Annotated in this window: 52 protein-coding genes, 1 other RNA gene and 1 pseudogene (2 of these 54 only partly in view); 30 read left to right on the plus strand and 24 right to left on the minus strand. The window is 59.6% G+C overall.

The window, feature by feature from the left end:
• A protein-coding gene (locus P5540_02820; GenBank protein HRT63734.1) for a hypothetical protein crosses the window boundary here: on the minus strand, window positions 1-345 show its 5' portion. 93 nt of this gene lie to the left of the window's left edge; only the first 345 of its 438 coding nucleotides appear in the window; it begins with the start codon at window positions 343-345; the stop codon falls past the left edge of the window.
• Between the two features lie 545 nt (window positions 346-890).
• Here P5540_02820 and P5540_02825 point away from each other — a divergent pair.
• The 3 genes from P5540_02825 (at window position 891) to P5540_02835 (ending at window position 4,342) form a co-directional block, all read left to right on the plus strand.
• Window positions 891-2,039 (plus strand): 2-hydroxyacyl-CoA dehydratase family protein, encoded by a 1,149-nt coding sequence (locus P5540_02825; GenBank protein ID HRT63735.1) that lies wholly within the window; start codon window positions 891-893, stop codon window positions 2,037-2,039.
• Entirely contained in the window at window positions 2,036-3,253 is a 1,218-nt protein-coding gene (locus P5540_02830; GenBank protein HRT63736.1) for a 2-hydroxyacyl-CoA dehydratase family protein, read from the plus strand. The genes P5540_02825 and P5540_02830 overlap by 4 nt, the downstream gene beginning before the upstream one ends.
• Window positions 3,254-3,676: 423 nt before the next feature.
• Window positions 3,677-4,342 (plus strand): tyrosine-protein phosphatase, encoded by a 666-nt coding sequence (locus tag P5540_02835; protein ID HRT63737.1) that lies wholly within the window; start codon window positions 3,677-3,679, stop codon window positions 4,340-4,342.
• On the opposite strand, the gene P5540_02840 is transcribed toward P5540_02835, so the two are convergent.
• The 8 genes from P5540_02840 to rhaT all read right to left on the minus strand — a co-directional run bounded on the left by P5540_02840 (window position 4,339) and on the right by rhaT (window position 11,015).
• Complete coding sequence (locus tag P5540_02840; protein ID HRT63738.1) at window positions 4,339-5,133, minus strand: lipopolysaccharide kinase InaA family protein; 795 nt, start codon at window positions 5,131-5,133, stop codon at window positions 4,339-4,341. The two genes, P5540_02835 and P5540_02840, sit on opposite strands and share 4 nt — an antisense overlap.
• A gap of 19 nt (window positions 5,134-5,152) precedes the next feature.
• Window positions 5,153-5,545 (minus strand): hypothetical protein, encoded by a 393-nt coding sequence (locus P5540_02845; protein ID HRT63739.1) that lies wholly within the window; start codon window positions 5,543-5,545, stop codon window positions 5,153-5,155.
• Window positions 5,532-6,131 (minus strand): RNA polymerase sigma factor, encoded by a 600-nt coding sequence (locus tag P5540_02850; protein ID HRT63740.1) that lies wholly within the window; start codon window positions 6,129-6,131, stop codon window positions 5,532-5,534. The genes P5540_02845 and P5540_02850 overlap by 14 nt, the downstream gene beginning before the upstream one ends.
• Window positions 6,128-7,045, minus strand: coding sequence for a DUF4097 family beta strand repeat-containing protein (locus P5540_02855; protein ID HRT63741.1), 918 nt, complete (start codon window positions 7,043-7,045; stop codon window positions 6,128-6,130). Before P5540_02855 ends, P5540_02850 begins: the two co-directional genes overlap by 4 nt.
• 39 nt (window positions 7,046-7,084) lie before the next feature.
• On the minus strand, window positions 7,085-7,969 hold the full coding sequence (locus P5540_02860; GenBank protein ID HRT63742.1) for a homocysteine S-methyltransferase family protein: 885 nt from the start codon (window positions 7,967-7,969) through the stop codon (window positions 7,085-7,087).
• 132 nt (window positions 7,970-8,101) lie between these two features.
• Window positions 8,102-8,761 carry a corrinoid protein gene (locus P5540_02865; protein HRT63743.1) on the minus strand — a complete coding sequence of 220 codons (660 nt, stop codon included), beginning with the start codon at window positions 8,759-8,761 and terminating at the stop codon, window positions 8,102-8,104.
• 29 nt (window positions 8,762-8,790) lie between these two features.
• On the minus strand, window positions 8,791-9,864 hold the full coding sequence (locus P5540_02870) for a uroporphyrinogen decarboxylase family protein (protein HRT63744.1): 1,074 nt from the start codon (window positions 9,862-9,864) through the stop codon (window positions 8,791-8,793).
• Window positions 9,865-9,968: 104 nt separating this feature from the next.
• On the minus strand, window positions 9,969-11,015 hold the full coding sequence (gene rhaT, locus P5540_02875) for an L-rhamnose/proton symporter RhaT (GenBank protein HRT63745.1): 1,047 nt from the start codon (window positions 11,013-11,015) through the stop codon (window positions 9,969-9,971).
• Between the two features lie 382 nt (window positions 11,016-11,397).
• Here rhaT and P5540_02880 point away from each other — a divergent pair, with 382 nt between their 5' ends.
• Together P5540_02880 and P5540_02885 are read left to right on the plus strand one after the other, a co-directional pair.
• Window positions 11,398-13,212: a trypsin-like peptidase domain-containing protein gene (locus P5540_02880; protein ID HRT63746.1), complete on the plus strand. Its 1,815-nt coding sequence runs from the start codon at window positions 11,398-11,400 to the stop codon at window positions 13,210-13,212.
• A gap of 49 nt (window positions 13,213-13,261) precedes the next feature.
• The gene (locus P5540_02885) at window positions 13,262-15,475 is read left to right on the plus strand and encodes a Calx-beta domain-containing protein (protein HRT63747.1); all 2,214 of its coding nucleotides are present in this window, start codon (window positions 13,262-13,264) and stop codon (window positions 15,473-15,475) included.
• Here the strand turns inward: P5540_02885 and P5540_02890 are convergent.
• From P5540_02890 to P5540_02905, 4 genes are read right to left on the minus strand one after another with little or no spacing between them, the layout of a single operon-like run.
• Window positions 15,441-15,917: a putative molybdenum carrier protein gene (locus P5540_02890; GenBank protein ID HRT63748.1), complete on the minus strand. Its 477-nt coding sequence runs from the start codon at window positions 15,915-15,917 to the stop codon at window positions 15,441-15,443. The genes P5540_02885 and P5540_02890 overlap by 35 nt on opposite strands.
• Window positions 15,914-16,780 (minus strand): NAD(P)-dependent oxidoreductase, encoded by an 867-nt coding sequence (locus P5540_02895; protein HRT63749.1) that lies wholly within the window; start codon window positions 16,778-16,780, stop codon window positions 15,914-15,916. Before P5540_02895 ends, P5540_02890 begins: the two co-directional genes overlap by 4 nt.
• Window positions 16,765-17,805 carry an ATP-grasp domain-containing protein gene (locus P5540_02900; GenBank protein HRT63750.1) on the minus strand — a complete coding sequence of 347 codons (1,041 nt, stop codon included), beginning with the start codon at window positions 17,803-17,805 and terminating at the stop codon, window positions 16,765-16,767. Before P5540_02900 ends, P5540_02895 begins: the two co-directional genes overlap by 16 nt.
• Window positions 17,714-18,778 (minus strand): glycosyltransferase, encoded by a 1,065-nt coding sequence (locus P5540_02905; protein ID HRT63751.1) that lies wholly within the window; start codon window positions 18,776-18,778, stop codon window positions 17,714-17,716. The genes P5540_02900 and P5540_02905 overlap by 92 nt, the downstream gene beginning before the upstream one ends.
• A 240-nt stretch (window positions 18,779-19,018) precedes the next feature.
• Between P5540_02905 and P5540_02910 the strand changes: the two genes are divergently transcribed.
• The 8 genes and pseudogenes from P5540_02910 (at window position 19,019) to P5540_02945 (ending at window position 26,515) form a co-directional block, all read left to right on the plus strand.
• A complete protein-coding gene (locus P5540_02910; protein HRT63752.1) occupies window positions 19,019-19,441 on the plus strand; it encodes a hypothetical protein in 423 nt (140 codons plus the stop codon).
• Window positions 19,442-19,496: 55 nt separating this feature from the next.
• Window positions 19,497-19,688: non-coding RNA, 6S RNA (ssrS, locus tag P5540_02915), on the plus strand.
• Between the two features lie 40 nt (window positions 19,689-19,728).
• A pseudogene (locus P5540_02920) lies at window positions 19,729-19,922 on the plus strand (transposase).
• 119 nt (window positions 19,923-20,041) lie between these two features.
• A complete protein-coding gene (locus P5540_02925) occupies window positions 20,042-21,166 on the plus strand; it encodes a uroporphyrinogen decarboxylase family protein (protein HRT63753.1) in 1,125 nt (374 codons plus the stop codon).
• Window positions 21,167-21,404: 238 nt separating this feature from the next.
• A complete protein-coding gene (locus tag P5540_02930; GenBank protein ID HRT63754.1) occupies window positions 21,405-23,213 on the plus strand; it encodes a glycosyltransferase family 39 protein in 1,809 nt (602 codons plus the stop codon).
• A 3-nt stretch (window positions 23,214-23,216) separates the two neighbouring features.
• Window positions 23,217-24,788, plus strand: a complete 1,572-nt coding sequence (locus tag P5540_02935; GenBank protein HRT63755.1) for an oligosaccharide flippase family protein — start codon at window positions 23,217-23,219, stop codon at window positions 24,786-24,788.
• A complete protein-coding gene (locus P5540_02940) occupies window positions 24,785-25,540 on the plus strand; it encodes a class I SAM-dependent methyltransferase (protein ID HRT63756.1) in 756 nt (251 codons plus the stop codon). Before P5540_02935 ends, P5540_02940 begins: the two co-directional genes overlap by 4 nt.
• A 3-nt stretch (window positions 25,541-25,543) precedes the next feature.
• Window positions 25,544-26,515, plus strand: a complete 972-nt coding sequence (locus P5540_02945) for a glycosyltransferase family 2 protein (GenBank protein HRT63757.1) — start codon at window positions 25,544-25,546, stop codon at window positions 26,513-26,515.
• 18 nt (window positions 26,516-26,533) lie between these two features.
• Here P5540_02945 and P5540_02950 read toward each other — a convergent pair whose 3' ends face one another.
• Window positions 26,534-27,490 carry a DUF1559 domain-containing protein gene (locus P5540_02950; protein ID HRT63758.1) on the minus strand — a complete coding sequence of 319 codons (957 nt, stop codon included), beginning with the start codon at window positions 27,488-27,490 and terminating at the stop codon, window positions 26,534-26,536.
• Window positions 27,491-27,867: 377 nt separating this feature from the next.
• Here P5540_02950 and P5540_02955 point away from each other — a divergent pair, with 377 nt between their 5' ends.
• The 3 genes from P5540_02955 to P5540_02965 are packed head-to-tail and all read left to right on the plus strand — an operon-like array spanning window position 27,868 to window position 32,390.
• The gene (locus P5540_02955) at window positions 27,868-29,685 is read left to right on the plus strand and encodes a hypothetical protein (protein ID HRT63759.1); all 1,818 of its coding nucleotides are present in this window, start codon (window positions 27,868-27,870) and stop codon (window positions 29,683-29,685) included.
• Window positions 29,686-29,691: 6 nt separating this feature from the next.
• Window positions 29,692-31,074 (plus strand): hypothetical protein, encoded by a 1,383-nt coding sequence (locus tag P5540_02960; protein ID HRT63760.1) that lies wholly within the window; start codon window positions 29,692-29,694, stop codon window positions 31,072-31,074.
• 50 nt (window positions 31,075-31,124) lie between these two features.
• A complete protein-coding gene (locus P5540_02965; GenBank protein HRT63761.1) occupies window positions 31,125-32,390 on the plus strand; it encodes a DegT/DnrJ/EryC1/StrS family aminotransferase in 1,266 nt (421 codons plus the stop codon).
• A gap of 398 nt (window positions 32,391-32,788) precedes the next feature.
• Here the strand turns inward: P5540_02965 and P5540_02970 are convergent, their stop codons facing one another.
• Entirely contained in the window at window positions 32,789-33,724 is a 936-nt protein-coding gene (locus tag P5540_02970; protein ID HRT63762.1) for a tyrosine recombinase, read from the minus strand.
• Window positions 33,725-33,804: 80 nt separating this feature from the next.
• On the opposite strand from P5540_02970, the gene P5540_02975 reads away from it, so the two are divergent.
• From P5540_02975 to pyk, 12 genes are all read left to right on the plus strand, one after another.
• A complete protein-coding gene (locus P5540_02975; protein ID HRT63763.1) occupies window positions 33,805-34,824 on the plus strand; it encodes a Gfo/Idh/MocA family oxidoreductase in 1,020 nt (339 codons plus the stop codon).
• A 37-nt stretch (window positions 34,825-34,861) separates the two neighbouring features.
• The gene (locus P5540_02980; GenBank protein ID HRT63764.1) at window positions 34,862-36,145 is read left to right on the plus strand and encodes an alginate export family protein; all 1,284 of its coding nucleotides are present in this window, start codon (window positions 34,862-34,864) and stop codon (window positions 36,143-36,145) included.
• A gap of 35 nt (window positions 36,146-36,180) precedes the next feature.
• Complete coding sequence (locus tag P5540_02985; protein ID HRT63765.1) at window positions 36,181-36,666, plus strand: M23 family metallopeptidase; 486 nt, start codon at window positions 36,181-36,183, stop codon at window positions 36,664-36,666.
• A 129-nt stretch (window positions 36,667-36,795) separates the two neighbouring features.
• Window positions 36,796-37,359: a ribosome-associated translation inhibitor RaiA gene (raiA, locus tag P5540_02990; GenBank protein ID HRT63766.1), complete on the plus strand. Its 564-nt coding sequence runs from the start codon at window positions 36,796-36,798 to the stop codon at window positions 37,357-37,359.
• 81 nt (window positions 37,360-37,440) lie between these two features.
• Window positions 37,441-38,406: an HPr(Ser) kinase/phosphatase gene (gene hprK, locus P5540_02995; protein ID HRT63767.1), complete on the plus strand. Its 966-nt coding sequence runs from the start codon at window positions 37,441-37,443 to the stop codon at window positions 38,404-38,406.
• A 192-nt stretch (window positions 38,407-38,598) separates the two neighbouring features.
• A complete protein-coding gene (locus P5540_03000) occupies window positions 38,599-40,731 on the plus strand; it encodes a DUF1926 domain-containing protein (protein ID HRT63768.1) in 2,133 nt (710 codons plus the stop codon).
• Window position 40,732: 1 nt separating this feature from the next.
• The gene (locus P5540_03005) at window positions 40,733-41,005 is read left to right on the plus strand and encodes an HPr family phosphocarrier protein (protein HRT63769.1); all 273 of its coding nucleotides are present in this window, start codon (window positions 40,733-40,735) and stop codon (window positions 41,003-41,005) included.
• A gap of 23 nt (window positions 41,006-41,028) precedes the next feature.
• Window positions 41,029-42,801: a phosphoenolpyruvate--protein phosphotransferase gene (ptsP, locus tag P5540_03010; protein ID HRT63770.1), complete on the plus strand. Its 1,773-nt coding sequence runs from the start codon at window positions 41,029-41,031 to the stop codon at window positions 42,799-42,801.
• Window positions 42,802-42,810: 9 nt separating this feature from the next.
• On the plus strand, window positions 42,811-43,995 hold the full coding sequence (dxr, locus tag P5540_03015) for a 1-deoxy-D-xylulose-5-phosphate reductoisomerase (protein HRT63771.1): 1,185 nt from the start codon (window positions 42,811-42,813) through the stop codon (window positions 43,993-43,995).
• Window positions 43,982-45,685, plus strand: coding sequence for a site-2 protease family protein (locus P5540_03020; GenBank protein ID HRT63772.1), 1,704 nt, complete (start codon window positions 43,982-43,984; stop codon window positions 45,683-45,685). Before dxr ends, P5540_03020 begins: the two co-directional genes overlap by 14 nt.
• Before the next feature lie 206 nt (window positions 45,686-45,891).
• Window positions 45,892-47,202: an aspartate kinase gene (locus tag P5540_03025; GenBank protein HRT63773.1), complete on the plus strand. Its 1,311-nt coding sequence runs from the start codon at window positions 45,892-45,894 to the stop codon at window positions 47,200-47,202.
• 176 nt (window positions 47,203-47,378) lie between these two features.
• A complete protein-coding gene (gene pyk, locus P5540_03030; protein HRT63774.1) occupies window positions 47,379-48,827 on the plus strand; it encodes a pyruvate kinase in 1,449 nt (482 codons plus the stop codon).
• 349 nt (window positions 48,828-49,176) lie between these two features.
• On the opposite strand, the gene P5540_03035 is transcribed toward pyk, so the two are convergent.
• The 9 genes from P5540_03035 to P5540_03075 form a co-directional block, all read right to left on the minus strand.
• The gene (locus P5540_03035; GenBank protein ID HRT63775.1) at window positions 49,177-49,500 is read right to left on the minus strand and encodes a septal ring lytic transglycosylase RlpA family protein; all 324 of its coding nucleotides are present in this window, start codon (window positions 49,498-49,500) and stop codon (window positions 49,177-49,179) included.
• Window positions 49,501-49,589: 89 nt separating this feature from the next.
• On the minus strand, window positions 49,590-49,886 hold the full coding sequence (locus P5540_03040; protein HRT63776.1) for a flagellar biosynthesis anti-sigma factor FlgM: 297 nt from the start codon (window positions 49,884-49,886) through the stop codon (window positions 49,590-49,592).
• 160 nt (window positions 49,887-50,046) lie between these two features.
• The gene (iolG, locus tag P5540_03045; GenBank protein HRT63777.1) at window positions 50,047-51,063 is read right to left on the minus strand and encodes an inositol 2-dehydrogenase; all 1,017 of its coding nucleotides are present in this window, start codon (window positions 51,061-51,063) and stop codon (window positions 50,047-50,049) included.
• A 120-nt stretch (window positions 51,064-51,183) separates the two neighbouring features.
• The gene (locus P5540_03050) at window positions 51,184-51,324 is read right to left on the minus strand and encodes a hypothetical protein (GenBank protein HRT63778.1); all 141 of its coding nucleotides are present in this window, start codon (window positions 51,322-51,324) and stop codon (window positions 51,184-51,186) included.
• A 113-nt stretch (window positions 51,325-51,437) separates the two neighbouring features.
• The gene (locus P5540_03055) at window positions 51,438-52,190 is read right to left on the minus strand and encodes a UDP-2,3-diacylglucosamine diphosphatase (GenBank protein ID HRT63779.1); all 753 of its coding nucleotides are present in this window, start codon (window positions 52,188-52,190) and stop codon (window positions 51,438-51,440) included.
• On the minus strand, window positions 52,187-52,864 hold the full coding sequence (gene lepB, locus P5540_03060; GenBank protein ID HRT63780.1) for a signal peptidase I: 678 nt from the start codon (window positions 52,862-52,864) through the stop codon (window positions 52,187-52,189). The genes P5540_03055 and lepB overlap by 4 nt, the downstream gene beginning before the upstream one ends.
• Before the next feature lies 1 nt (window position 52,865).
• On the minus strand, window positions 52,866-53,501 hold the full coding sequence (locus tag P5540_03065; protein ID HRT63781.1) for a PHP domain-containing protein: 636 nt from the start codon (window positions 53,499-53,501) through the stop codon (window positions 52,866-52,868).
• An 8-nt stretch (window positions 53,502-53,509) separates the two neighbouring features.
• A complete protein-coding gene (locus tag P5540_03070) occupies window positions 53,510-54,580 on the minus strand; it encodes a hypothetical protein (GenBank protein HRT63782.1) in 1,071 nt (356 codons plus the stop codon).
• 2 nt (window positions 54,581-54,582) lie between these two features.
• A complete protein-coding gene (locus P5540_03075) occupies window positions 54,583-55,164 on the minus strand; it encodes a hypothetical protein (protein HRT63783.1) in 582 nt (193 codons plus the stop codon).
• 357 nt (window positions 55,165-55,521) lie between these two features.
• Here P5540_03075 and P5540_03080 point away from each other — a divergent pair, with 357 nt between their 5' ends.
• Both P5540_03080 and P5540_03085 read left to right on the plus strand, forming a co-directional pair.
• On the plus strand, window positions 55,522-57,507 hold the full coding sequence (locus tag P5540_03080; protein HRT63784.1) for a sulfatase-like hydrolase/transferase: 1,986 nt from the start codon (window positions 55,522-55,524) through the stop codon (window positions 57,505-57,507).
• 127 nt (window positions 57,508-57,634) lie between these two features.
• Window positions 57,635-57,671 carry part of the coding region annotated (locus P5540_03085) for a sulfatase-like hydrolase/transferase (protein ID HRT63785.1) on the plus strand (this coding region is incomplete at its 3' end). Its footprint extends 713 nt past the window's final position, so 37 of the 750 annotated nt are shown.

Below are 57,671 nucleotides of genomic sequence, written 5' to 3' on the forward strand. Positions count from 1 at the left end.
TTTCTTGCCCGCAACGCCGAGGGTTTTGCCCTTGAGTGCTTCCAGAGCCTTTCCGTCGGCATTCTTGGCCTCGGCGACGGTCAGTTGGAACACCTTGGCTTCTTTGCCCGTCTTCTTGTTGGTTACCATCTTCGAGTCCAGTTTACCCTTCACTTCGCACTTGACCTCGACCTTGGGCTTCGCGGATTTGTCCGCAGGGGCGGCTTTTGCGGCTTTTGCATCTTTGTTTGCCTTCTCTGCCTTGGCAGCCGGACAGGCGGGGCCTTCCGCCGCATACGCGCCCGCCACCAGTCCCATTGCAACGGCCATCGCCAACGCCAATACCAACATTCTGTGCCTTTTCATGTGTGTTTTTCCTTTCGTTCGCTTGCGCTTGTAAAGCGGTTTTATTTTCCGAAACGGATTGCCCGTCTCGCATCACTTTCTTGAACACGACACATACCTCAAAGTTCCATGTCGTCGAAAAGCAGTCCGGCCGGACATACTCATTTTTTCAATAAGCCCGGTTTTGGCTGCTCAATCTTGGGCCCCACATACCCTTTATAATCGCAATCGAACGTGTAATTGTAACGCCAAGAACTCGTTTCTCGTTCATAACTCCTTGTGTCGAAAGCGATTACGAGCACGAGCACGAGCACGAGCAAGAGTAAGAGCAAGAGCTAGAGCGAGAGCAAGAGCAAGAGCAAGAGTAAGAGCAAGAGCGAGAGCAAGAGCGAGAGCACGAGCAAGAGCATGAGCAAGAGCGAGAGCAAGAGCAAGAGCAAGAGCAGGAGCAAGAGCAAGAGCAAGAGCAGGAGCAGGAGCAGGAAATTCCAAGCCGAAACGCTTGAAAATGGCTCCATTCGTGTATATCATTCGGCATTCCGCAATCCGCGTTGGAGGAATACAGCATGACAATGACGATCGAGATGGCTATGGCGCCGTTCCTGGGCGTGTGCGACGCTCCCTACAAGGCGGCGAAGGAAGCGGCAAAAGACGGGGCGGCCGCCGGTTACATGTGTACCTATGTGCCGGAAGAGCTGCTCCACGCGGCGGGCTATTTGCCGGTGCGCGTTCTGGGCTGGTCGGACGGCACGCAGAATGCCGATTCGCTGATTCAGAGTTACGCTTGCAGCCTGGCGCGCGGCGCGCTCGAAGCGGGACTCTCCGGAACGCTCGATTTTCTGTCGCTGATGATCTTCCCGCACACGTGCGACACCATCCAGAATCTTACGGACATCTGGAAGCGGAACGTTTCGTCCATGAAGCATTTTGCGCTTTCGGCGCCCGTTGAAACAGGCACCGATCACGCAGTCACATATTTCCTGAACGAATTGCGGCGGCTGAAAGCGTTCCTCGAAGCGCAAGGCCGGCCGGTGACCGACGGCGCCGTGCGCGCGGCCATCCTGTTGTATGATCAACACCGAAAAGCGATGCGCGCCCTTTACGCTGAACACCGGAAAAATCCCTCCGCCATCGGCGCGCGCGGATTGGCCGCCGTGGCCCTTTCGGCGTTCTATGTGCCGCGCACGCAGCACTTGGCATGGCTCACGCAATTGCTGGCGGCCGTGGGGCACACGGCATCGCTGCCGGACGCCAAGCCGCGCGTCGTGGTGCTCGGCAGCGTTTGCCAGGACATCGGGTATCTCGACGCCATCGAATCGGCCGGGTGCGTCGTTGTGGACGACGATCTGTGCACGGGGGCGCGGCCGTTTGCGGTTGAAGCCGTGGAGGACGCCGACCCGTTGCGGGCCTTGGCGCGGATGTATCTCGATCGCCGGACGTGCGCATCGAAACACCGCGACGGCTACGATCCCGGAGCGGAAATCGCGAAACGCGCCCGGGAGGCCGGAGCGCGCGGCGTCATCTTCCTGTTTACGAAATTCTGCGATCCGTGGGCTTTCGACTATCCCCGGATGCGCGAAGCGCTTGACAACGTTCAAGTGCCCTCGCTGTTGTTGGAAATCGAACAAAACCAGCCGCCTTCGGCCCATTTCCAGACGCGCGTGGCCGCGTTTTCGGAAATGCTGGGCGCAACGACCCAAGGAGACCAATCATGAGCGGTGAACGAGTGCCAATCGCGTCGGTTGCCAAGATGATGCAGTTGATGACACAGTATTACATCGGCGCCAAAATGGCCGAGGGCACCGACAGGAAGATTGCATGGGTCACGAGCGGCGCGCCGGTGGAATTGCTCTATGCGGCGGGCGTGATCCCGATCTATCCCGAAAACCACGCGGCGCTCTGCGGCGCGCAAAAGATGGCCGTCACGCTTTGCGAAGCCTCCGAGGAACGCGGTTTCTCGCGCGACCTCTGTTCGTATGCGCGCACGGATTTCGGGGCCATCTACACGGGCAACAGTCCCGTGCAAGGATTGCCGAAACCGAATTTCCTGCTCTGCTGCAACAACATCTGCGGCACGGTGACGAAGTGGTACGAAAACCTTGCGCGGCACTTCGACGTGCCGCTGTTTTTCCTCGATGCACCATTCGTGCACGATGAAGCCACGCCCGAAGCCGTTGACTATGTCCAGAGCCAGATGCAGGACATCCTCGACGGCGTCGGGCGGATTGTGGGTAAGCCCGTCGAGCAGGACGTGTTGCACAACACGCTCATGTTGGCGGCGCGCGCGACGATCCTATGGGGCGAGATTCTCGATCAACTGGCGCACAAGCCATCGCCGATGACCTCGTTCGATACCTTCATCCACATCGCGCCGATCGTCGTCATGCGGGGAACAGACCAATGCGTGGATTATTACGAAACGCTGCTCGCGGAGATGAAGGACCGCGTCGCAAAGGGCATCGCCGCGGTGCCTGGGGAACGATTCCGCCTCGGCTGGGACAACCTGCCGATCTGGTTCCAGATGGGCGGCCTGTCCAAGCGGTTTGCGATGCACAAGGCCTGCCTGGTCGCGGCGACCTATGCGCATGCCTGGGCGCATCCCGTCAATCCGGAGGCGACCGACATGCTGCGCGAACTGGCGCGCGTCTACCTGAGCGTGTATATCAATTGCGGTCTCGAGGAGCGCGTGCAGACCCTCAAGCGGACGGTGGACCATTACTCGCTCGACGGGTTCGTGTTGCACTCCGATCGCAGCTGCAAAGCCTATTCGCTGGGCCAGTATGAACTTGCGCGTACCCTGCGCGACGAACTGGACATACCGGTGCTCATCATCGAGGCGGACATGAACGACGTGCGGATGTATGCCGAGGAACAAATCAACGCCCGCATTGACGCATTCATGGAAACGCTCCTGAGCCGGGCCGCCTAGAAACTCCTGAGTCCAAACTGCTGTAGAAGAATTCAACGCAAAGGCGCCAAGACGTAAAGAATGACAACGATTGCCTTTTATGGGGCATGAGCGTTCTTTTTTTCTTGGAAATATGGCTCCTTGCGGCATTGCGGTTTTGCGTCATGCTTTTTATGGGCAGCATTGATTTGCGAGCACGGTTGAATGGGGACAGTTTTACGCCGGTTCCTGTACGGATAGGGCGACATTTGAATGGCGCCGCCAAAATAACAGCAAGATTGCCGGATTTGTACAACTCAGAACGGAAATTTTCGGGCTCTGTCCCTTGTTTTGTAGGTGGCTTTTCAAGTGCAAAAGCAAGTTCTTCGGTAATGCGTAGTTGCAGACAAGTTCAATCCCCGCAGATGAATCGAGACTCGTAAAACATTTTATGGATCCATGCAGATGAGAATCGTCGCCAAAATCGCCGGTGTGGCCGTGGCCTTGGCGGCCTTGGCGCTTGCTGTGCCGCTGTGGATTTATTTTCCCGGACACAATTTCCGAACGGTCGAACAAGATGCCTTCTACGGATCGCGGCAAATGGGCGAAAAAGCCTTGGAATCCGCCATCCACAAATATCACATCCGAACGGTTGTCAATTTGCGCGATCACAATCCGGGAGCGCCATGGTACGACACCGAAGTGGCGGTCTGTCGGCGGCTTGGCATCGCCCACGAGGATTTTGCCTGGTCGAAAAGCCGGTTGCCCGATCCGGATTCGCTTGCCCAATTTGTCGCGCTGATGGAAACCGGCGCCAAGCCGTTCCTGGTCCACTGCCAGGGTGGAACGCATCGGACGGGCGTGGCAGCGGCGATTTATTTGTTGCTCAAGGGCGCCGACATTGCCACGGCGCGCAAACAATTCGGGCCGTTGTTCAACGATGCGCCGGTCGGCCGCGTCCTTGCCCTGTACGAAGGCAGCCATCTTCCCTTCAAACAGTGGGCGAAAGAGGTATATCCCGGTCAATATGCCTCTTTGAAGGCGTCCGAAACGAAGGGACGAAAATCCGCGCTTCCCGAAAACACAACCCTATCTCCCGAAAAGCGGATCCACGCTTACAGTCAAAATTAGGCAACCGAGATTCTGCGGCCGGACGCCCAGTCCGAGAGGCGGCCTTTCGTGCGGTACAGTCGGCTCATCCATCCCGGCAACACGGCCGGGCCATAGCCTTCGCAAACCATCTCGAACAACGGCGGGGGGAAGCCTCTCTTTTCCAATGAACGCCGAAAGCGGAAAAGATTTCGGGCACGCTGGATCCGGGAAAGACGCGGCACGATAAAAGCCTTGTCGAAATCGAGGATCAATGGGCCATTCGCGCCGACCAAGACATTGCCTACATGTAAATCGGCATGAAAAACGCCCAGATCGTGCATCTGACGGAAAAGCCGGCCACACGAATGCATGAGTTCCGCAAGATCGTCCTGCGCCACGCATTCGTCCGGGGCCCGTGCCCCTTGCCGGGTCATCGTTTCCAGCCGTTCGGCCAAGTCGGCGGCGTCTATTTCCCGGGTGGCAATCGCCCCGCCGAACCATAAACCGGCCCGATGCCAGCAGGCGCCCAGCGGTTCCGGAACGGAAAGACCGTTTGCAAAAACGAAACGATGGATTTCCAATTCGCGTAAGGCGCGGTTTTGAAGGAAAAATAAATCGCCCGGCAAATGGCGCGCAAGCCCTCCGCGCCGATAGGTTCTGATGAGGCCGTGGCCGTTTTTCCACGCAAAGCGCCCGAGCCGACCCCGCCCCCCCCTTTCGGCCGGTTCGCAACCGATGTTGTGCAAAAGGGCCCCGGCGACTATTGAGGCGCCTTCTTCGCAGACGCACGCGGTCTTCCGGCCTTCGCGTATGAATACAAATCCATCCATGGTTATTGAACCGGCGGGGTTATCGGGCGCTTCGCAATCCGACCCACAGCGCGGCCCCGACAATGATGAGACCCATCGGCGTGGCCAGTGATGCGGCCAGCGTCCACGAATGGCCGACGGCCAGTCCCACATAATCGAAGTATCCGAGGATGCCCGGCATCGCCAAGGCGAGGCGTCCGGGAAGGTCGAAGATTGCCGCCGCGACGGCGAGCAGTGCGGCGAAGGCAGTAAAAAACAGAAAGGAACCGCCGATCCATTTGCGAAAACGACGCCGCTCCCGATTGGCTGCGGTTACCGCCGCAATGCGCTTTCTCACTTCCCGGTACAAATTCACCGGGGCGGGTCGCATCGGCGCCTCTTTCAGTTTCTGTTCGACTAGGCGGTCGAGATCGTTTGGATCAAAGGAGTCCATTGAGCGAATACTCCTTCTCCAATATCCGGCGAAGCTGGTTTCGCGCCCGGTGCATCCATGTTTTCAGCGTGCCCGTGGGAATGCTGAGCCCGTCGGCGATTTCCTCATAGGATCGTTCCTTGAGGTAATACTGCGTGACGATATGGGCGTACCGTTCGGGGAGCAGTTCGATGCAGCGGCGCATGATGTCGGGCATGTCGCTCCAGTCCACCCGGCTGTCCAAAGCCTGCGCTTCCCGCCACGGCTGCGATTCAATCTCGACGCGCCGTTTGCCGCGCCCTAATTCCGTCAGGCAAACGCTGGCTGTGACGCGGTACATCCAAGTCGAGAAACTGCAATCGCCCCGAAATCCGTCCAGCATCCGATAAGCCTTCAAAAAGGCTTCCTGCGCCATGTCCTCGGCCTGCGTGGCATCGCGCATGAAACGGTACGCGAGATTGTACACGACACGCTGATGGCGCGCGGCCAACTGCGAGAAGGCATCCGCGTCGCCTTGCTTGGCCCGCTGCACGAGCAAAGCGTCCGGTTCGCTCTCGCAATTCGGGGTGGTTGCGAGATTCCACGCCCGCGTCCGCCCGGCGATCATAGACTGTTTCGAGTAATCCATATGTTGCCGTTCAACGTTTTCAGCTTCAGGTCTATTTTACCTTCTCCGATAAGCCCGCGCAAGCGGTGGCGTTTCGGGCTTCCGGGCGGTGTGGCCACGGGGAAATCGGAGGTGATGGCGCCGCGCCCCGTGGATGCGTCAATCCGGGCCGAGCACCGCCCATCCATGATAACGGTAATCCCCCCGTTCTGCGTGGTCAAGTCACAGGCCTTCACCTGCGGATTCAGCACGCGCGCGACAATGGCGCCGTTGGTGGTCGTGGCCCGAAGCGCGCCGCCGTGCATGTGGGCGTAAATGCTGCCGTTGATGGTTTCGAGCAAGGCATCCGACGAGGCGTCCACCAGGCGGATGCGGCCGTTGGTGCTGCGGGCCTCGACGGTCCCGGACGGCTCCGTGATGTCAATATCGGCGTTGCGTCCCTGAATGGCGACTTGGCCGCACCCTTTCGACACCCATACATTGCCGTTGGATCCCTCGACCTGCACATCGGTTCCCGTCGGAACGAGCAGGCAGTAATCCACCCGCACCTCGATATCGTCCGGTCGTTCGCGTGGTTCGGTAACGACCCGCACGGATTCCGCATCCGCCGTCGTATAAATCAGGGATGCCGCGTACACCTGCGCGAGCAATTTTGCGGCCGAACTCTGCGCATAGACCCGCACATCCGCCTGCACATGCACCCCCTCGCGCGCCCCGGCGTACACCTGCACGGCCCCGTCGTCGTTGACCAGATGGATGCGCGGCGCGGCCGGCAGTCTGAATTCGCGGTGCTCATGAATCTGCGGGGGGCCGACAATGCGGGGAAGATTCGGCGCCACCACCTGCACACTGAACCAAAGCACCGCCGTTGCGACAATGCCTGCCGCCACCAGACTTCGAAGAAAACGAATCATGTCAATACGACCCCATCACCGGGAGTGGGGTTTCACGGACTACATCCGGTGTGCCGCGTTCGCGATGGCGCGGATATGATCCGGCGTGGTTCCGCAGCACCCGCCGATGATGTTGGCCCCCGCCGCCATGAGGTCGGGCACGCGGGCGGCCATCATTTCGGGCGTTTCGGGGAATTCATCGTGATCGCCCACCCGCACCGGCAGGCCGGCGTTTGCCTGAACCAGGATCGGCGTATCGGGTGCGGCGGCGCGCATGGCCCGGACAATTTCGATCATTCCCGCCGGTCCCTGCCCGCAGTTGGTTCCGATTATCGCCGCGCCTGCGTCAATCAGGGCGGCGGCGATCTCTTCGGGCGTGTTGCCCATCATGGTGCGATAGGTTCCGTCGCCCATGCGGTCGAATGTGAAGGTGCAGATGACTTCCAGACCGGTATTTTCCCGTGCCGCACGGATGGCGAGAACGGCCTCGTCGAGGGCCATCATGGTTTCGATACAGCAGGCGTCCGCGCCCCCGCGCTCCAAGGCCATGGCCTGTTCCTTGAAAGCATCGTAGATTTCCTCTTCGGACACATCGCCCATCATGAGGATCTTGCCCGTCGGACCTATCGAGGCAAAGACGTGCAGATTGGGCCCGACCGTCTCACGGGTAAGGGCCGCCGCGGCTTCGTTCAATTCCGCGGCGCGATGGGCCAGTCCGAAATGAGCCAGTTTGAAGCGGTTCCCGCCAAAACTGTTGGTCGAAACCATGTCCGATCCCGCATCGCGGTAGCTGCGAGCAATATCGGCGACGGCCTCGCGATGATCGACATTCCACAGTTCGGGGCATTCCCCCGGCTGCAATCCCTTTTTCACAAGAAAAGTGCCCCAGGCCCCGTCGGACACCAGGATACGCTTTACCTTCAAATCGTCGCAGATTCGGTTCATAATCGTCCTCCATGCAGCGGGTACGGATCGTTATCGCGCCGATAAATAAAACCGCTTCCGCAAGCGGGATCACCCCGCTCACGGAAGCCGGAACATGTATCCATTCATACGATGGGGATGGCTTGTCCGCTATCAGGCGCTGAGGAAAGCGATCGCGCCCTGCGGGTCAGGCGAGTAGCCATCCGCGCCAATCTTGTTGGCAAACTCGGCCGTCAACGGGGCGCCGCCCACGATGACCTTCGTGCCCGGCACTTGTTCCTTGACGAGTTTGACCGTATTTTCCATGTTGACCATGGTCGTCGTGAGCAATGCGCTCAAGCCGACCGACGCGCCCGGATTTTCCTGAACCGCTTTCAGGAATTTTTCCGGGGACACGTCCACGCCGAGGTCAACCACTTTCCAACCGCCGCCTTCCACCACCATCGCCACCAAGTTCTTGCCGATGTCATGCAAGTCGCCCTGGACGGTGCCGATGACGAAGACGCCCTTGTGGTGCGCCTGGCCCGACTCGAAGAAAGGCTTCAAATGGGCCATGCCGGCCGACATGGCTTTCGCGGCCATCAACAGATCCGGCACGAAGACCTTGTTTTCGCTGAATTTCTGACCGACGCGGCCCATGCCGACGACCAGCCCCTTGCTCAGCACATCGTCCGGCGCCACGCCGCTATCGAGCGCCTTTTTCACCAGTTCGTCGGCCCCTTCCTGGCCCTTCATGTCGGGCGGATACGTCGAATTCGCGTTGACCTTTCCGCGCTCGATACAAACTGCGATTTGTTCCAACAGATCAGCCATCCCACGTTCTCCTTCTGTAAACGTTTCAGCTAGTAAGTCCCCAACTCCAAACCACGTTCAACGAAATACCGATAACTTTCATACTCCACTTGGTCCGGTATCGAGTGGTCCGAATGGAGCACATAACCGTAATGCCGCTTCACCTCGGGGATCTTTCCCGCGAGTTCCCGCTCGATGGCCGCGCGGTCGTTCGTGTACAAGACCCGGACATCCATGCCGCCGATGAATGATAACCGATCTCCATAGTCCGCATGCAAACGCAACAAATCCATGCCGGCTTTCACTTCGATGACTTGGAGACAGTCCACGCCGGATTCCATCATGCCCGGCACGAGAGGCTCCACGTAACCACACGAATGCATTATGACCGGCAACCCCTTCGCTGCGCAAATCGCAATGGGCTTCCGATGTCCCGCCTGAATAAACTCGCGGTACATGTCGAGACTGATGAAGGGGCGGCCCTTGAGCCCCATGTCCTCGTAAAACCAGATCCCGTCCGGCCAGCCTTCTTCGGCAAACAGGATTTCCATCAGATCCGATGTCAGTCGCGCGTAGGTGTCAACCATGTCCTTGACCCAATCCGGGTCCGTCAGCATGGCCATCAACATCTCCTGGTGGCCACAGACCGGGTGCATGCACTCGAATACCCCCACGCCCGACCAGCAGAAGAACCGCTGTTTTTCGGCGGCGAGTTTCTTCGCGTCGCGATAGGCCTCGAAGTTGATCCGGCGCCGGTCCGGCGTCAGGAAAGGTTTGACGTGTTCCTCCCAGCCCGCGCGGTCTTTCACGAGAAAATCAACGTGTTCCGGCGTCGAATCGTGCAGTTTATGCCGGCGCAACACCGCTCCGTTGCCGTCGCGCTGAAGGATGGTTTCATCCGTCTCCTCGATCGTCTCCGGTTGGTAATCGAGTTTCCCGACCAGGTTGAACGGCCAACATAATTGCAGGTCGAACCCGAAATGGTCCTCCAGCGGGACGCCTTCCGGCAGATGCCCTTCCGAACTCCATTTCTTGTGCGTGTCGCCCCAGAAATGCTCAAAGACGCCAATTCTGTCCACCGGTTTCCGCCGGAGAATATTGCCAATCCGCTCGATACTGGTCATCCTATCCAACGTCTTTCCCTTTCAATCAGACGAGAGATCCAAGGCTGAGGATAACCAACCTCCTGACACCAGCGCCTCTCGATCCCAACCTTGTACCTTGAACCTTACTTTGCTGCCAGGTAGTTGCCAATACCGACGACAATCGTCGAGGCAATCAACACGGCGATGCCCGCGAAAATCATCCGGTGCGCCGTTCGGCTCGTGCCTTTCCATTCGCGGAAATACAACGCCCACAGATTGCTGAACACGATGATGAACGCCATGTGAATCGTCCAACTGGAAAAATCGTAGCGCCCCATCCGCGTCGTGCCCATGCCGTAGAACATGAATTGTAGATACCACGTGATCCCTGCCAGCGCCGAAAACAGGTAATTCGCCGCGAGCGGAACGTCCGCGCGGCCATAATCGGGCAGCGTCCGGTTCCGCACGTTCAGGATCAGGCACCAGATCGCGTTTGTCGTGAACCCGCCTGCGAGAATCACAATGAACACCGGCGTATTTTTCCAGAGGTCCGGCGCGCCGTGCCGGACGGCCAACTCGGCAATCGGCTTGCCCGCCGCGATTGCAAACGCCATGCACGCGCTCATTACGCCCGCGAATATCGCCACCCACACGCCCTTGAGGAAGTTGAATTCGCTGACCGATGCGCGCTTGGCTTCGGGCGATAGTTCGCGTTCCTTCGCGAGACCCGCGCGCCCGCACACCGCGATTCCGCCCAAACAGACCGCCACGCCCGCGAGCGTCACCCAACCTGACAGCGCGCTCAACAACTCACCGAAGGTCCCCTGGAACAAGGGCGGAATAATCGTTCCGAATGCGGCGCAGAAACCCAATGCGAACGCGTATCCGAGCGACATGCCAAGGTAGCGCATCGAGAGTCCGAAGGTCAGCCCGCCCACGCCCCACAACACGCCGAAGAAGTACGCCCATGCGACGCTCGAAACCGGCGCTTGGCGGATTACCTGCCAAGGCGCAGGACACGTCAATGATGCGACCACCCACGGCGCGACGATCCAACTGAACACGCCGCCGACCAGCCAGTACGTTTCCCATGCCCAGCCGCGCACGCGCTTGTAAGGGATGTAGAAACTCCCCGCCGCCAAGCCGCCTATCGCGTGCAGGAATACTCCCAGGAACGGATTCGCATTCATGCCGTCATTCCCCGCCGTATTATTGCGTCGCGAGTATGGCCATCGCGCAGGTTCCTTGTCAAGAACCGTTCGCGCCTCATGGTGTCCGTTCGCAAGCCATGAAAAAAGGTATCCTTGGTTGTTCCGATCCCCGACGGCCACCCCCGTTTCGGGCATCGTTCTGGCGGATCCAATCAAAAAGATGGACTGGTGAGCGCGCAGAGCCGAAAAGATATTTGCCCTGGCGCCCGGCCTGGTCGCTCGGATATTTCATAAGGCTCAACTCCTCCCGTCGTGAAAAAAAGCCCCAGAAGGCCGCCTTGCCGAAAATCCGTTTCTGGTGTACACTTGGGTAACGGTAGAACGTTGGTCGTTCGACTCAAACTGGAAAAGGAAGTGTTTGTTGGCTGCACGTTGCGCGTTTCATATCCTATTGTTGACCGGCATGCTGGCTTTCATTGCACAAGGCGAGGAGTGTGAATCGTGCGGCGCGCCGGCCTTTCCCGAGGCACAGGCCTTTTTGAATGCAAAGGGTTATCCTGAAGATACTTACATGGTTCTCTTGGCATGGGCTGAAGCGGCGCGGTTGCGTCCCGGCACGCTCGTGACCGGATACCATTTGGCTCCCAAAACCGGCGGGACGCCCTTCGACCTGTACAGTGACGCGGCCGGCAACCTCTTGTCCGGCCAGGATCTTGCCGCCCTTGGAATTGCCCCGAAAAACTGGTCGTTTCCCCCTGTCGAACAGATGGAGGAAATCCCTCCCCCGCTGGCCAAGGCTTTGCCCGCGCGCCCCGTGCCATTGGGGTCGGAACCGTCCGCCGTCGTTGCATTGCCTGCCGTTGACATCGCGGCGCTGCAGGCGGAAGACGCGGAAAGGGCGAACGCTCCCGCGGGACGCAAGACGGCGCGGCGGGTGGGGATTGTGCGTGATTTGTCCGAGCCCATCCGGATCGAAGGAAATGTCGTGAATACCGGAATGTGGCGAACGACGGACGACGGCGGGTGGGTATGGGCCGTTACCATCGAATCGCCCGGAGCGCGCGCGCTGCGGCTTCGATTCACGGAACTGGCGGTTCCGGCGGGATGCCGGCTCATTGTTTACAATGCCCGCCATCCCAACGAGGTCTACGGCCCGTTTGATCGCTTCTATCCCGGCGACACGGACCTGTTCAGCGATTCGTGTTTCTCGGACGCGGTAACCGTCGAGTGTACCGTGGCGCCCGGAAACGAACCGGCCGGCCTTCGGATCGCCATCGAAAATGTTGTCCATACCTATGTTGATTTCGACGAACTTCCATGGGCCAAGGCGGAGGCGGGACCGTGCAATCTGGATGTTTCCTGTTATGAGGCTTGGGCCGTGACGGCGCGGGGAGCGGGGGGATTTTCCTTCATTTCCAGGCCGAACCAACTGCATTGTTCGGGAACGCTCATCGCCGACTTGCGCGAGGAATCCACAATTCCCTATTTTCTGACCGCTAATCACTGCGTCAGCGTGCAAAGCGGTACCAGCGGGGCGTCGAGCATGGAATTTTACTGGCTATACCAGACCGCTGCGTGCAACGGCGCCCGCCCAGCGATTGCCAGCACCCCGCGCACATCCGGCGGTGCGGATCTGCTGGCCACGGTCAATTCGAGCATGGGAACCGATTTTGCCCTTGTGCGACTGCGCAACGCGCCACCGGACGGGTTGTCGTATGCGGGCTGGACCACCACTCCGCCCCCCATAGGAACCGAAGTCGTGGCCATCCATCACCCGCGCGGCGATTTCAAACGCATCAGTTTCGGCCGGCTATCCGACGCCGGCAGTCCTCAGCAAGGCGGAGATCCCGTCAAGCCTTATGAATACTTTCATGAGTCCCTGTGGCATGACGGCACAACAGAAGGCGGTTCTTCCGGCTGTCCGCTCATGCGGGCCGACACCCACCAGATAATCGGCCAACTCTGGGGGGGGTATGCGTCATGCACCTATACGGATGAACCCGATTATTTCGGGCGATTCGACAAAACCTTTCCGCTGATCGCCGCATGGATGAACCAGGTGGACTCTCCGCTCGACGTAAACGGATCCGGCGAGATCAATATCGTGGACGTTCAGTTGGTGGTCAACGCCCTGCTCGGCATGCCGATTGTCCACAATGCCGACGTGGATAGTTCGGGAAAGGTGGATGCAACGGATCTGCAAATGGTCATTCTTGCCGTGCTCAATGGCGGATAACGAAAAACACATTCACTACATGAAGCACGAAGTGAAATAGATGGACGAAATGAACAAAGGAGTCGGCCGCCGCCTTGCATGGCGATCCACAGCGCTTATTCTCGGCGTGTTACTGGCGGCCTTGCCGTCATCCGCTTCCGAACCATGCGTGGACTGCGGCGAACCCGCTTTTCCGGAGGCATCGGCACGGCTGGCGATGCTGGGCTACCCGCCCGATCGCTTCACTGTCCTCATGGCATGGGAGGAAACGGCGCCCGCCGATCGCCGGCAGATGCTGGACGGTTATCATGTCCTGCCCAAGGACGGTGGACCAGCCTTCGACCTGTACCTTGACGCAACCGGCCGTATCGTTGAAGAGCCGCGTCTGGCCGCATTGGGCATCGCGCCGAAAAACTGGGAACTGAAACCGCGTGAAACGTCCATGAACCTGCGCGTTCCCGACGCCAAGAAGTCGCCGGATACCCCTGTTCCAAAAGCCGTTTCCCCTTCCGCCACGGTAACGCTGCCGGCCATCGATCGCGATGCCATCGAAGCGGAGGATGCCCATAGTTCCGGCGACACCCGAAAAAGCCTTACGCGAATCGGCGTGTTTCAGGAAATTGCGCCGCCCATTCGTTTGACGGGGAACGAATCCACGCACGGCGAATGGCAGGTCCTTCCCGATGGATCGCGTGCATGGTCCGCGGAATTGCGTTCGGAAGGAGCGGTGGGACTTCGTGTCCATTTTTCGCGCCTCATGATGCCCGAAGGCGCAGAGACGATCATCTATAACGCCGAAATGCCCTCCGAAGCCTACGGCCCCTACACAAGGCCGCACGCCGGTGAAAACGATATCTGGGCGGCCTCCTGTTTCGGTAATCGCATCGTTGTCGAATGTCGCGTGCCAGCCGGCGCGCCGACGACCGTCCTGTCGCTTCTCATTGACAAGGTCATTTACATCTACCGGGGATTCGACGCACTGCCTTGGGCCAAGGCCGGCGCCTGCAATCTCGATGTCACCTGTTATCCGGCATGGGCCGGCGCAGCACGGGCCGTAGGCGGAATCGGAAGCATCGGAGACATCGGTTATGTCTGGTGCACGGGGAGCCTGATCGCGGACACCGACCCCACGACCGACATCCCCTATTTCATTACCGCGAACCATTGCGTCGGCGCCCAAGAGGGATTCCGCGGCGCATCGTCCATCGAAGTGTATTGGCTGTATCAGACGTCTACCTGCGACGGTTTGCCGCCGCCCGCCTCGTCGGTTCCGCGCACGACGGGCGGCGCCGACTACCTGGCCGGATCCCCCGGAAATGCGACCTTTGGCGGCGGAAACGATTTCACCCTGCTGCGCCTGCGCAACCAGCCGCCCGGCGGCCTCGCCTACCTCGGATGGAGCATCATGGCCCAGCCGCTTCAGAGGCCCGTCACCTGCATTCACCATCCCACCGGCAGTTTCAAGCGAATTTCGTTCGCTTCGCTCACCAACACCGACAACAATTTCCCCTCCCTTTTTTATGAAGTGCTGTACTCGCTCGGAACGACCGAACACGGCTCGTCGGGGTGTCCGCTCATGCTTACCGAGACGGGACAGTTCATCGGACAACTCTGGGGAGGCGGCGCATCCTGCACAAACATGAACTTCCCCGATTATTACGGGCGTTTCGACGTGACGTTTCCGATCGTCCGAAACTATCTGGATCCGGCGCCAAATATCCCGTTCGCAGACTTCAGCGAGGCGGAGTATATCGCGGGCGAAGCCGCCGGCAGCGTCCTTGTCGAAGTGCGCATCAGCCTGCCGCCGGGCGCGCCGGCCAGCGTCGAGTATGCCACCGCAGACGGCACGGCCGTCGCCGGACGGGATTACACGCCCGTGGCCGGAACGCTGGTATTCGAGGGAACGATCCAGTCAAAAACGTTTTCCGTCCCCATTTACGACAACACGCACACCGAACCGGATCGGACATTTCGGCTGATTCTATCCAACCCTTCCGGCTGCGAACTCCCCCCCACGGGCAACAATCCGGCCACCATCACGATCCTCGACGACGACCTCGACAACGACGGGGACGGCCTGTCGGATTACGATGAAATCCATGCCGTGTACGGTTATGTCACGGATCCGTTCAATCCCGACACCGATGGCGACGGCTATACCGATTACGAGGAAATCATGGGGTTGATCCACGGGATCAAAAGCGATCCGACCCAATTCACGGCCATTCCCGCCTTGTCGGTCCCCTATTTTACGATGAGGTCCGGCCCTTGCCCGCGGCGATGAACAGTTGCTCAAGATAGCCGCGGGCAAAATCGTAAATCCTCGGACACTTGCTCGCGCGCGGTCCCGCCACGTTCAGCACACGTATCTTCTCGTCGGCAATCCATGCAACCGCTTCCGCGACGGTCGGATTTTCAGCGAGATCGACCACCAGGCACGGCCGGCCATGCCGCCGCGCCATGAAAACCGTATACCCTGTTCCTTCGCTCGGCGGACCCCATGTCAGCACCAGCGTGCCATCCGAATCGCGCACATTCCATTCCGTTCGCTCCTCGTATTGCGAAGAAGGGGTTTCGACAAGGGGATAAACGGGAGAAATGACGCCGTCTTCCGCGAGCCGTCCGCGCGGACACCATCCCCCGCATGGAATGTCCAGCCGGATCGCCATATCCAAGGCCGCGCGATCCACGCCTGTCTGCCCGCCTGAAATCACGCGCGCGATCATAATGCGGCGGCGATGTCCGCGATGCTCGCATCAAGCGAATAGTGCGGCCGGTAGCCCAAATCGCGCGCGGCTTTTGCGATACAGATGTCCCATGCGATATCGTCGTCCGGATCGGGATTACCCGAAAATTCGATCTTGGATTTCGATTGAACGGCGCGAATGCACCGCTCCGCCAGCTCGCGATTGGTCACGGATTCGTTTCCGGCGATGAAGTATACGCCGGAAGCGGCGCGCCCGATACACGCCTCGACCGCGCGCGCAATATCGCGCACATCAACATAATTCTGCCTGCGCGTTCCTTTTCCGTTGAGAAGCAGCGGCTCGTTCATGCGCGCCTTCGACAGAAAAAGGGGCAGTATGCGGTTCCTTGGCATGCGGGGGCCGATGGGAGCGGTCACGCGCAACAGCGCCGCCGGCATGCCGGAAAGGGCGCAGACGTGTTCGCCAAAAAGTTTGGAGGCGGCATAGACGGTCTGCGGATCAACCGGGTGCGTTTCGTCAATGGGCACATGGCACGGACGCCCGATGACCGCCACGCTGGAAAGATACACGAAACATTTCGCTTCCCATCGCGCGGCCAGCGTAACCACCTGCTGAGTTCCAAGGCAATTCGTAAGCGCAACCGACGGATCGTCGTTGCGCATGCCCAGCGACGCCGCCGAATGGACGACCGCCGCGCAGGGCGGAATCGCGTCCATAACCCGTTGTGAAAAATCAGGCGCGGATATGTCAGCGGGGACGGTTGGCCCGTCGGCGGTTGCCGGTTTCCGGCTCAGCCCGAAAACCTCATGGCCCTGCCCCGCCAAATGCGCCGCCACGGCTTCGCCAATCAGGCCGGTCGAACCCGTTACGAGAATTCGCATGGCCGTATTCCATAGTTTTCGATTTGTCGAAGGAAACGCCCGGGCGCATCGAGCATTCCCGCCTGACGTAACTGTTCGCATCCGTCCGGATCCACGTACATTTCATTCCAGTAACGGATCATGACGCCGCGTGTCACGACCGGCAACTCCCGCGCCGGTTCTCCGAGCACATAATGCCGCAACGCCGCCTCGACCTCGTTGAATCCCATTCGAGCGCGCACCGGCGTCGTGCCGGAAAAACGAATGTTGAGTTCAAAACAAACCGCCTGCTCCGCGTGCATGCGCATCTGGATGTTGCACGGTCCCATCGGACGCAGTTGTTCCGCAATGCGAACCGCGGTGTCGCGCACGTCCGGAAAAAGCCCCGCCTCGGCGAAAGCCGTCGTGCCTTCATGCAATTCCCGCCGCATCACGATACACCCCCGGACGCGCCCGTCCCGGTCGCAAAAGCAGCCGGCCGTATATTCCTCCGCGTCGTTGCCGATGTACTGTTGGACAAGATAGTCCGGATTTCCAGCCACGAGCGCCAGCCCCGCCTCGTTTTCGATGCGGAGAAGCCCCCGGCACCCGCCGCCGCCCCGCGGTTTCGCCAGCAACGGGTAGCCATGCGCTTCCGCGAGGGCGCGAACCGCCGCCACATCATCCGATTTCGCATAGGCCGCACAGGGAAACCCGTGCGCGTCGAGCCACTGGCATGTCAGCAATTTGTCGTCGCCGACGCGGTACGTGTCCGGGTCGCTCACGAGACAGACGGCGCCCGTTTCGGCGTGAACACGCGGGGCCAGTTGCGCCAGCGCGGGCAGAATGGCTTCCGCGCCCGTCAGCACGGCATCCACCCGCTCTTTGCGGCAGAGCTCGATCAGCCAATCGGCAAAGTGCGGTTCGCGTGCATACGGCGCGAGATAGGCGCGATCAACGGTGTAGAGGCCGAGCTTATGAGGTCCGACGTCCGCCCCGACGACGCGGCAGCGAAGCCGGCTCAGCGCCAGCGCCTTCAGTATCCCTTCGCTGACGTTGCCGCCCACGGCCAGCGCCAGAACGGTCAGCAACCTTTCCTTCACGCGATTTCTCCTCCGGCTCGACGATTTCCTTGACGATGAAATAGGGTTTGTTCTGCGCCTCGATATAGATGCGGCTCATGTATTCGCACATCAGGCCCGTCGCGATCATCTGCACACCCGCCAGCGTGAAAAACAGCGCCGTCACGGTGACCATCTGGTTGAAATCGCCATAAATGAGCCGCTTGGCGAAAATTAGACCGCCCATGCCGAACCCCACCAGCGACAACAACCACCCCACCAGTCCGATGAACTTGATCGGCGCCGTCGTGACGCTTGCAATCATGTCGAAATTCAGGCGAAGCAGCGTCCAGAGACTGTACTTGCTCTCCCCGCCCGCGCGTTCGCAATGCGCCACCTGTACCTCGGCGATCCGCACACCCAACCATACGATTTCCGCCGGCACATACCGGGAATGATGCGAAAACCGAACCATCTGATCAATCACTTCGCGCCGATAACCTTTCAATCCGCAACCCAGATCCCGCAGATGAATACCCGTTGACCACGACACGATGGCGTTCATGATTTTCGAGGCGTACCGCCGGAACATCGAATCCCGCCGGATTTCCCGCCAACCCTGCACCACGTCGAAGCCCTCGTCGAGCTTGGCTATCAACTTGGCTAGTTCTTCGGGCGGATTCTGCAAATCCGAATCAATGGACAGGACCAGACGTCCCCGAACATTCGAAAAACCGGCGTACATCGCCGGCGTCTGGCCGAAATTGCGCATCAGTTTCACAATGCGAAGCCGTGGTTCGTCCCGTTGCAATTCCTCGAGCAACGCCACGCTGCCGTCGGAACTGCCATCGTCCACCGCCACGATCTCGAACGATCGGTTCAGTTTCTCAAGAGCCGCAGCGGTCCGGCCGATTACCTCGCGAAGATTCGGCTCCTCATTGTAAACGGGTATTACGACCGATATATCCGGGGTTTCCATTGTCAACGTCGTTCCTCCAAGCGCTCCGGCGCCACACGCGTTACTTTAGAGCAGAACCGGCGCGGGATGCAAAGGACCTTCGCGTCCCACGGCGACAGGCGATGCCGGCGGCCCCGCAAAACGGCTTGAACCGGAGTGAATACCCTCAAACAAAAGTACGGGCGATCCGCGGTATGATTCCCCATCCGCAAACCGGTATAATAAATACACCATGGTTCAAGTTGATTTGGGAGCAAACCCATGACATCGAATGCGGCGAATTTTCTGGCTCTGATCTATGCGCCCCTGATGTGGGCGATGGTCGCGATCACGGGCGTGCTGGGTTTCATCGGCGTGTTTGCGCCGGGACGCCTGCGCGCTTCCATACGCCTGTTTACCCGAAAACGCTGGGCGCGTCTGCTGGGAGTCCTCCTCATGATAATCGGCGCGGAAATGTTTCTCCGGGCGCCCGCAACGGCCCTTCCGCTGCTGGTCAAATCGCTGGGCGTTTTTCTTTTCGTGGACGGCGGAGTGCGCCTCGTAATCCCGACCGTCAATATCATAATTGCCGAGTGGTGCATCGCCCACGGCGACCATTGGCACCGCGTGCTCGGCATGGCCTGTTTCGTCTTCACCTTTTTGTTCTACCACGCGACCCGGCTTCCCCTGCCGATCGCCACCTGAAATCCATTGACGATTCCGGGCGCTTTTGATATGCTTGGGATGGATAGCAAACAGGTTTTCCCTGCTGTGTTCGAGTTGGCGAGTAACTTTGTTCCTTACTATTGAACTGGGCATCCAATATTTGAGTAGTCTACGACAGGCCTCCCGGGCCAAGCCCGGCGTGGAAGCCGGACGACTACCGTGAGGACGCCCCCTTGGTGGGCAAGGTTCAATAAGTTCCTCAGCCTACGGCATAAGCGGGGATTTTTTCCGCCACGGGACCTTTCACCGGCCGCTTGAGGATCCATATCCATACCTTGCTTCAGAAGTGGCAAACACGTTATGCCAAGCTATGTGCATGGGAGGAATCCAAATAGAGGAGACCTTCGCGTTCTACCGCCTTCCGCTGCAACACCATAAGCACATGAAGCCGCCCTATATGCTCGAGTGGGTCAACGAGGCGATCAAGCGGCGAACCCACGTCGTGCGGATCTTTTCTAACGCGGTTCAGCCGCCTTAGGTTCAACTGCCTCGATGCGGCTTAGAAACGGAGCACCTCATGCCCCTTTTTGCAGAACTTGAAACATGTGACTAGAGTTGATTTATGCTAGCTGAGAAATCATGATCACCGACCTTGAACGATTCATCGCGTGCATGGAGTATCGGCCCTGCGACCGGCGGCCCAATCATGAGTTGGGCGTTTGGCCGCAGACAGTGGACCGTTGGCGTGCGGAAGCGCCGGACGCCATCGCGGATTTCCGATGGGATTGGTTCGTAGACGAACCGGCGATCGGCCTCGACCGGCGCGAATATATCAATGTCAACTACGGACTCATTCCGCACTTCGAACCGGTGGTCATCGAGGAGACCGACAAATATATTACCGCCCGTAACCATATCGGCGTCGTGACGAAGGCGCTCAAAGAGGGCAGCGTGGGCGGCGGGCGCATGTGCATGGACCAGTATCTCGAATTTCCTGTCCAGGAGCCGAAGGATTTCGTGGACATCAAACGCCGTCTTATCGCGGCCATCCCGGAACGCTATCCGGCGGACCTCGACGATCAGATCGCGCGATGGCGCACGCGCGACTTCCCACTCGTACTCGGCCGCAACTGCGCGGCCAACGGGTTCTATTGGCGCGCGCGCGAATTCATGGGCACCGAGGCGCTCTCGACGGCCTTCTACGAATACCCGGATCTCATGCACGAGATGATGGAGTTCTACGCCGACCTGATCATCGAAACCAGCCGGCCCGTGTTGGAAAAAATCCAGGTCGAGTATTTTGTGCTGAACGAGGACTTCGCGATGAAGAGCGGGCCGCTGATTGGCCCAAACATCTTCCGCGAGTTCATCTTCCCGCACCTGAAACGCATGGTCGAATTCTTCCGCGCACACGGCACGCGCTATTTCGCGGTGGATTCGGACGGCGACCCGACGGTTTTGATCCCGCACCTGATGGACGCGGGTGTGGATACCCTCTGGCCGATCGAACGCGCGTCGAACGTCAGCCCGATGCAATGGCGAAGGCAATTCGGCAAGAGCCTTCGTCTTTGGGGCGGCGTGGACAAGCGCGAACTTGCCAAAGGTCCCGAGGCGATTCGAGCCCATCTCCGCGAGTTCATCCCGCTCATCGAAGAAGGCGGTTTCATTCCCACCGTGGATCACACGGTGCCGCCTGATGTCTCATGGGATAATTTCAGGTATTACATGGACGCGAAGACGCTTCTGCTTTCCGGAAAATTGTAACGGAACGGCCCCGAACGATAAGTCGCGCCATAAGCCGTATTTTCCCATCAGGTCCTTGATGGATGGACAGGTCTTGGGCGGCATGCCCAGTCTTTGGGTTTGCCATCCAAAACAAATCCCGGCAAGGGGCTGGAAGCCTTCTGCTTATTGTGAATGGCGCCGCACTCTCCGGCCTTTTCTTCCGCGTTGGCTGCGTGGTATCGTGCCGTGGCGTGGATGGCGCGGACAAGGAGCGGACATGTCGTTGGTGGTGTTGGCGGCGGCGAGTTGGATTGCCGGCAACCGGTTGTTGCGCTCGATTCGGATGCAGGGCATCGAGCCGCTGGCCTTACGTTTACTCGTGGGAATGAGTTTGTGTTCCGCGGTCGTGGCGGGGCTGGGCGCAGTGTCGCTCGACGCCGCGCGTTTTCTGCTCAATGCCTTTGCGCTTGCCGGTCTTGGCTATCACTTGTACCTCTACAAGGCGGCAGAGGGGACCGATACGCCGCGCGAACGCCTCGACGCGGTCGAAAAACTGTCCCTGCTCGCCGTCCTGTCTGCCGCGTGCTTAGCCCTGTTCGGGGCGCTGGCGCCGGCGACAAGCTGGGATGCATGCGTCGCGCATCTGGCTTTGGCCAAGGATTATACCCGCGAGGGGCGGATCCTGTTCGTGCCGGGCAACGAATACACGGCCTATCCGCATTTGCTGCATGTCCTGTATGCCTGTGTGTTTGCGCAGGATGGCGAACGGGGCGCGATGCTGCTGGGCTGGCTCATGGGCCTGCTGGCCTGCGCGGCCGCGTATATGCTGGGCGCGCGAGTCGAGAGCCGCCGCTGTGGACTGATTGCCGCCGCGATTCTGGCCACCGCGCCCATCTTCATCGATCAAGCGGGAACCGTGTCCATTGATTTGGCCTTCTGCGCTTTTGCCGTCGGCGCTATGGCGGCGCTCGCGGCATGGTTCAAGGAGCGCGAAGCAGCCGCGCCGTGGTTGCTCCTCGCGGGCTGGCTTGCGGGAAGTTCCTGCGGCATTCGCCATACGGGTTATCTGGTGTGTGTGCTTTTGTCGCTGGGCGTGTTGCTGGGCGCGCGCGAACGCCGTTTTCGTTCGTTTGTCCTGTTTGTGGGCATTTCTGTGCTGGCTGCGTCGCCCTGGCTGCTTCGCAGCGGACTGATCACCGGCAATCCGTTTTATCCCCTATTCATTTCATGGTTCGGAGCGGGTTCGATTCCGCATTGGCCGGTGGGCTTTATGGCTCCGCACCCGTCGCTCGACGGGTTCAGCCTGCGCCAATTTCTCATGTTTCCCTGGGATATCGTCATGCGGCCTTACTTGTTCGACGGTTGGTCGAAATCGCCCGGGGGGCTGGTGGTTCTGCTCGGTGTGCCCGGTCTTTTGGTGGGCGGCCAACGGGCGCGCATCCTGGCGCTGTACGCGCTTTCGGGCATCATGTGCTTCTTCTTTTTCGAGCGTTATGCGCGGTACGTTCTGCCGTTCCTCATTCCGATGATGGTGGTGGCGGGCATCGCCGCATGCCGGCTTGGCAGGCTGCGCCGTGTGGTCGCCGCCGTGCTTGCGGCGTCGTTCGTGTTCGGTCTCGTGTTACAGGCGGCTGCTGTCCATTTCAAGGCGCCGGTCGTGCTGGGACGCGAGACGCGGCAGGCGTATTTGACCGCGCGTGTGGAGCGGTATCCCGCTTTCGAATGGGTGAACCGGCATATTCCAATCGGCGACACCATCCTCACGTTCGACCGCCGGTCGTATTTCTTCGACGGGCGCACGTATCAGAACGATGCGCCGTTGCGTGCGTTGTTCGGCCAGCCTGTCGAGGCGCAGGCGGCCTGGCTGGCCGCGCAGGGCATCAAATGGATCTTCATTCCGGCCACCTATATCGCCCAGGCGCCGGGCTACAAGGACGGGTATCGCGACATGATCGCCGGCTGGCGGAGCGAGAAACGCTTCTTCCGTTCCGCGCAAGTGATCGAAATGCCCAATCCGCGGACCGGAAAACTGGAAACCGTGGAAGTCTACTATGTGAATTACGCAAATCCGACGACGGGAAACTGAGTCATGTCCGTCCGGAAAACGTTGATACACAATACCGCGTTCAACACGGCGGGCCGCCTGTGGGAAGCGGCCTGCAATATCGCGCTGGCGGCGTATGTCGTTCCCTGCCTCGGCGTTTCGGCGTGGGGATTGTGGGCGATGTTGAGCGTATTCACGGGATATGTCGCGCTCTTCGATGTGGGGCTGGGCAGCGGGTTCGCCAAGTTTATCGCTGAACACGCCGCGCACAAGGACCGCGGCCGGATTTCATCCGTTGTCAGCGTGGGTTTTTTCTTTTACCTCGTGCTGGGCCTTGTGCTGGTGTGCGCGGGCTGGTGGTGTATCGATCCGGCCGTGGCGCTGTTCCGGCGACTGGGCGCGCAAGCCGTGGACGACGCCTTTCTTTCGGATGTCCGCGTCCTATTGCGATGGGGGTTGGTGCTGTTTGCCGCGTCGAATTGCCTGTCGGCGTTCAGCGCCGTGCAGACTGGACTGCAGCGCATGGACGTCGCGAATCTGATCGGTTTCGCGGCCTCCTTGCTCAAAGTGACCGGCGCCGTCTACTGGGTGCATGCGGGACACGGCGTGCGGGGATTGCTGTATGCGAGTTTTTTGGCGTTCGGTTTCCATGCGGCGGCCAGCGTGATTGCCGCATTTCTGCTCGTGCCGGGATTGCGGGTGTCGCCCCGGCATATTTCAGGGACAGAATTCCGCGCGCTGGCGTCGTTCGGCTGGAAAACCCAGGTTTCACGGTTGTCGAACGTGATTTCCTTCGAAACCGACAAACTGATCGTGGGGCTTTTCTACCGCCAGTTCGGCATGATCGGCGTTTACCGCATCGGCGAGGAACTCGCCGGCAAGATGCGCCAGATGCCCGCCCTGCTGGTGAGCGCGATCATGCCCGCGGCGTCTGACTTGGACGCGCGGGACGACCGCGAGCGGATCACGCGCTTGTACCTTGTGTCGTCGAAATATCTCGCGGCGGCCACGCTGCCGATCGGGGTCTACTGCGTGGCCGCATCGGGCATGTTGATCCGGACATGGATGGGTCCGGCGGTGCCGCATCTTGAAACAGCGGCATGGATCAACCGCATCCTGGCCATCGGCTATCTCGCGAACGTGTTGCCCGGGGCAGGCGTCAGCATCGCGCTGGGCAAAGGCCGCCCCGATTTGCAAATGAAGGCCGGCATCATTGCCATGATCACGAATGTCGCGTTTACCTTGGCGCTGGTTTTTCCGTTCGGATTGTACGGCGTCGCGATGGGCACCGCGTTGTCCATGTTCGCCGCGTGTGCATGGTTCCTGCGCGCCATGGAGCCGGTCGGCGGCATACGAGCAGGCGAGTTGATGCGCAAGACGCTTGCATGGCCCGCGCTGGCCTGCCTTCCCGGATTCGCCTTTTGCCTCGCGGGCGAGTTTTGGTCTGCCGGCGGCAGCCGCTGGTTGAACGCGGCGGCGGCGCTGGGCGGCGCAATCGTGTTTTTTTCGAGTTATGCGCTGATACTGTTCCGCGTCCCCTATTTCGATCGTTTCGACCACGACGTGTTGCGATCGCTGCCGATTGCCGGCCGTATGTATGGGAGATTCCACGGATGATCGGCGTATGGCTGCGGCGATATGCCGAAAAGGACGGACGCGGCTACCCGGATTGGGCGATGCGGTACGCGCCCATTGTCCGCCGGCTGCGCCGAATCCGTCCGGCCGTGCCGTGCATTGTGGAGATCGGCGCGAATGCAAATGGTTTCGCGCGATTTGCGCGGAGACCCGTCATCGCCGTTGACCGCGAGCCTGTCCATTTGCGCGAGGCGCGCGCCGCGCAGTCCATCTTTGCGGTGGCCGCCGATGCGTGCGCGCTGCCCTTTGCCGCGGGAAGCGCGGATGTATGCGTCTGCGTGGATACACTCGAACATCTGCCCTCCGAATCCCGCGCGGAGGCCCTTCGCGAAATGGTCCGCATCACGGCGCACGACGGCGTGGCCGTCGTTGCGTTTCCATCCGGCGGGGCCGCCGCGCGCGTGGAAGCGGACATCCGCGCCGCGTACCGAAAGTTGACCGGCGCGACGATCCCGTGGCTCGAACAGCATGCCGCGCTTGGACTGCCCGACACCGGATCCGTGCGCGCTAATCTCGCGGAATGCGCGCCCAATCGCCGAATTGCGGTTGAAGCGAATACGCCGGTGTGCGTGTGGCGCTGGATGTGGCGCATACTGCTGTGCGGATGGCCCGGACGAGGCAACGCGTTGTTTCAAGCGCTGTTGCGGTTGTTGACGCCCGTCCTGACGCGCTGGCACGCGGGAACGTGTTATCGGAGTGTACTCTGGCTGGAACCGGAGACAGATCGGGATTAGGTCATGCCGCGCATGGACGACGAACGAGTCAGTGTCGTGATTCCTTCCTGGAATGGGAAGGAATTGCTGGCGGAATGCCTCAAGTCGCTGAACATGCAGACCTACCGCAGTTACGGCGTCACGGTCGTGGACGACGGATCGTCGGACGATACCGACGCGATGCTCCGCTGGCATTTTCCGGAAGTCCGACGCATTCGTTTCAAGGAAAACCGGGGATTTTGTGTCGCGGTCAACGAGGGTATCCGTCAAACGGACGGCGATCTGATCCTGCTAATCAACAACGATGTGACCGTCGCCCCGCATTTTATTTCACGGCTCGTCGAGGCCGCCGAAACGTCGAACGCGGCGATGTTCGCACCGCTGATCCTCTGGCGCGACAGCCCGACGATCGTCTATGCGGCAGGCGATTTACAGCGCGCGGGGGGGCGCCCGGAATCGGCCGGTTTTCGTGTCCCGCTGGACGGTTTCCGATTTCCGCAAACGATATTCGGCGTGACGGCGGCGGCGGCCTTGTACCGGCGAACGTTGTTCGATGCCGTCGGACTCTTCGACCCGGTTTTCGGCGCCTATTTTTCGGACAGCGATCTCTGTTTCCGTGCGCGTCTGGCGGGATTCGATGCCCGGTTCGTGCGCGAGGCCATCGCGTACCACGTCGGTTCGGCCAGCCTCGGAAGCAGCACGCTCAAGCGCACGCGAGAATGTTATGTCAACCATGCGCTGTTGATCGCGAAAGACATGCCCGCGCCCCTGATCGCTCGGCATTTCCCCGCCATTGCGTGGGAGCGACTGCACCAGGCGCGCAGGCTTTTTTCCGCCACGCGAAACGACCACGGAGCCGTCGGCGCCGTCCGATCGCTGGCCGCGGCATGGCTAGACCTGATCCGAAAACTACCGCACGCCCTCCGTGAACGCCGTAAAATTCAGCGGGCGCGCAAAATACCCCTCCGCCGGCTTGAGAAAATGCTCGTGAAATGAAGGGGCGGGCGCCTGGATTCAGTACAACCCGAAGTGGCTGTTTTCAAGCAGCACGCCGGCGTCGTTCACGATGGGAAAATCGCCCGGATAACGGATGAACGCCGCGTGGCCGTCCATATACAGCACGTTGCATCCGCCCGGAACGTGATTGAAGACGGCCCCGCCGCCCGTGCTGGCCGCGTTGGCGAACGAACCGTAGGTGTCCCACATGACCGGCAGGATGCTCTGGGCCTGTGCGGAGGCCGCGGGGTTGTTGATGTCCGTGATAAAAAACCGCTCGATGCCCTCCCGCAGTTTCAATACCTTGTTGCCGCCGCCCGAACCGTCGGCCTTCGTCCGATCAACATTCGACGGCCATGTGCCTTCATCCAAGGCGATATCGTTTCCGAAATCCTTGAGACGCACCGATCCCACGCCGCTCACAATGGCGACCTGGGCATACGGCGCCCGAGCCCCCATCGCGCCCCACACGCCGTAGTACTCCCTGATGTTCACGCAGGCATATCCTTTGTAAACGTAGGATCGCCCCAGCAGGCCGCACAAAAAATAGTCCTCCGAAACGCGGTCGCCCGCCGCGCGCGCCGCGTTTATCCAATCCGGAAACCCCCCCGAATCGGGCAGGCGTGCGGCCACGTATTGTCCCGCCCCGTCGTTGCCGGAATCCGAAGGACACTTCGACACGTTCAAGTCCGACAAATATTCGGGGTAGATGGAAGCCGCGCGCGCTGCGCTGAAAATCGTCATCCCGTTCATGAACATGTTGACGTAAGGCGAGCAGGCGGGGAATGCCTGTCCTTGGCTTTCGCCCGAATACATTTTGTACACGATGCCGAACTGCTTGAGATTGTTCTGGCACGACGACCGGCGCGCGGCCTCGCGGGCTCGCGCCAGCGCCGGCAACAGAATAGCCGCCAGAATGCCGATGATGGCAATGACCACGAGCAGTTCGATGAGGGTGAAGCCTTTTTGATGCACACGATTCATGGCGTGATTCCTTTTTGATCGGTATTACGATTATAAAAATAATAATACCACAGCGTCCGGGGAAATGCAAACACATTCCGAGGAATGATGAAGGGACAAAGCGGGCTTATCCGGTTTACGGGAAATCCCGTCAGCCTTCCCGTGCGGGTGCGCGCACACGATCCACGAATGGGGAAGAACCGGATAAACAAGAATGAATTCCATGACGTCGAATATATTCCAGCGCAACACGCCCGTCGTGCTTTTCGTGGTTTGCCCGGAAGGCGGATCCCGGGTTGGGTTTTTGCCGATTTGGGGTGTTTTTTGATGTTGCGTTGCTTATGAGTCAATGCACTATACTGGCAACGCACAAAGAGAAAGGCACCCCCATGGAACGTTTGAGTGTTGTTTTCGCCGGTCTGCTACTGGTCGTTTCGTTGGCGGCCCATGCGGTGAAACCGTCTGAGATACCCGATCCGGATGTTGAATATGGCCCGCCGGGCGGATTGCCCATGCCGAAGACGATCCTGTTTTCGGCCAGTCCCGACCAAATTGCGGCGGATGCGGAAGAATGGTCGAAGCGCGGGATAAACGCGTTCTTCCTGGATCAGGTGGCCCGCGACTGGTCGAGCGATATTTGGGCGACGGACAAAGAACCGTGGACAATCGGCGCGTCGGATGCGACATTTCAGAAATCGAAGGAGGCCGCCGCGGTCTGCCGCCGGATCGGTTCCGAATTGTTTCTCAAGATTGCGTTTGACCGGCATTTCGAATGGTTCAACGATACGCAATGGCAGAAAATAAACCATAATTTCCGGCAGTTCGCCATTTTTGCGCGCGACGCGGGTTGCCACGGCATCGCGTTGGATATCGAGTACGTGGGGGATCAATATTCGTTCGGGTGGGAAGGCTACGACTACAAGGGGTATTCGCGCGAGGATTTGGTGCTGAAGGTTCGCGATCGCCTGCGTACGGCTGTGGCCGGGATGTACGACGAGTTTCCGGACATGATTTTTCTGACGTTTCCGGATTGCGGTTTCAGCCTGGGCAGCGCGATTCAAACGGCGTGGATCGAAGAAGCCGCTCTGCGCAATGCGCCGGGCGGCGTTCATTACTGCACCGAACACACCTACCGCAATCCGAACATCCGCGAAATGTTTGCCTATATATGGACGATCAACCACTTTTTCCGCCATACCTTGAGCAATCGCGCCTACCGCTATTGGCTGGAACAGTGCAGCATCGCGCCGGGCATCTGGCCGTTCGGATTCAATTACGAGAGCGTCCACGAACCCGGCATGACCCGCGACGCGTTCCGGCAGGGTTTTGCCGCGTCGCTCATGCTGGGCCGCCGCTACAACTGGATTTACAGCCACAACTGCTATGAACAACTGGTTGGCCGCCAACTCGACCTGTGCCGCAATCCCGCGGAAGTCGAAACGTATTTGAAAGTTCTTACGGACCGTGAAATCGTCACAACGCCGAAATACCTGAATCTGGCGCAGGAACTGCGCGAGATGCGTTTGCGCGACTATTCGGGCGAGTTGGGTTTCGAGCCGTTCGCCGCGTGCATGGGGCCGGACGACACCCCCGCGCTTCAGGTTGTCCCGAAGGATTCGATGGGCGGGTCCGCCTCCGATGTGCTTTGGGACATGGCCTGCCGTCATTTCCGTGGCGAGGCCATCAGTTTTCGCCGCTTTTTCGGCACGCAGACCGATTGGATGGTGATAGGGCCGTTTCCAAGCGCGGAGAAATTACAAGGGCACAATGTCGCATTTCCGCCCGAGCAAGAGATTGATTTGAAAGCCGAGTACGACGGTGTGGACGGCAAAGTCCGCTGGCGGGAATACAAGGCGTCGGCGGATCGCGCCAGCGTTGATTTTACCAAGGTGTTCAACCCAACGGAGAATGTCTGCGCCTATGCCCTTTGTTACGTCACAAGCCCCGTGGAGCGGGAGGCGCAAATTCGCGCGGGCACGAACGACGCCGGGAAGATCTGGCTGGGCGGCAAACTGGTGCTGGATTATCCCGAGGAAGGCGGCGCGATCCTCGACCGCGACATCATTCCCATTGTCTTGCCGTCCGGGAAGACGCCGATTCTGGTCAAGGTGTGCAACGGCGTCAACAATTGGGGTTTCGTGTTCCGGATTACCGACAGGACCGGAAACCCCATTCCGGATCTACGATTCGGTCTTGTGAAGGAGTAGTCCGGAATGGATCGCAGGCGTCGTCCACGGGCCACGCGCGGCGTGCGGCTGGCCGTAACCGTCCTCTTGGCCGCCATCGCGGGGATTATCGGGCTGATTGTCTATGCGAGGCGGAACCAGGCGCCGGAACGCGCGAAGGTTGCGGCCGTACTTGCGGAAGCCGGGCAACGGGCGGCCGCGATCCGGGCCGCCTTGGAAGAAAAACGCAAGAACTTTCCGCCTGAATCCGCGCGTCCCCCGGCCTTGATGGGCAAACGAGGCGTTGAATCTCAAATCCTTTTACGGACGGCGCGGGGAATGATTGACAATGACGGCGTTATGTCGCAGATCGTGCTGGATGAATTGCGCATGCAACTGGAGCCTTTTCGGATCGGCAACCGTTTGACGCCACTCCTGGCGTCCCTCGATCCCGCGGCGAACACACCCGAACAGGTTGCCGAACGATTTACCGATTATTTGCGCACAAACAAGGAATTGAAGGAGATCGAACAAGGGATCGAAAACGGTCTGTATGACGAACTGACCATACCGGACCCCCATATCTTTCTAAGCCTGGAGACCAGTTCGACCGTTGCCTTTTTCGCGGCCCGCGCATTGGCCGACGCGAACTCGGGCGCTCTTGAAAATGCCGTCAATACATGCGTGTGTCTTTACCGGCTCGGCGAACTGGTTGGATCGAGCCGATTATGCCAGGGCATTGCCAAGAAAGCCCAGATCAATGCCGACACCGACAAGGTGGTTTGGCGGATTGCCGACAGGGCGCCGCTTTCCCCGGACGATGAGAATCGCCTCACCGCCGAAATCGGCAAGCGGCTTTCCTGGACGCCGTTGATCGAAAGTCTCCGCTATACGGCGGCATTCATGGAATCCGGCCAACTGTGGGGGCGGCCACGCCAGGATCCGTTCGATGCGTTTTTCCGAGGACGTTATGGCCGGGGTTCGATGCAACTGGCCGAGGCCATGATTCGCCTGTTGGAGAATCCGTCCGCCGACACTCCGCGCCTTCTGGCCGAATTGCCGAACCAAGCGGGACGCAACGGACACGGTCACCCTTTTATTCGGCTGGCCTATGAAACGGCCTATAAACTGCACGCCAAAGACATTGCGCGCGCCAAGGCCATGTATCTTGGGTTCATCCTCAAGGCATGGAAACGCGGGCATGGCGCGTATCCAACCTCACTGGACGAACTCGATCCCAAACCGGCTCCAGAAACATGGCATGACGTTTCGACCGGAGTACTTCTCAATTACGAAAGAACTCCCGAAGGCGGCTTCACGATTTGGATCGAGGGACAGGCGGCCGCCCATGATTCGGGGCCCGGCAAGGGAATGCCGCCTGCGTCCGCACCCGATGGCAAGCGGGAAATCGGGTGGGAAGCGCGAAACTGAATGGCCCTTTCACAATGACCCGATTACGCATCGGGCAAAGGAGAACGACATTGAATCCGCCAAACGAATCGAAACTGGCCATTGACGGCGGCGAACCGGTCGCGCGCGAACCGTTTCCATCGGGCATGCTCGGACCGGCGGCCATCGGCGAGGAAGAAGTGGAGGCCGTTGCATCGGTCGTGCGTTCGCAACGGATCTTCCGCTTTCTCGATCATGAAAACTCGCATTGCACGCGGCTCGAACGTCTGTTCGCGGAAATGACGGGATGTCCGCATGCCTTGGCCGTCGGCGGCGGCACGGCGGCGCTGATTTGCGGCCTGATCGGCATCGGCGTCGGCGAAGGCGACGAAGTCATCGTTCCCGGTTACACTTACATTGCCAGCGCGTCGGCCATTCTCATTTGCAATGCCGTGCCGGTCATTGCGGAAATTGACGAGAGCCTGACCATGGACCCGGACGGCATCGAACGCCTGATCACGCCGCGCACCAAGGCCGTCATGCCGGTCCACATGCGCGGAATTCCCTGCGATATGGACCGCATCATGGCGGTCGCCGCGAAACACGGCCTGCGCGTCATCGAAGACTGCGCGCAGGCCTGCGGCGGAAGTTACAAGGGACGCCGCCTGGGTTCGATCGGCCATGCGGGCTGTTTCAGCCTCCAGCAGTACAAGGTCATCACGGCGGGCGAGGGCGGCATGGTCGTGACGCGCGATCGAACCATTTTCGAGCGGGCCGCCATCCGGCACGATTCGGCCATGTGTTTCTGGAATCCGGACGACACCACTTCCGGCCCGTTTCCCGGCGAGAATTTCCGGATGAACGAGATGGAAGGCGCGCTCGGCTGTGTCCAGTTCGGACGCCTGGAGGGCATCCTTGCGCGGACACGCGAACTCTACAAGCGCATTCATGCCGGCATTGCGGATTGTCCGGGCATCCAACCGCACCGCACGAACGATCCCGAAGGCGATTGCGGCATTTCCGTCGCCGTGCTCCTTGAAAACGGCGCGCGCGCCAAATGGTTTGCGGAAGCCCTACGCGCAGAGGGCATTCCCGCGGGAAGCATGTACGATCAGGGCATTCCCGACCGACACATCTACCGATTCTGGGAATACGTCATGGAAAAACGGTCCGCGGACGCGCACGGGCGGCCCTGGACCTCGCCGCTGCACGATGGATCGCGCGCATACCACCCCGATATGTGCCCGCGCACGCTCGACATTCTCGGACGGACCGTCATTATCGGATTGTCGCAAACCTACGGAGACCAACACGCCGATTACATCATCGAGGCGATTCGCAAGGTGGCGAAAGGGTAACCGGCGGTACGCATCACGCGGCAGGGACGGCGTCCTCGCCGACCGCAGTAGTTTCTCCATTTCGGGCCGAAAGGTCGTAGATATGGTAGCCCAGGGCAACGCTTTGAAAAATAAGACATTCTCTGAATTTGCGATCTGAAAGAGCAAAGCAATGTGTTCAAGCGACCGCGGCCATCGCGGTTAGGCCCTTTCAAACATCAATTCAACATGGAAAATGTGGAAACTCCAAAGACAGGCTGGACAGCCTGTCCCACGTTGGCGTGATTTTGAAAAAAACCGGCTGGACAGCCAGTCCCACGTTGGCGTGGTTTTGAAGAAAGACAGGCTGGACAGCCAGTCCTACGTTGGCGTGGTTTTGAAGAAAGACAGGCTGGACAGCCAGTCCCACGTTGGCGTGTTTAGGCGTGAGGGTGGGCGCCGCGATACACTTCCCGAATACGTTCGATGCTGACGTGGGTGTAGATTTGCGTGCTCGACAGGCTTTCGTGGCCGAGCATTTCCTGCACGACGCGCAGGTCCGCGCCGGCATCGAGCATGTGAGTCGCAAAGGTGTGCCGGAGCGTATGGGGCGACACATCGCGGCGGTTGGGCAACGCCAGAAGGGCGTACCGCTCGATAATGCGCTGGATGCTGCGGGTTGTCAGCATCCCCCCGCGGGCATTCACGAACAATCCGTCATGGGCGGGCGCGCCGAGTTCGGCGCGAACAGCCAAATAACCGCCTATCGCCTTTACCGCGAAAGATCCCAAATGCGCGATGCGTTCTTTGCGCCGCTTGCCGAAAACTGTCATCAAGCCGTTGGCTAGATCGAGGGAGGCCAGACGCAGGCCGGCGCATTCGGCGGCCCGGATTCCACTGGAATAGAGCGTTTCCAGTATGGCGCGGTCCCGCAGGCCGAGCGGTTCGGAACAGTCGGGCGCTTCAATCAGCGCGGTCACTTCCGGAATGCTAAGGACATCAGGGAGGTTGCGTGGGAGCCGCGGCGGCTTGACGGCTTGGGCTGGGCTGTCGTCGAGAATGCCTTCCCGGACGTAAAACTTGTATGCCGATCGGATGGCCGCCAATTTGCGGGCCGAGGTGCGCGCACTGCCGCCGGTCGTGCGGACATGCGCCAAAAATGCGCGCACTTCGTTGCGTGTCGCCTTTCGTAGGGCGTCGAGCGAAGGATCGGGACGCGGTTGTTCTTCGGTGCGCCGGAAGGCTTCCGCGCCGTTCATCACGAAATCGCAGAACTGCGCAAGGTCGTTGAAGTAGGCCCGAATCGTGTGTGCGGAGAATCCCCGCTCGATTTCGAGATGGGCGGTAAACGCATGAATGTCATTGTCCTGCATCATGGCGGTTTCACGTTATTACTTTCGCGGGAAACAATGCAATATAATGGGGTTGTCCTTTTTTCGCGTGTGAAGGAGAACGCATGAAAACCATCGGGATTGGCATCATAGGCACGGGCGGATGGGGCGCGATGCATGCGCGGACGTATGCGGCGACGCCGGGGGTGTCGGTGCGGGCCGTCGCGGACGTGGCCCCGGCGAGGGCCGAGGCGCTGGCCGGGGCGTGCGGGGCAAGGGCCTACGGCGATTATCGCGACTTGCTGGCGGACCCGGACGTGGAGGCCGTGTCCGTGGTGACGCCGGATTTCGCGCACGAGGAAATTCTGATCGCCGCGGCGAAAGCCGGAAAACATATTCTCGCCGAGAAGCCCCTGGCCATGACGGTCGAGGCCTGCGAACGGATTGTCGCCGGGGCGGATCGCGCCGGCGTGCTGCTGATGGTGGATTTCCATGCGCGGTGGAGTCCGCCGCTCTGCAAGATGCACGAGGCCGTCCGCCAAGGCGAGATCGGCGATCCGCGCCATGTGTATTACCGCCTGAACGACCGGATCTATGTGCCGACGGAAATGTTGTCGTGGGCCGGAAGAACGTCCGTGCTGTGGTTTGTCGGCAGCCATGCGATTGACACCGTCCGCTGGCTGATCGGCGATGAAGTCTGCCGCGTGTACGGCATTTCACGATCCGGCGTGTTGAGCGGACGCGGCATCCCAACCCCTGACTTTTATTTTTCGACGCTCGAATTCCGGTCCGGCGCGGTGGCCGTGATCGAAAATTCATGGATCCTGCCGAACTCGGCGCCGAACCTCGTGGACGTGAAATGCGAACTGGTCGGAACGAAAGGCGCGCTTTACATGGATGCCACCCATAACCGCGCGCTGGAGAAATACACGGAATCGGACGCGGGCTACCCCGATCTCTTTGTCATGCCGACGATCCACGGACGCCAGCAGGGCTTTGCCGCTGAAAGCATCCGGCACTTTGTCGAATGCGTCCGCGAGGGAAGGACGCCGATGGTCACCGGGGCCGACGGCACAATCGCCACGAAAATCATTTGCGCCCTGGAGGAATCCATCCGTGCCGGCCGGCCGGTGGATCTGGAATAGCGCCGGAATTTCGGCACAAAACGGGAGGAATCGGGCCATGCTTCGGTTTGCGGTAACGGGCATCGGATGCGTATTGCTCGCGGCTTCGTTCGCGGCCTTCGCGGAATTGCAGGAGGTGCGGACCGGCGGATTGCTGCGCATTCGCGGCATCTACCAGGGCGGTCTGATTCCGAACAGCGACAACTTCGTCGCGCAACGAACCCGGCTGCACGCGCATGCGGTTTTCAGCGAGAACGTGTCCGCCTTCATTGAATTCGACGCCTATAACGCATGGGGCGAGGATTTCCGATCCGATTATCTCGCAGGATTGGATCGGCGTCCCGCGGACGGAAACGGCGTCAACGTGTATCAGGCCTACGTCAACATCGAAGAGATCGCCGGCACGCCGCTCCACTTGCGTCTCGGACGCCAAGAGATCGTTCTGGGCGACGGCTGGCTCATCGGCAACAACGAGGACAAACTCGCGTTTACGGGCTTGTCCTTCGACGCCGCGCATCTCACGTACGTTACGGAGAAAGTGACGGCCGGCGCGTTGTATGCCCGGCTGGCGCAAGGTCCGCCGATGGGCGCCGAAGGCAGCGTTGACCTGTACTCGGCCTATGTGAACTACACGCCCGGCGACCCGTTCTCGCTGCTGGGTTACTGGATATTCATCCACGACGCGTTCCAGCCCGCGCCGGGTTTCGACACGACGAATCTGCACACGATTGGATTCAACGCGAGCGGCGAGACGGGCCGTTTCGACTATACCGCCGAAGCGGCGTATCAATTCGGGGAGGCGGAACGCGCCGGATTTGATTTCGATGATTCCAATGCCTCCTTTGATAATTGGGCCGCAACCGCCGAGGTCGGATATACCTTCGAGGGCGCATGGGAGCCGCGCCTGTCGCTTGGCGCGGACTATTTCGGCGGAGAAGACCGCCGCGACGAGCCGGGGCGCGCAAGCGTCAGTTTCAACCGCCTTTTTTCCAATGTGGAATACGTTTACCTGGACAGCACCGAATTGAGCAATTGCTGGCTGATCCATGCAGGTGTCGAAGCCGCCCCCTTGGAGAAATGGACGATTTCGGCCACGCTGTACCATCTGGAGGCGGTGGATAATGGCGTGTCGGGCAGCGGCGATCTGGGATGGGAAACGGGGCTCCTGGCGACCTATGAATATTCAAAGGATCTCGCGTTCGAGATGGCATGGTATCACTGGTTCCGAGGCAGCGGAGTCGAGGACGGCCTCTTGGCCGTCGGCAATGGTTTCGACACGACGGATGGCTGCTATGCGGATCATGTGGATTATTTCTATATCGAGGCGAAAGTGACTTTTTAGCGTTCTCGGTGTCCGGCATGAACGAGGATATGTGGATGCCACGGCGCAGTATGGCGGGCATGGCGGCGGTTTTCTGCCTGATGGCGATATCCGTGTCCGGCTGCGCGACGCGGCGTCCGGAACCCCTTGCCCGTCCTAAAAAGTCCCCGTTGATCATTCCCTTGGATCCGCCCCTTTACACTGTCACATCGCCTTTTGGAGAACGGCAGGGCGGTTTTCACCAGGGCATGGACCTGCAAGCATCCAAGGATACGCCCGTTTTGGCCGCGGCGGCCGGCACGGTCGTTTTTTCGGGAAAAGAGCGCGGATACGGCCGCATCGTCAAGTTGGATCACGGCAACGGCCTGATGACGGCGTATGCGCATCTGTCGTCGTCGTGCGTCAACGTGCGCGATGTTGTCCGGCAGGGCGACCGAATCGGGCGCGTGGGCGCATCGGGGAACGCGACCGCCCCCCACTTGCATTTTGAAGTACATGTAAACGGGCATCCCGTCAACCCGGCGCCCTATATTGCGCGATAACCCCGTTGTTCAACGGAATCGGTGGGAAGTCAGGCACGATAGTTCAGTGGAAATTGACACTTTACCATCGTGCATGATACGATCATTCCACCAGCGGACGTTGTAAAACTTACGGAGGTTGAACGCGGGATGAAAGTCGTTTTTACAGGCCGTCACATGGAATTGACGGATGCGCTTAAGTCCTATATCGAGGCGGGTTTACAGAAATTAAAGATACATTTCGACCGGGTCAGCACGGCGGATGTCATTCTTTCGGTCGAAAAACACCGGCATATTGCGGAAATCAATATTCATGTGAACAGCATGCGAATCCACAGCAAGGAATCGTCGCCGGATATGTACGCCTCCGTTGACGCCGTGCTGACCAAACTGGACAAGCAAGTCCGCAAATACAAGGATCGCATCAACAAGCATCAACCGCGGGTGGGCAAAGAAAACCTGGGATACCACCATCAGATTATCGAATCCATCCCCGAAAACGAGGATTCCCCGCAGAACGAAACCCAGCAGCGGCATAGGGTCATTCTGCGCGAAAAACTGACGATGAAGCCGATGAGCGTGGACGAGGCTGTGCTTCAATTCGACCTTGTGGATGACCAATTTCTGGTTTTTTCGAATGCGGATACCCATCAGGTCAATGTCCTGTATTCACGGGATGACGGCACATACGGATTGATAGAGCCGCAGTTTTAGACCGGACGCGGTAGGCCGGGACATGACAGGCGACGAGGCCGATGGCGCGCGCATCGCTTGTCCGGGAGTAGCCGCAATTCCATGGACATACAAAATCTGCCGGTAAACCGAAAGAAGAGCATCGCGGTGGCGCGGCTTTTCGAGCGCATGGCGGAAGACCTCGATCTGGAGGTGCTGGCGGGTTTTCAGGGAATGGGGCGGCCGGTTTTGATTTCCGACATCAACCGGCCGGGGTTGGCGCTCAGCGGCTACCTCGACTATTTTGCCAGCGACCGAATCCAAGTGCTGGGCAACACGGAAATTCACTACATGGAAGACCTGACGACCGCCGAATTGCAGTCCCGGCTGGAAGGCCTTTTTTCCTTTGAAATTCCGGCTTTTCTGCTGTCACGGCGTTTGGAACCCCGCCCGCTGTTTCTCGACATGTGCAACCGCCGGGGCGTGCCGGTTTTGCGGTCGTCGAGCACGACCGATCACGTGATCACGCGCACCATCCTGTTCCTGGCCGACGAATTCTCACCCGAAACCAGCATTCACGGCACCGCGCTGGACTGTTACGGCGTGGGTTGCATCATCGTCGGCGCTCCAGGCGTGGGGAAAAGCGAAACCGCGCTTGAACTGGTTGAACGGGGACACCGGCTCGTGGCCGATGACATGGTGTTCCTGCGCCGCAGTCGCGAGGCCTATCTTTTCGCCGAGACAAACCCGGTCATCGAGCATCACATGGAAATACGCGGAGTCGGCATTATTGACGTCAAGAGCATCTACGGCGTCGGGCATGTACGCAACTCGAAACGGATTAGCCTTATCATTGAACTCGAGGAATGGAAAAAAGATTCCGAATACGACCGGACCGGTCTCAAGGAAGAGCATGTGGAAATTCTCGGCGTCAAAATACCGCATCTCCTGATTCCCGTGCGGCCCGGACGCAACATCGCCATCATCATCGAGGTCGCCGCGCTCAATCACCGCCTCAAGGAACTCGGCGTCCACCCCGCCGTCGAATTCAACAAACGCCTCCTCACCCTCATGTCCGAAAATAATTGAGATTGCAGGCTTTCGTTCCTTGGCATCTAAACAACAAAATACAACAACGATAGCCAAAGAATATCTTGTCCATTTGTCTACCCGGTCCCCTGTGGCCGTTTGCACCTTGCTTGCGGAATACGGCTGTATCCCTGTATGTTGACCCCGGCATGTTGTGGAGAAGTCTTTCTTTTATCTGGAGCCCACAGCCCTATGAAGCGCATCAACCTGATATTCGGGAGCCACTCGCACCAACCCGTGGGGAATTTCGAGGACGTGTTCGAGATGGCTTACGAAAAGGCCTATCGTCCATTCATGGACGTGCTCGAACGGTATCCCGCCGTGCACGTGACACAGCATTACACAGGACCGTTGTTTGACTGGTTCCTGAAACATCGTCCCGACTTCATTGAACGACTGGCGGCGGCTGTGAAGGCCGGACAGATCGAAATCATGGGCGGCGGATATTACGAGCCCCTGCTGTGCGCGATACCCGAACGCGATGCCCTCGCGCAAATCGAACGCATGAACACATTCTGCCTCGAACATTTTGGGGAAGCGCCGAAGGGCATGTGGCTGGCGGAACGCGTATGGGAACCCCACATGCCGCGCACGCTGCAGGCGGCGGGCATCACATATACGGCGGTGGACGACTCGCATTTTCTGTGCAGTGGCCTTGCGCCGGACGAGATGTTCGGCTATTACGTGACGGAAGACGAAGGCCGGGCCGTCAATGTCTTCCCCATACTCGAACGGTTGCGTTATCTCATCCCCTTTCATCAGGTCAAGGAATCGCTTGCGTTTCTTGAAGAGCACGCCACGGAAGACGGCCTGCGGTGCGCGGTCATCCACGACGACGGCGAGAAGTTCGGCGTGTGGCCGGAAACGCATCGCAGCGTCTACGAGGAAGGCTGGCTGGAAGAATTCTTCGAGGCCCTCTCGGAAAACAGGGAATGGCTGCATTGCCTTACCTACTCGCAATACATGGCCAAGGCCCCGGCCATCGGGCGCGTGTATTTGCCCACCGCTTCGTATAAGGAAATGATGGAATGGGCCCTGCCGACGCCCATGCATAAGCGCCTCAAGCGCATTCTCAAAGAAATCGAAGGGGACGCGTCGCGGTCGGACGAATACAAGTTGTTCCTGCGAGGCAGTTTCTGGCGCAATTTTCTGTCGAAATATCCCGAAGCCAACAACATCCAAAAACGGATGTTGCGCGTAAGCGCCCGGCTCGAACGCCTGTCCCGCCGGAAAGACGCCCGTATCGGGGAAGCGCGCCGTTTATTGCACCAGGGTCAATGCAATTGCGCCTACTGGCATGGCGTGTTCGGCGGATTGTACCTGAACCATCTCCGGACGGCGCTTTACGAAAAGTTGATCGCGGCGGACGCCCTGCTGGATCGCGTCGAACATAAGAATGAAAACTGGGTGTCCTGTGAAACACTCGATTTCGACGCGGACGGACACGAAGAGGCCATACTCGAAAACAGTCGGCTCCTGCTGGGATTCAGCGCGCGCGACGGGGGCGCGTTGTTCGAATGGGATTACAAGCCCAAGCCCTTCAACTTCGGCAACACGCTCAGCCGCCGCGAGGAGGAATATCACGAACTCTTGCGATCGGGCCGGGTGCAGATCGGCGAAGAAGGGAAAGGCGAGCACAGCATTCACGAACTCGTGCGGGCGAAGGAAGCCGGACTCGACGAATACCTGGTATACGACGCCTACCGGCGGTCGTCGTTGCGCGACCATTTCCTGCCCGAAGGCATTGAGCCGCGCGCATTGTGGAAGGGCGCGTACGACGAAATGGGCGATTTTGCCACGGGTGCGTATCGTTTGGAAACGTCCAGGGACACGGTTACTCTTGTTCGCGACGGCGTGGTGCGGGCACAGGGAGAATTTCCGATTTGCGTCCGAAAAACCGTCCAGTTGTGTCCGCGTGCATCCGAATTTGAGATCCGCTATGATCTGGTCCAGTCGGGTAGTGACGTGTTGTCGGTGTGTTTCGGCATCGAGTGGGCCGTAAACCTGCTCAGCGGTTCGGCGTTCGACCGGTACTACCGGTCCGACGATCGCGATTTGAAGTATGCAAAACTCGGCGAAATGGGCCGGGACGACGGATTGACGCATATCGCGTTGCGCGACGATTGGCAGCATATCGAGTGCGCATGGCGGTTTGATCGTCCCGCGAATGTATTTCGCTTTGCGATTGAAACGGTCAGCCAGTCGGAAAATGGACAGGAGCGCGTCTACCAAGGCAGCGTGGTTATCCCATGTTGGCCGTTGGTCATGCGACCCGGCAAGCGCACGACGATCGAATTGACGGCCGCCGTGCTCCAAACGGAGTGACATGGAAGAATTACGGGAAGAAGTGTTGATCGTGAACAAGTTGGGCATGCACGCCCGGCCCGCCGCGAAACTGGTGCAAACGGCGCTTCGCTTCAACAGCGATATCCATTTGCAGTCAAACAGCCACATGGTCAATGCCAAGAGCATCATGGGCCTGTTGACGCTTGCCGCCGCGCAGGGCAGTCGTGTCACGCTTATTTGCCGTGGATCGGACGCGCGGGAAGCCATGGATGCGGTCAAAGAACTGTTCGCATCGGGCTTCGGCGAGGATTGACGGGATTCGGATAGAAAACGGCCGTGGAAATCGTACTGCGAGGCATAGGCGTTTCGCCGGGCATTGGAATAGGCCCGGCGCTCCCCTTCGACGTTCACTCGATCGAGGTTCCTCGCTATTCCATTGACGATGTCACCGCCGAAATGCGTCGTTTCCAGACGGCCGTCGAAACCGTCCGCAAGGATCTCAAACGCCTTCATAAACAGACCGTTCATGCCATTGGCGAGCGGCATGGCGATATCTTTACGGCGCATCTTTTACTCCTGGACGATGTCGCCATGCACGAGGAAATCGAGGCGCGACTGGGCAAGGAGCGCCTCAATGTGGAATTTCTGCTCAATGACCTGATTGAACGGTATACGAAGGTCATGAAAACCATCGAGGATCCGCGTTTTCGCGAGCGGACAAACGACCTGCTCGACGTCGGCAACCGAATTCTCGGCAAACTGCTCAACCACGAACGGGCCTCGCTGGAGCACATCCACCCGCCCAGTGTCGTCGTGGCGCATGATCTGTCACCGTCGGACACCGCCAACATTGACGTACCCAATGCGCTCGCCATCGCGACGGATGTCGGCGGCCCGACTTCTCACACGGCGATTCTGGCGCGTGCGCTCGAAATTCCGGCTGTGGTGGGCTTGCGTTACATCGGGGCGCATGTAAAGCCCGGCGACACAATCATCGTGGATGGCGCAAATGGGTACGCGATTGTACGCCCCGAACCGGGGACGCTGGCCGAGTATGCCGAAGAAAAGGAACGCGCTGAACGCCGGCGTCACGCCCTGTTGCAGGTTGAAGACAAACGGGGCTGCGTGACGCTTGACGGCCAGGAGATACCGCTTCTGGCCAATATCGAACTGCCCGTGGAAATTGCATCGTGCCTGCGCGTCAAGGCGTACGGGGTCGGCTTGTATCGCACCGAATACCTGTTTCTGAACAAGAACACGCTGCCGACGGAAGAAGAACAATATCACGCCTATGCCCAGGCCGCCGCCGCGCTGAATCCGTTGCCGGTCACGTTGCGCACGCTGGACCTCGGAGGGGACAAACTGGCGTCGAGCCTGCAACTTTCGCCCGAACTCAACCCGCAACTCGGCTGGCGGGCCATCCGTTTTTGTCTCGAACGCCCCGACATTTTCAAGGCGCAACTGCGCGCCATCCTTCGCGCCAGCGTGCATGGCAATGTGCGGATTCTTTTTCCCCTGGTCAGCGGCATCGAGGAGATCCGGCGCATCAAGCAGGTGCTCGAAGAAGTCCGCGAGGACTTGGCGGATCGAAATGTGCCTTTCCGCAAGCACATACCGATCGGATCCATGATCGAAGTGCCGTCTGCGGTTATCGTGGCCGACGTGCTCGCGCGCGAGTGCGATTTCTTCAGCATCGGCACCAACGATCTGATCCAATACTCGCTCGCCGTGGACCGCGTCAACGAAAAGATCGCCCATCTCTACGAACCGGCCCATCCTGCCATCGTGCGCATGTTGCGCGACACCATCCGCGCCGCCAAGGCGGCGGGGATTCCGTGCAGCCTGTGCGGGGAAATGGCCGGCGATCCCTTGTTCACCGAATTGCTGATAGGGCTTGGCATTGATTCCCTGAGCATGTCGTCCGTGGCCATCCCGGCGGTCCACGCCGAAATCGCCAATACAAGCCTGACCATGGCCAAGCGGCTTGCCAACCGCGTGCTTGGGGCGACCACGGTCGGCGAAGTGCGCCAAATACTCGAGGAACGCTTCAAGAAAAAGGGCGCCTTGGAGCGGTACCTGTCCCGCTTCGGCCCGCAGCAGGCCAAGTAAGGGGCGATCATGGCAAACGCGGCCCCCCTAAGGGTGAGCATCCTCGGTTCGACGGGATCCATCGGGCGCAGCGCGCTGGATGTCGTTCGGCAGTACCCGGATCGTTTCGAAGTCATCGGCCTCGCCGCACATGCCAACATGGCCTTGCTTGCCCGCCAGATCGCCGAATTTCGACCGGCCTATGCGGCCATAACGGGACCCCATGCGGCCGATTTCGATTGTCCATCCGGTGTTGAAATGCAAATCGGTCCCCAAGCCTTGTCATGGTTGGCTTCGATTCCGGCAGATGTCGCCGTGTGCAGCGTGGTGGGCGCGGCCGGACTGCGCCCCGCCTTGGCCGCCATTGACGCGGGCAGCCGTCTTGCCCTCGCCAACAAGGAGCCGATGGTCATGGCGGGCCGCCTCATCATGGCCCGCGCGGAAAAATGCGGCGTGCCGGTAATTCCGGTGGACAGCGAACACAACGCCATCTTCCAGTGTCTGGCCGGTCATCGCGCCGAGGATGTCCGGTGCGTCCATCTCACCGCTTCCGGCGGACCCTTTTACGGGCGCCCGCGCGAAACCTTGCGCGGTGTCACACCGGAAGAGGCCACGCGCCATCCGACCTGGGACATGGGCGCGAAGATCAGCGTGGACTCCGCGACGCTCATGAACAAAGGCCTCGAAGTAATCGAGGCGATGCACCTTTTCCGTCTGCCGCGATCGAAAATCGAGGTTATCATTCATCCCCAAAGCGTCGTGCACAGCCTCGTCGAGTTCTGCGACGGGAGTATTCTCGGCCATTTCGGCGTTACCGACATGAGGCTTCCCATCGCATTCGCGTTGGCATGGCCGGAACGTGTAGAATGCCCGGTGGGCAGGCTGGATTTGGCGGCCGTTCGCGAACTGACGTTTGCCGCACCGGATGTGGCGGCGTTTCCCTGCCTCGGCATGGCGCTAGACGCCGCCGCCGAAGGCGGAACCGCGCCGGCCATCCTCAATGCGGCCAACGAAGTCGCCGTGGAGGCCTTTTGTCAAGGGCACATAGCATTTCTGGACATTGAAGAAGTGGTTCGGCGGGTCTTGAACGCGTCCGTGTTCGAGCCCGACACGGATTTGGAGACTGTCGAACAGGCCGATGCACGGGCACGCGAAGCGGCGCGAAGAGTGGCCGCGAACATAGGCAATATGAGAAATTCCCATGCTGTTGTTTGATATTTTGATCTTTGTAGTCGTACTCGGCATCTTGGTCTTTTTCCATGAATTAGGCCATTTCCTCGCCGCCAAGGCATGCAACGTCTACGTTGACCGCTTCAGCCTTGGCATGCCGCCGCGGGTGGCGGGAATCCGCATCGGGGAAACCGACTACTGTGTCGGGGCATTGCCCTTGGGCGGCTATGTCAAAATGGCCGGCCAGGAAGACACTCCCCTGACCGACGAGGAACGGGAAAACACCTACGGGGGCGTTCCAAGGGAACGCTGGTTCAACAATCGGCCCGTCTGGCAGCGAACCATCATCATTGCCGCGGGGCCTTTTATGAACCTGGTGCTGGCCGTCCTTCTCTACGGGATTGTCGCGGCGGTCGGCGCTTATGTGCCTCTCTCGGACACTGAAGCACGCATCGGCCCGATCCTTCCCGGATCTCCCGCTGAAACGGCGCCCCTTTTCAGAATGCCAACGGACGGTTCCGCGCCCAATCTCGATCGCGAACCCGATGCCGTCGGCTGGCAGACCTCCGATCGCATCCTCACCATCAACGGGAAACGCGTCCGCACCATCGAGGATGTCGGCATAGACGCCATACTCGGCGCGGGCGAACTGATGAGCATCGTAATCGAACGCACGGAACCGGACGGAACTTTGGTCCGTTACCTCTCACCGTTGCGCCCTGTTCCCATGGGCCCGGAAAAACGGTTGCGCTTCGGTGTCGGCGCCTATGAAACCGCGCTCGTGGGAAGCGTAAACGAGGGTTCGCCCGCCGCCGCCGCGGGGCTGCGCCCGGGTGATGTCATCCGGCGGGCCAACGGCAAGCCCGTGGATGCCGCCACCTTTGTCAAAACCATGGAACAAACCCCCGACGGCCAAAACGTGATGCTTGAGGTTGAACGCGAAGGAAAGATGATACCGGTTGTCACGACCCCGCACACCGTGGGCCGCTTTTTGGGCCTGGAGTACGGGGCGTCCTACCGAGGCCGCGGCGCCGTGGACAAACAGGCCCGCCCGGTCATTGTTCATGTCTCGGACGAATTCGCGGCCAAGGCGCCCGTAAAACCCCGCGACATCATTGAAACCATCGAGGGACAACCCGCCACTCTTGCGTTGCTGGATGAAATCGAGCGCTCCCGGCCCGGCCAAACGGTTAACGTGACTATCCGCCGTCCCGCAATCCTGTACGGCCTCTTGCGACCGGAATCGTCGTTGGCATGCGCATTGCCGATTTCGAGCGTGCGGGCCGTCGGCATCCAGATGGACGTCAAAATGATCTACCATCGGGTGAATCCCGGCGAGGTCGTTCCCGAAGCGTTCAAACTGACATGGCAGGCCACCGCCCGAACCTTGCGGACCATCGAAATGCTCGTTACCGGAGCCGTCAGTCCCAAGGAACTTGGGGGACCGGTCATGATTTACCAAGTCACGACCATGGCGGCGCGGCTGGGCTATTCATGGCTGTTGAACATCACCGCATTTATCAGCGTCAATCTGTGCATCTTCAATTTGCTGCCCCTGCCGGTTCTGGATGGGAGCCTCTTGGTCTATTTGGCCATCGAGGCGATTCGCCGCAAGCCGCTGAATACCCGGGTGCTTGAGCGCATTCAACAGATTGGGTTGATGCTCATTGTCGGCCTTTTGCTGTATGTAACGTTCAACGACGTGTCGCGGCTGGTGGCGAACCTTGTGCTTTGATGGCGGATGAGACCGTGCACGGAAGAAGACGGCAACAACCAAGGGAAACAAAGGATCAAAAAGACCGAAAGGACCATTGCCAAACAAAAGTAATCCTTTGTGTCCTTTCGTTCTTGCGTATCCCTTGATCGTCCAACGTTGAATGCGCCGGTTTCGACGGCAATTATCCAATTGAAATGGAATGGGAAAAAGGAGAGAAGTGTATCATGAAGGGCATCACCTGCAAGTTTGGAGGCACGTCGCTGGCGGATGCGGACTGTATCCGCGCCGTGGAAGCGATTATTCGCGCAAATCCCGATCGGCGTTTCATTGTGCCGTCGGCCCCCGGCAAGCGCAACCCCGGCGACAAAAAAATCACGGACTTGCTCCTGGCATGGCATGATCTTGCCCGCAAAGGATTGGATGCATCGCAACCCGCGGGCATCATCCGCGACCGCTACACGGAACTGGCCCGCGAACTGGGTGTAACATTTGACATCGAACGCCATCTTGACGAAATTGCCAGGCAGGTTGAGGCATTTCCCGAACCGGATTTCATGGCTTCCCGCGGCGAGTTTCTCATGGGATGCCTATTGGCCGAATACCTCGGCGCGACGTTCGTGGATCCCGCCGAGTGCATCAAATTCGACGAGGAAGGACTGCTAGATACCGACTCTTACGAACTGCTCGGCAAGCGCCTGCAGGGATCGGGTTTGTTTGTCGTGCCCGGTTTTTACGGTTCCCGGCCCGATGGCCGGGTGAAGACTTTCTCGCGCGGCGGCAGCGATGTCACCGGATCGATTGTCGCGCGCGCAGTACGGGCGGACCTGTACGAAAATTGGACCGATGTCTCCGGATTCCGCATGGCCGATCCCCGCATCGTGCCGGACGCGAAACGCATCGAAGTCATTACCTACGCGGAACTGCGCGAACTATCGTACATGGGCGCGTCCGTGTTGCACGACGAGGCCATTTTCCCCGTTCGCGAACCGGGTATTCCCATCCATATCCTCAATACCAAGAAACCGAATGAACCCGGCACCCTGATCGTTGCCACGCGGACATCGAAATTCCCCGTCGTCGGCATCGCGGGGCGCAAGGGCTTCACGATGATCCACATCGAAAAGGCGCTCATGAACAAGGAACGCGGTTTCGGACGCCGCGTGTTGAGCGTCCTCGAGGAGCACGGCGTCAGTTTTGAACACATGCCGACCGGCATTGACACCATCTCGCTCATCGTTCGCGACGACGAACTGGCCAACCACGGACCGGCCGTCATCAAGGGCATCGAACGGGTCTGCGAACCGGATCGCGTGACGCTTGCCCCGGGCCTTGCCGTCATTGCCACGGTGGGGCAGGGCATGAACCACCATATCGGCGTGGCGGGCCGATTGTGCACCGCCCTGGCCAATGCGAACATCAACCTGCGCGTCATCAATCAGGGTTCTTCCGAAATGAACATCATCATCGGTGTCGAGGAAAACGATCTGGACGGCGCCGTACGGGCCATCTACAACGCGTTCGCCGATTGGGCGTAGTATCCGTTCCCCCATTCGTGCTCATGCTCATGCTTGCGCTCGTACTCGCTTCGTCTGATTATGTTTCGATTGCGAACGCGAAGAACAAGGAAACTTAGCCGAATTTTACCGGCAAAACGGGTAGTCGGTCTTTTGTTGAATGCAGTCTTGAAACATTTGCCATTGAGGGATATATCATGCGTCGCACAAAAATGGTTTGCACGATGGGACCCAGTTCGGACAATCCCGAAACGATTCGGGAACTCGTGTCGGCCGGCATGGACGTCGCGCGTCTGAATTTTTCGCACGGCACACGGGAAAACCACCGCGTCACGCTCGAATCCATTCGCGCCATTGCCGCCGAACTCGGGCGGAATGTCGCCATTCTGGCCGATTTGCAAGGGCCCAAAATGCGCACGGGACTTCTGCGAGGAGGCGGTCCCGTCACGCTTGTGGAAGGGGCCGCCCTCTGCATCACGACACGATCCGTGCCCGGCGACGCCGCGTGCGTTTCCACGACCTACGCGAATCTGCCCAACGACGTGCAGGGCGGCGACCGGATTCTGCTGGCGGACGGCACAATGGAACTGCGCGTCGTTCGTGTCGAGGGACCGGACGTGCACTGCTCGGTCGTGCGGGGCGGCGCGCTGGGCCAGCACAAAGGGATCAATCTGCCGGGCGTGAACGTCAGCGCCCCTTCGCTCACGGAAAAAGACGGCGAAGACTTGGCGTTTGCGGTGGCGGCGGGAGTGGATTATGTGGCGCTTTCGTTTGTGCGCAAGGCGGGCGACATCCGGTTATTGCGAGAGCGGCTCGGCAGGTTGTGTGGCGGCGGTCCGCAACCGGGCGTCGTTGCAAAAATCGAACGCCCCGAAGCGCTCGAAAATTTCGACCGGATTCTACCCCTCTGCGACGCCGTCATGGTCGCACGGGGCGACCTCGGCATCGAGGTGGATCTGAACGACGTCCCACAACTCCAAAAACAGATGATCCGTAAGTGCAACCAATACGGCATTCCGGTCATTACCGCCACCCAAATGCTCGAATCCATGATGACCAGTCCAACACCCACGCGCGCCGAAGTCAGCGACGTGGCCAACGCCATCTACGATGGAACCGACGCCGTCATGCTCTCCGGCGAAACGGCGGCGGGCCGGTTTCCAATCGAGGCGGCCCGGACCATGGCCGCCATCGCCGAAAAGGCCGATGCCGCCATTGCGAACATGTGGACCGAACACCCGTCCGAAACCTCCCATCCGGCCGTTTGGGGCGAATCGCCCAGCGATGCCGTCGCGGAAGCGGCATGGCACATGGCGCACAAATTGCCCGTGTCCCGCATCGTCTGCTTCACGCAGAGCGGATTCACCGCGCGCGCCATTGCGCGATACCGGCCCGGCGTGCCCATTACGGCCATCACGCTCACCGAGGCGACATGGCGCCGGTGCGCCCTCATTTGGGGAGTCGAAGCCATACAGCACGGCGAAATCGAGGGCGTGGACGCCATGCTTGGAACGGTTGATGCCGTCGTTCGTACACATTGCGGCGTACGGCCCGGCGAACAGGTAATTATCGTCGGCGGCCTCCCGATGGCCGTCGGCGGCATCACCAACTTTCTCAAATGGCACACCATCGGCGAAGTGTCTTGAACGCTGTCGAGGAAAGAAGAGATGCCACAATCGGGGTAAGCGTCCGTAAGCAAACCACCGCTTGAAGGCGACGCCCAAGACCGTCAAAAAAACGAATTTTTTTGGACAATCTATTTCACATGAGAGTACCGAGTTCTTGAGACAAAAGAATGAAAAGTTCCACGAAGATTGGCGTTTCCGGACAATTTCATGTTGGATCAGGTATCGAGTGCTTGTGGTGAAATTGAAAATGGCCGCTCTGTAGCGCCGATTTCCAAATCGGCATATCGTGTTTCAGCAAGCCGATTTGGAAATCGGCGTTACATTCCGAGGTCTTCACGACTCCGGGAACACGGTACTCTCAAGTATTTCACTTGCGCCGTCCCACCCGGACCACTTCGATGCGCACCGGTACGACCCCCTCTCGAATCATGTCGAGTTCCCGGGCCGCCGCCTTGGACAGATCGATGATCCGGCCGCGGACAAAAGGTCCCCGATCGTTGATGCGCACCTTTACGCTGCGGTTGTTTTTCAGGTTCTTGACCAGTACGACGGTGTCGAACGACAGTTTCCGGTGGGCCGCCGTAAAGGCCATCGGATCGAACGGCTCGCCCGAGGCCGTCAACCGCCCCTTGTATTCGTCGCCGTACCAGCACGCCTTGCCCTTTTCGACGTGCTTGCGCCCCCACGGCATCAGGTGGCAGCCGGTCAGGCAAAAACAAAAAAGGAGCGCGACGACCGCCGCGCTCCCGTGTCGGGTCAGGAGTTTCATCGAAAGGGTCTCTACGGAAGATACTTGCTGATTCGTTCCGCCACCTTGGCCACCACATCGGGATTCTTGTATTGGCCGCTGGCCAAATGTTCCCGCGCGGCCTCGACGCGTTCCGTCCGAACGTCGTCTTGAAGCGCCAGCGCCTGTAGCGAATTCGCCAGTTTTGCGGCCGCCTGCGCCTCGCTGCTGATGACGAGATCGTCCTGCTGTGCGGCGGTTTGGCCGACTTCGCGTTCCTTTTCGCGAACCTTGGCCGGTCGTTCGGGCTTGGGTTCGGGGACCCCGCCGATTCCATTTATACCAACCATATCCGTGCTCCTCGAACGATCATATCGTTCGCCTTACTTCTCGCTTTCGTCTTATTTATCGGGAAATATCCGTAAAACTTTAGGCGAAAACCGATATGCCCGAAATCCGCCGCCAACCACCAACCACCAGCGGTCAACCACCAACCACCAGCCACCTAACTCATTTCGTCACAACCTTTTCCGGACGATTAGCCTCATACGAGCGACGGGCCGCCAAGGCCATCAACAAGGCTGCACGCGCATCCTCTCCGGTCACGGGAACCGGTTGGTTCGACAAAACCGCCCCGGCAAACGCGCGCATTTCGGCCAGAAAACTTTCCGTATATCGCTCCATGAAGAAATTCAGGGGAAGGTCGCGTCCGACTGACGAAGCGTTTGCAATAATCGCTGAATTCGCATAATTATTGTCTGTCTGGATGCTGCCCTTCGATCCAAAGGCCTCGACACGTTGATCGTAACCGTAAACGGCCTGTCGGCAGTTGTCAATGGTCCCCATGACGCCATTGCGGAAGCGAAGCACAATCAGGGCCGTATCCAGGTCGCCTGACGCGCCGATGGCCGGGTCCACCGTTACCCCGCCCGACACATACACCTCCTCGACCTCGTCGCCGGCCAGGAACCGGGCCATGTCAAAATCGTGGATCGTCATGTCCATGAAGATGCCGCCCGAAACCTTGACATATTCGATGGGCGGCGGCGCGGGATCGCGACTGACGATGTGGAGGATGCGCAAAGCGCCGATTTCGCCGGAAGCGATGGCCTTGCGGACCCGCGCGAAGTTGGCGTCGAAACGCCGGTTGAATCCGAGTTGAAGCTTGACTCCCGCCTTTTTGACGGCGGCGAGGGCCTCGTCCACCTTGTCCAATGCAAGGTCAATCGGCTTCTCGCAAAAGATGTGCTTGCCGGCGTTCGCGGCCTCGACGACGATCCGGGCGTGCGTGTTCGTCGGCGAGCAGATCGCCACAGCGTGAATGTCCGGGTCGTTCAGGATGGCGTGATAATCACCAAGCGCCTTGGACACGCCCAATCGCACGGCGCACGCTCGCGCCGCCTCGACATTGACATCGGCAATCGCCCCGAGCCGAACGCCCGGCAACCGGTGCGCGAGATGTTCCGCATGCAGTTTTCCGATACGCCCAACCCCAATCAATCCGACATTCAGATGTTCGCTCGCCATGAACAAACTCCCCGGTTGCAATAGGGACCATTCTAACGCATTGGATCATTCCGTTGCCATCTCGTGCTCGTGCTCGAATCATCGAAAACACGTGATGGCGCGCGGCCGTATGGAATTGTACTAGCCGCACAATGTATAGCCGGTCGAAACGTATTCAGCCGGCGCGGACAAGTCTCTCCGATCAACGGCAATTACGAGCATGAATACGAGAACGAGCACGAGCATGAGCACGAGGCGGTCGGCGTTCACTCCGACCGGCAATTAGGCAAACACCCTCGATTGGACAGGTCAACGCGAAACGGCGCGCGGGGACACGCGCCCTCCCGCCCCATATTTTGTTTGATGTGCCGCAGCGCGCGGCTGGCCGTGTGAAATTACGCCCCGTTCGTCAATATGAATTCGGCGCCGTCCCACATCACATAGGATCGGTGGCGGCGCCAATCACCGCAATTGATGTAAAGTCCCGTGCCGCCGGGAGCGGGACATTCCTCGCGGATGGCGGCGTGGGCGTGCCCCATGAGGACGACGTCGGCCTTCCCCGCAGCCAGCACGCTTTGGGCATGAGCGCGCAGGGCCTTGGCTTCGCTGCCCCGTGACGGATCCTCGACCATGGTCATGTGCCGGCTGCCGTGTGAGACCCCTCGCGCAAGCCCCATCGCAAGGTCGGGATGCAATTGTCGAAACAGGGCAATCGCGAGGCGGGATCGGGCCACTCGCTTGTATAGCCGGTACAGGCGGTCCTTTGGATTGATTCCGTCGCCGTGGGCAAGCAGGACGCGCCGCCCGTTCCAATCCATCACCACGGGATCGCGATGAACGTGAAAACCGAGTTCGGTTTCGAGAAAACGGCCTGCCCAGAAATCGTGGTTTCCGCAGACAAGGTGAAGTTCGACGTCGGCGTCGCGCGCGTCGGCGAAGGCGCGCAACACCGGAAAGTAACCGGAAAATACAACGTGCCGGTATTCGAACCAGAAATCGAAAAGATCCCCCAGAATGAAGATTCGCCGCACGCCGTCCCGTTGCCATTGGCGGATTTGGACGGCCATGGCATCCACGGTTTCACGGCCTTCAAGGCTCGTTTCGAGATGGGCATCGGAAAATGCGATGGTTTTTTTTCCCGCCATCATCGCAGAAAGCGCATCTTTCCCGGCGGCCAGAAACAAAGCACGGCTCTCCCGACCAGACAGGCATCGTCTATGGGCCCGAAACTGCGGCTGTCCTTGCTCACGACACGGTTATCGCCAAGGACATAATAGGTTCCCGGTGGAAGGCTTACGTCCGGCATGCGATCGTCGCAGGACTGCGGTCCCGGTGGGAGATAAGGCTCGAGTATGCGTCTATTGTTGACGTAGACCGACCCTGAATCGAAACGAACATGCACGGCGTCTTCCGGGGTGTCATGCGCCTGCGCCGAAGCCGTTTTCGAGGCGGAGGATTTTGGCCCGCGGGCGATAATCCGCTTCACATAGCGTTTGTTGGGTTCGTTTCGGCTGTCGAATACGACGATATCGCCTTCCTTCAAGGCCTCGATGCCGCTGAAGATCCGGAATTGGCTCAGGATATGCGGCAACTTGAACACAAGAATCCGTTCCCGGTCGTTCAGGGTGGGATTCATCGAAGGCCCTTGAACTTCATAACCTTCTACGATATAAGTCTTTACGATAAAAAATGCGATCAGAAACCAGACCACCATTTTGATGAATTCAATGGCTTCGCGCTTGATTTCTTGGGAGGGGACCGTGGATGGAGGGGGATTTTCCGCCAAGACTCCAATGCCATTGTCTTCGTGCGATTCAGACATCTCAAAGTTTCCGGTTGTCGGTCCTGTATCCTATCGGCCTAAATGTACCACTTATCAGCGCGTTACGCAAATCGGCGATGGATTGGATGGGCGTGTCGAAGTCGGTGCAGTAGCGGCCGACACCCTCCAGTTGGTGCGCATCGCTGGCTGCAACCGGCCGGAAACCGGCCTGCCGGGCGAGTTGGGCGGCCAGACGTTGCTCGTGTTCTTTCATGTTGAGGCTTCGCACCTCGATGGCGTCAATCGGCAGATTCGGCAGTCGCTCGTCGAATCCCAGGCCGGCCCGCGTCGGATGGGCGGCGATGCAAACACCGCCCCGATCGTGGACGCGCGCGACAGCCTCTTCCGGCGGCATTCCGGGCGCAAAATGGGACGCCTCGGCCGCGTCAAGGCCGTAAATGAGCAAATCCCCCCGCGCCGTCGCATATTCGAACCCGGCCATGACCAGAAAAGGCGCTTCATGCGAACATTCGACCAGCGCCGCCAATTCGTCCGGAGTCCATTGATAATGATGTTCGGTAATAACGAGGCCGTCCAGCCCGGCCCGCACCGCCTGCCGGATCAGCAAATCGGGGTCAATATAACTGCACGGAGAGTAGCGGCGCGTGTGAACGTGCAAATCGATGAGCAATCCCATGTTGTGTCCTACGTCTCCAAGAGACCCAACGCGCGCGCCGGTTCCGAATCGGCGATATAACGCGGGACCAGGATCTCGCAATCGCCCACGGCCTGCCGGGCCAGAAACAAGACGCCGGCCGGGTGTTCGCAGGCGATTTCCTTCAGGTATTGCCACCATTCGCCGGGGTCGGCGGTGCGGCCAAGCAGGAGGGCCGGGATTTGGCGCGGGTCTTCGCCCTGTTGTTCCTCGATTTCCTCGGCCAATCCCAGCGATTCCGCCATCCGGCGTTCGAGACGCGCGCCGAAACCCCGGGCAAAGGCGGTAGCCTCGCGAAATCGCCGCGCGAAATCGTCCCATGTCGGATCGCGCCGCCGGACCCATTCCACAAAAAACGCGAGCCGTAGTTCGGTGGAACGGTTCTCCAGACGGGCGGCCAGCGCCGGTTCCATCAGGTAACTCAATGCCATGGAAAGAAACGGCGCGGTTTCCCGCACGCCGGCGCAATCCTCGGGGCGTTCAGGATAGACTCCGTGCAGCATGAGCGCGCGGGTTTGGTAATCCGGCACTGCGGGAAGCGGTTCCGGAAACGCCGCATAATCATAGGCCAGCCCGGCGGCAATGACATACCCGCGCACGCCCGTGGACAAGTTTCCCGCATCGAGCGCCGCGTCGGCCTGCGCCAGGAATTCTTCCTGCATGCGCGCGCGTATGCGCAGGATTTCGTAGGCCTGTGCCGCGCTGGAGGTTTTTTCAAGCCGGACGGCCTGGTCCGCAAGGGGCAAGATGAGTTCCGAAGGCAACTGGGCGGGCCGGTTGGCGTCGAGTTCGCCCTGGACATGCCGCATCGTTTCCGGGCGCTTCACGAGTTCGAGGAATCGTTGAAACGCCGCGTCGCGCCGCATTTCGTCGTCCGGCAGCAGGTAAGCGTACTTGGGCATTGCGAACGATTGCGACGAGTCGCGCCGGGCCGGCGAAAAAGGCGCAAACAGGAGCCTGAAATTGACGATGTCGCCCTCGACAATGGCCTTGGCCAGTGCCGACGCCAGATCGTCCGGGTCCACGGTTTTCATTGTCGCGGATGATTTCGCGGCGGCCATGATCAAGAGGCTTCCCCGGCCAGCATGGCCGTTACGGCGCGTTTTCGCTCGTCCCAGTCAATCCGCGGCGTCGTCACTTCCCAATAGGGCAACCGTTCGAGAATGCGTTGATACAGGCTTTGGCGATAATGGCGCAAAATGCGCGAGGCGTGGCGTTCGTGCGCCGCATCCCAATTGCTGGCCTCGACACAGCCCTTGTCGCGTCCCGCTTCCAGCATGGCCTCTTCGACATAACGGGACAGGAAATGCCGCAATTTGGCGTCGTAGGCCCGCCGGGCGGCATCCGCGTTCGTCCCATCCGACTCGACCGCCTTCCGCCATGCGTCCTCGAGCGCGATCAATTCCGTTCGTGCGGCCCAATAGGCGTCGCGCATGTCGTTTTCGCGCAAAATATAGAACGACGCATTCAATTTGGCCATTTCGAGGAGGTAACGATCCCGCCGTTCGCCGGTGATTTCGACCCGCGCAATTTCCATTACGAGGTCTTTCATCAGTTGCTTGTAGGCGTTTCGCACTTCGCCCGGTTTTGCATCCGGCGCGATTTTCAAGATCTGAAAATAGTTTACATATCCATCGTCAACCATGGATGTATTGTACCGCCCCCATGACCCATCCCTCAAGAAACCGGCCGGCTTCCCTTTCGCGATCGGGTGCGTGCTTGTATTCATCTGCTCTGAACGCGCATGGGGAATTTTTCGGGTGCAAAACATAGGACAGGCTGTCCAGTCTGTCTCTTCCGAAGACACGCCATGTCCATGAACGGACAGGCTGGACAGCCGGTCCCGCGCACTTACCCTTGATTTCTGCTCGCGAGTTTTTTGAGGCGTCCCCGATTTTCCGCTATCCTGAAACGTGGCGTGGTTGTTTGCCGTAATTGTTTAGGCGACTTGCCTGATCTGGCATGTCGAACCGGATTGCGTGAAAGATGGAGGATGACGGACATGGCCCCGACAGGACGGAGAACTTTTCTAAAGGAAGCGGCCGCATGCCTTGCCTTGTCATCGGTTGCGCGCGGGGAGGAATCAACGCCTTCAAACCGATCAAGACCCAACATCCTCTGGATCACCTGCGAAGACATCAATCCACATCTGGGCTGCTACGGTTATTCCCGCGCCCGGACGCCAAACCTGGACCGCATGGCGTCCGAAGGCGTCCGGTACACGCACGCCTTCAGCGTGAGCGGCGTCTGCGCGCCGAGCCGATCCTGCCTGATTACGGGCATGTATCCCACGACGCTCGGCACACATCACATGCGATGCAATCACACTCCGCCCCCGCATGTGCGATGTTTTCCCGCCTATCTGCGCCGCGAAGGCTATTACTGCACGAACAACGTCAAGACGGATTACCAGTTCGATGTGCCGCCGGACGCCTGGGACGATTGCAGCCACACGGCCCATTGGCGCAACCGCTCCCGGCCCGACAAGCCGTTCTTTTCCGTGTTCAACTTCACGATCTCGCACGAATCCTCGATCGGCGATTTGGATTCGCTACACGATCCGCTGAAAACAAGGCTGGGGGCGTTGCACGATCCCGCGGGCGTCGAACTGCCGCCCTATTATCCGGACACGGAAATCATCCGAAAACATTGGGCGCATTACGAGGACGTCATTTCGGCGGTGGACGTGCAGGCCGGGGATATTCTGAAGCAACTCGAAGAGGACGGCTTAGCGGACAACACCCTCGTGTTTTTCTTCGGCGACAACGGGGCGGGTCTGCCGCGCGCCAAACGATGGATGTACGATGCCGGCATCCATGTGCCGCTGATTGTGCGATGGCCGGGGCATATCGAACCGGGGACGGTATCGGATCGCCTGGTCAGTTTTTTGGATTTCGCGCCCTCGGTGCTCTCTGCCGCCGGAGTCCCCATCCCCGGCCACATGCAGGGCGTTCCGTTTCTCGGCCCCGCCGCCGGTCCGCCGCGCCCGTTTATTTTCGCCGCGCGCGATCGCATGGACGAACGCTACGACATTATCCGGGCCGTCCGGGACCGCCGTTTCAAGTACATCCGCAACTACGAACCGGCGCGTCCCTATGCACAGCCCCTCTCGTATTGCGAAAGCTGGCCGGTCATGCAGGAAATGAGGCGGGTCGAAAAAGAGGGAAAACTCGGCGAGTCGGCGGCCCTGTTTTTCCGGCCCGCGAAACCGCCCGAGGAATTTTACGATACCGCTGCCGACCCGCACGAGTTGAACAACCTCGCCGGACGGGGTTCTGAATTTCGCGATGAACTGGAGCGAATGCGGGCGGCGATGAACGAGTGGCAGCGGGAAACGCGGGATTTGGGGTGCATTGTCGAACCGGAACTCGACGACTGGCTGGCCGGACGGCTTCCCGATGCCAAAAGCAAGCGTTTCTACACGTTGGCAAAAGAACACGGCAAATCACAATCCGACACGGACATGGATAAAACCGTCCTTTTCGGAAAATCCCTGGCCGAATGGATCAACGATTTGAACGGGGACGATCCGTTGGCCCGCGTTTGGGCCGCGATGATCATCGCGATGGCGGATCCCGAACCCACGGCGCTTCTGTTCGACATGACCGGCGATCACGATCCCAGCGTGGCCTACTGGGCGGCGGTGGGCATCGGCCGGAACGGCGCGTCTGCGCAAAAGGCCGATGCGGATTCAACGTTGCGCGTGGACCATTTGTCGGCGCTGTTGCGGCACGAAAACGCCACCGTGCGTCTTGGCGCGGCGCGCGGACTGGCCGCCCTGCGTCGCGGCGATCTTGCGGTTCCGATTGCCATTGCCATGCTCCAGGAAAAACACTTTGCGCACAGGCTTCTTGCCGTACAGGTCCTCGAGGACGTGGGAACCGGCCATCCCGGCGTTGAGGAGTCGCTCAAATCCGCCCTGAACGACAAGGATAAATACATTGTGCGCGTGGCCAACTGCGCACTGGGCCTTCCGCCGGTGCGATAGACGGCCACGCACTCCATCGTCGCCATCCGGCTCGAACTGTCCGGAATCCGGGAATTCGACACGCCGAAGCATATATAATTTGAGAAGAAAGCGAATGCACAAAAACGACTTGAGGCGCCTTTATCGAATGAATCTTTTCCCCGCCACATCCAAGGCAATGGTTC

Source organism: Candidatus Hydrogenedentota bacterium, assembly GCA_035450225.1.
Classification (GTDB): domain Bacteria; phylum Hydrogenedentota; class Hydrogenedentia; order Hydrogenedentales; family SLHB01; genus DSVR01.

Bases quoted from the DNA above. Each gene is read 5' to 3' on its own strand.
- P5540_02825 (HRT63735.1), top strand. From the start codon at position 891: ATGACAATGACGATCGAGATGGCTATGGCGCCGTTCCTGGGCGTGTGC.
- P5540_02830 (HRT63736.1), top strand. From the start codon at position 2,036: ATGAGCGGTGAACGAGTGCCAATCGCGTCGGTTGCCAAGATGATGCAG.
- P5540_02835 (HRT63737.1), top strand. From the start codon at position 3,677: ATGAGAATCGTCGCCAAAATCGCCGGTGTGGCCGTGGCCTTGGCGGCC.
- P5540_02840 (HRT63738.1), bottom strand. From the start codon at position 5,133: ATGGATGGATTTGTATTCATACGCGAAGGCCGGAAGACCGCGTGCGTC.
- P5540_02845 (HRT63739.1), bottom strand. From the start codon at position 5,545: ATGGACTCCTTTGATCCAAACGATCTCGACCGCCTAGTCGAACAGAAA.
- P5540_02850 (HRT63740.1), bottom strand. From the start codon at position 6,131: ATGATCGCCGGGCGGACGCGGGCGTGGAATCTCGCAACCACCCCGAAT.
- P5540_02855 (HRT63741.1), bottom strand. From the start codon at position 7,045: ATGATTCGTTTTCTTCGAAGTCTGGTGGCGGCAGGCATTGTCGCAACG.
- P5540_02860 (HRT63742.1), bottom strand. From the start codon at position 7,969: ATGAACCGAATCTGCGACGATTTGAAGGTAAAGCGTATCCTGGTGTCC.
- P5540_02865 (HRT63743.1), bottom strand. From the start codon at position 8,761: ATGGCTGATCTGTTGGAACAAATCGCAGTTTGTATCGAGCGCGGAAAG.
- P5540_02870 (HRT63744.1), bottom strand. From the start codon at position 9,864: ATGACCAGTATCGAGCGGATTGGCAATATTCTCCGGCGGAAACCGGTG.
- rhaT (HRT63745.1), bottom strand. From the start codon at position 11,015: ATGAATGCGAATCCGTTCCTGGGAGTATTCCTGCACGCGATAGGCGGC.
- P5540_02885 (HRT63747.1), top strand. From the start codon at position 13,262: ATGAACAAAGGAGTCGGCCGCCGCCTTGCATGGCGATCCACAGCGCTT.
- P5540_02890 (HRT63748.1), bottom strand. From the start codon at position 15,917: ATGATCGCGCGCGTGATTTCAGGCGGGCAGACAGGCGTGGATCGCGCG.
- P5540_02895 (HRT63749.1), bottom strand. From the start codon at position 16,780: ATGCGAATTCTCGTAACGGGTTCGACCGGCCTGATTGGCGAAGCCGTG.
- P5540_02905 (HRT63751.1), bottom strand. From the start codon at position 18,778: ATGGAAACCCCGGATATATCGGTCGTAATACCCGTTTACAATGAGGAG.
- P5540_02910 (HRT63752.1), top strand. From the start codon at position 19,019: ATGACATCGAATGCGGCGAATTTTCTGGCTCTGATCTATGCGCCCCTG.
- P5540_02925 (HRT63753.1), top strand. From the start codon at position 20,042: ATGATCACCGACCTTGAACGATTCATCGCGTGCATGGAGTATCGGCCC.
- P5540_02930 (HRT63754.1), top strand. From the start codon at position 21,405: ATGTCGTTGGTGGTGTTGGCGGCGGCGAGTTGGATTGCCGGCAACCGG.
- P5540_02935 (HRT63755.1), top strand. From the start codon at position 23,217: ATGTCCGTCCGGAAAACGTTGATACACAATACCGCGTTCAACACGGCG.
- P5540_02940 (HRT63756.1), top strand. From the start codon at position 24,785: ATGATCGGCGTATGGCTGCGGCGATATGCCGAAAAGGACGGACGCGGC.
- P5540_02945 (HRT63757.1), top strand. From the start codon at position 25,544: ATGCCGCGCATGGACGACGAACGAGTCAGTGTCGTGATTCCTTCCTGG.
- P5540_02955 (HRT63759.1), top strand. From the start codon at position 27,868: ATGGAACGTTTGAGTGTTGTTTTCGCCGGTCTGCTACTGGTCGTTTCG.
- P5540_02960 (HRT63760.1), top strand. From the start codon at position 29,692: ATGGATCGCAGGCGTCGTCCACGGGCCACGCGCGGCGTGCGGCTGGCC.
- P5540_02970 (HRT63762.1), bottom strand. From the start codon at position 33,724: ATGATGCAGGACAATGACATTCATGCGTTTACCGCCCATCTCGAAATC.
- P5540_02975 (HRT63763.1), top strand. From the start codon at position 33,805: ATGAAAACCATCGGGATTGGCATCATAGGCACGGGCGGATGGGGCGCG.
- P5540_02980 (HRT63764.1), top strand. From the start codon at position 34,862: ATGCTTCGGTTTGCGGTAACGGGCATCGGATGCGTATTGCTCGCGGCT.
- P5540_02985 (HRT63765.1), top strand. From the start codon at position 36,181: ATGCCACGGCGCAGTATGGCGGGCATGGCGGCGGTTTTCTGCCTGATG.
- raiA (HRT63766.1), top strand. From the start codon at position 36,796: ATGAAAGTCGTTTTTACAGGCCGTCACATGGAATTGACGGATGCGCTT.
- hprK (HRT63767.1), top strand. From the start codon at position 37,441: ATGGACATACAAAATCTGCCGGTAAACCGAAAGAAGAGCATCGCGGTG.
- P5540_03000 (HRT63768.1), top strand. From the start codon at position 38,599: ATGAAGCGCATCAACCTGATATTCGGGAGCCACTCGCACCAACCCGTG.
- P5540_03005 (HRT63769.1), top strand. From the start codon at position 40,733: ATGGAAGAATTACGGGAAGAAGTGTTGATCGTGAACAAGTTGGGCATG.
- dxr (HRT63771.1), top strand. From the start codon at position 42,811: ATGGCAAACGCGGCCCCCCTAAGGGTGAGCATCCTCGGTTCGACGGGA.
- P5540_03020 (HRT63772.1), top strand. From the start codon at position 43,982: ATGCTGTTGTTTGATATTTTGATCTTTGTAGTCGTACTCGGCATCTTG.
- P5540_03025 (HRT63773.1), top strand. From the start codon at position 45,892: ATGAAGGGCATCACCTGCAAGTTTGGAGGCACGTCGCTGGCGGATGCG.
- pyk (HRT63774.1), top strand. From the start codon at position 47,379: ATGCGTCGCACAAAAATGGTTTGCACGATGGGACCCAGTTCGGACAAT.
- P5540_03035 (HRT63775.1), bottom strand. From the start codon at position 49,500: ATGCCGTGGGGGCGCAAGCACGTCGAAAAGGGCAAGGCGTGCTGGTAC.
- P5540_03040 (HRT63776.1), bottom strand. From the start codon at position 49,886: ATGGTTGGTATAAATGGAATCGGCGGGGTCCCCGAACCCAAGCCCGAA.
- iolG (HRT63777.1), bottom strand. From the start codon at position 51,063: ATGGCGAGCGAACATCTGAATGTCGGATTGATTGGGGTTGGGCGTATC.
- P5540_03055 (HRT63779.1), bottom strand. From the start codon at position 52,190: ATGATGGCGGGAAAAAAAACCATCGCATTTTCCGATGCCCATCTCGAA.
- lepB (HRT63780.1), bottom strand. From the start codon at position 52,864: ATGTCTGAATCGCACGAAGACAATGGCATTGGAGTCTTGGCGGAAAAT.
- P5540_03065 (HRT63781.1), bottom strand. From the start codon at position 53,501: ATGGGATTGCTCATCGATTTGCACGTTCACACGCGCCGCTACTCTCCG.
- P5540_03070 (HRT63782.1), bottom strand. From the start codon at position 54,580: ATGGCCGCCGCGAAATCATCCGCGACAATGAAAACCGTGGACCCGGAC.
- P5540_03075 (HRT63783.1), bottom strand. From the start codon at position 55,164: ATGGTTGACGATGGATATGTAAACTATTTTCAGATCTTGAAAATCGCG.
- P5540_03080 (HRT63784.1), top strand. From the start codon at position 55,522: ATGGCCCCGACAGGACGGAGAACTTTTCTAAAGGAAGCGGCCGCATGC.